This window comes from Pseudomonas sp. FA-1 (assembly GCF_056856075.1).
Genome location: NZ_JBWXTH010000012.1, coordinates 1 through 55,861, shown reverse-complemented (window position 1 = coordinate 55,861; position 55,861 = coordinate 1). Strand labels below are relative to the sequence as shown.

General features: G+C 64.8%; 50 protein-coding genes (1 of these 50 cut by a window edge). 24 read left to right on the top strand and 26 right to left on the bottom strand.

Going from position 1 to position 55,861, the window contains the following annotated elements:
* The 3 genes in view from imuA to AC1MHZ_RS20275 are tightly spaced (at most 6 nt apart) and all read left to right on the top strand, a layout consistent with a single transcriptional unit that may run on beyond the window.
* Positions 1–240, top strand: the 3' end of a protein-coding gene (gene imuA / locus AC1MHZ_RS20285) for a translesion DNA synthesis-associated protein ImuA (protein WP_084857612.1). 381 nt of this gene lie to the left of the window's left edge; the window shows 240 of its 621 coding nt (coding positions 382–621); its start codon lies off the left edge, out of view; the stop codon is at positions 238–240.
* A gap of 6 nt (positions 241–246) precedes the next feature.
* A complete protein-coding gene (locus AC1MHZ_RS20280; protein ID WP_482966836.1) occupies positions 247–1,665 on the top strand; it encodes a Y-family DNA polymerase in 1,419 nt (472 codons plus the stop codon).
* Positions 1,662–4,742, top strand: coding sequence for an error-prone DNA polymerase (locus AC1MHZ_RS20275; RefSeq protein WP_482966835.1), 3,081 nt, complete (start codon positions 1,662–1,664; stop codon positions 4,740–4,742). Before AC1MHZ_RS20280 ends, AC1MHZ_RS20275 begins: the two co-directional genes overlap by 4 nt.
* A 90-nt stretch (positions 4,743–4,832) precedes the next feature.
* Here AC1MHZ_RS20275 and AC1MHZ_RS20270 read toward each other — a convergent pair whose 3' ends face one another.
* Both AC1MHZ_RS20270 and AC1MHZ_RS20265 read right to left on the bottom strand, forming a co-directional pair.
* On the bottom strand, positions 4,833–5,654 hold the full coding sequence (locus tag AC1MHZ_RS20270; protein WP_084857617.1) for an aldo/keto reductase: 822 nt from the start codon (positions 5,652–5,654) through the stop codon (positions 4,833–4,835).
* Complete coding sequence (locus AC1MHZ_RS20265) at positions 5,642–6,547, bottom strand: LysR family transcriptional regulator (RefSeq protein ID WP_084857619.1); 906 nt, start codon at positions 6,545–6,547, stop codon at positions 5,642–5,644. Before AC1MHZ_RS20265 ends, AC1MHZ_RS20270 begins: the two co-directional genes overlap by 13 nt.
* A 118-nt stretch (positions 6,548–6,665) precedes the next feature.
* On the opposite strand from AC1MHZ_RS20265, the gene AC1MHZ_RS20260 reads away from it, so the two are divergent.
* The 3 genes from AC1MHZ_RS20260 (at position 6,666) to AC1MHZ_RS20250 (ending at position 9,640) form a co-directional block, all read left to right on the top strand.
* A complete protein-coding gene (locus AC1MHZ_RS20260; protein WP_043215587.1) occupies positions 6,666–7,364 on the top strand; it encodes a CoA transferase subunit A in 699 nt (232 codons plus the stop codon).
* 35 nt (positions 7,365–7,399) lie between these two features.
* On the top strand, positions 7,400–8,056 hold the full coding sequence (locus tag AC1MHZ_RS20255) for a CoA transferase subunit B (RefSeq protein ID WP_023380384.1): 657 nt from the start codon (positions 7,400–7,402) through the stop codon (positions 8,054–8,056).
* A gap of 165 nt (positions 8,057–8,221) precedes the next feature.
* Positions 8,222–9,640, top strand: a complete 1,419-nt coding sequence (locus tag AC1MHZ_RS20250; protein ID WP_324819178.1) for a short-chain fatty acid transporter — start codon at positions 8,222–8,224, stop codon at positions 9,638–9,640.
* A gap of 139 nt (positions 9,641–9,779) precedes the next feature.
* Here AC1MHZ_RS20250 and AC1MHZ_RS20245 read toward each other — a convergent pair whose 3' ends face one another.
* Together AC1MHZ_RS20245 and AC1MHZ_RS20240 are read right to left on the bottom strand one after the other, a co-directional pair.
* The gene (locus tag AC1MHZ_RS20245) at positions 9,780–10,703 is read right to left on the bottom strand and encodes a dihydrodipicolinate synthase family protein (protein WP_084857623.1); all 924 of its coding nucleotides are present in this window, start codon (positions 10,701–10,703) and stop codon (positions 9,780–9,782) included.
* A 34-nt stretch (positions 10,704–10,737) separates the two neighbouring features.
* Positions 10,738–11,520 carry an aldolase gene (locus AC1MHZ_RS20240; RefSeq protein ID WP_324814763.1) on the bottom strand — a complete coding sequence of 261 codons (783 nt, stop codon included), beginning with the start codon at positions 11,518–11,520 and terminating at the stop codon, positions 10,738–10,740.
* Between the two features lie 164 nt (positions 11,521–11,684).
* Here AC1MHZ_RS20240 and AC1MHZ_RS20235 point away from each other — a divergent pair, with 164 nt between their 5' ends.
* Together AC1MHZ_RS20235 and AC1MHZ_RS20230 are read left to right on the top strand one after the other, a co-directional pair.
* Positions 11,685–12,227: a helix-turn-helix domain-containing protein gene (locus AC1MHZ_RS20235; RefSeq protein ID WP_084857626.1), complete on the top strand. Its 543-nt coding sequence runs from the start codon at positions 11,685–11,687 to the stop codon at positions 12,225–12,227.
* 10 nt (positions 12,228–12,237) lie between these two features.
* Positions 12,238–13,014, top strand: coding sequence for an AraC family transcriptional regulator (locus tag AC1MHZ_RS20230; protein WP_482966834.1), 777 nt, complete (start codon positions 12,238–12,240; stop codon positions 13,012–13,014).
* 11 nt (positions 13,015–13,025) lie between these two features.
* On the opposite strand, the gene AC1MHZ_RS20225 is transcribed toward AC1MHZ_RS20230, so the two are convergent.
* Entirely contained in the window at positions 13,026–13,610 is a 585-nt protein-coding gene (locus AC1MHZ_RS20225) for a LysE family translocator (protein ID WP_084857629.1), read from the bottom strand.
* Positions 13,611–13,905: 295 nt separating this feature from the next.
* Between AC1MHZ_RS20225 and AC1MHZ_RS20220 the strand changes: the two genes are divergently transcribed.
* Positions 13,906–15,477, top strand: coding sequence for a TerC family protein (locus AC1MHZ_RS20220; RefSeq protein WP_084857631.1), 1,572 nt, complete (start codon positions 13,906–13,908; stop codon positions 15,475–15,477).
* On the opposite strand, the gene rarD is transcribed toward AC1MHZ_RS20220, so the two are convergent.
* Positions 15,440–16,327, bottom strand: a complete 888-nt coding sequence (rarD, locus tag AC1MHZ_RS20215) for an EamA family transporter RarD (protein ID WP_084857633.1) — start codon at positions 16,325–16,327, stop codon at positions 15,440–15,442. The two genes, AC1MHZ_RS20220 and rarD, sit on opposite strands and share 38 nt — an antisense overlap.
* A 32-nt stretch (positions 16,328–16,359) precedes the next feature.
* Positions 16,360–17,943: an EAL domain-containing protein gene (locus AC1MHZ_RS20210; protein ID WP_368829445.1), complete on the bottom strand. Its 1,584-nt coding sequence runs from the start codon at positions 17,941–17,943 to the stop codon at positions 16,360–16,362.
* A 305-nt stretch (positions 17,944–18,248) separates the two neighbouring features.
* On the opposite strand from AC1MHZ_RS20210, the gene hppD reads away from it, so the two are divergent.
* On the top strand, positions 18,249–19,325 hold the full coding sequence (gene hppD / locus AC1MHZ_RS20205; RefSeq protein ID WP_084857636.1) for a 4-hydroxyphenylpyruvate dioxygenase: 1,077 nt from the start codon (positions 18,249–18,251) through the stop codon (positions 19,323–19,325).
* 18 nt (positions 19,326–19,343) lie between these two features.
* On the opposite strand, the gene AC1MHZ_RS20200 is transcribed toward hppD, so the two are convergent.
* From AC1MHZ_RS20200 to AC1MHZ_RS20185, 4 genes are all read right to left on the bottom strand, one after another.
* Complete coding sequence (locus AC1MHZ_RS20200) at positions 19,344–20,099, bottom strand: CSS-motif domain-containing protein (protein WP_482966833.1); 756 nt, start codon at positions 20,097–20,099, stop codon at positions 19,344–19,346.
* 180 nt (positions 20,100–20,279) lie between these two features.
* Positions 20,280–20,969, bottom strand: coding sequence for a type 1 glutamine amidotransferase domain-containing protein (locus tag AC1MHZ_RS20195; RefSeq protein WP_084857640.1), 690 nt, complete (start codon positions 20,967–20,969; stop codon positions 20,280–20,282).
* 130 nt (positions 20,970–21,099) lie between these two features.
* Positions 21,100–22,689 carry an ATP-binding protein gene (locus AC1MHZ_RS20190; RefSeq protein WP_084857641.1) on the bottom strand — a complete coding sequence of 530 codons (1,590 nt, stop codon included), beginning with the start codon at positions 22,687–22,689 and terminating at the stop codon, positions 21,100–21,102.
* Positions 22,690–22,774: 85 nt separating this feature from the next.
* The gene (locus AC1MHZ_RS20185; RefSeq protein ID WP_084857643.1) at positions 22,775–23,830 is read right to left on the bottom strand and encodes a HEAT repeat domain-containing protein; all 1,056 of its coding nucleotides are present in this window, start codon (positions 23,828–23,830) and stop codon (positions 22,775–22,777) included.
* 133 nt (positions 23,831–23,963) lie between these two features.
* Here AC1MHZ_RS20185 and AC1MHZ_RS20180 point away from each other — a divergent pair, with 133 nt between their 5' ends.
* From AC1MHZ_RS20180 to AC1MHZ_RS20170, 3 genes are all read left to right on the top strand, one after another.
* A complete protein-coding gene (locus tag AC1MHZ_RS20180) occupies positions 23,964–24,284 on the top strand; it encodes a YbjQ family protein (protein WP_084857645.1) in 321 nt (106 codons plus the stop codon).
* 134 nt (positions 24,285–24,418) lie between these two features.
* Positions 24,419–24,607, top strand: a complete 189-nt coding sequence (locus tag AC1MHZ_RS20175; RefSeq protein ID WP_084857646.1) for a hypothetical protein — start codon at positions 24,419–24,421, stop codon at positions 24,605–24,607.
* Positions 24,608–24,803: 196 nt separating this feature from the next.
* Positions 24,804–25,109, top strand: coding sequence for a hypothetical protein (locus tag AC1MHZ_RS20170; RefSeq protein ID WP_084857649.1), 306 nt, complete (start codon positions 24,804–24,806; stop codon positions 25,107–25,109).
* On the opposite strand, the gene AC1MHZ_RS20165 is transcribed toward AC1MHZ_RS20170, so the two are convergent.
* The 4 genes from AC1MHZ_RS20165 to AC1MHZ_RS20150 all read right to left on the bottom strand — a co-directional run bounded on the left by AC1MHZ_RS20165 (position 25,100) and on the right by AC1MHZ_RS20150 (position 28,206).
* Positions 25,100–25,522: a group II truncated hemoglobin gene (locus tag AC1MHZ_RS20165; protein ID WP_084857651.1), complete on the bottom strand. Its 423-nt coding sequence runs from the start codon at positions 25,520–25,522 to the stop codon at positions 25,100–25,102. The genes AC1MHZ_RS20170 and AC1MHZ_RS20165 overlap by 10 nt on opposite strands.
* An 89-nt stretch (positions 25,523–25,611) precedes the next feature.
* Complete coding sequence (locus tag AC1MHZ_RS20160) at positions 25,612–25,944, bottom strand: hypothetical protein (RefSeq protein WP_084857653.1); 333 nt, start codon at positions 25,942–25,944, stop codon at positions 25,612–25,614.
* A gap of 297 nt (positions 25,945–26,241) precedes the next feature.
* Positions 26,242–27,387, bottom strand: a complete 1,146-nt coding sequence (gene ampC, locus AC1MHZ_RS20155; RefSeq protein WP_084857678.1) for a class C beta-lactamase — start codon at positions 27,385–27,387, stop codon at positions 26,242–26,244.
* 24 nt (positions 27,388–27,411) lie between these two features.
* The gene (locus tag AC1MHZ_RS20150; protein WP_084857655.1) at positions 27,412–28,206 is read right to left on the bottom strand and encodes an AraC family transcriptional regulator; all 795 of its coding nucleotides are present in this window, start codon (positions 28,204–28,206) and stop codon (positions 27,412–27,414) included.
* 80 nt (positions 28,207–28,286) lie between these two features.
* Between AC1MHZ_RS20150 and AC1MHZ_RS20145 the strand changes: the two genes are divergently transcribed.
* Complete coding sequence (locus AC1MHZ_RS20145; protein WP_084857657.1) at positions 28,287–29,273, top strand: bile acid:sodium symporter family protein; 987 nt, start codon at positions 28,287–28,289, stop codon at positions 29,271–29,273.
* A gap of 90 nt (positions 29,274–29,363) precedes the next feature.
* Here the strand turns inward: AC1MHZ_RS20145 and AC1MHZ_RS20140 are convergent, their stop codons facing one another.
* From AC1MHZ_RS20140 to AC1MHZ_RS20125, 4 genes are all read right to left on the bottom strand, one after another.
* Positions 29,364–30,779: an efflux transporter outer membrane subunit gene (locus tag AC1MHZ_RS20140; protein ID WP_084859013.1), complete on the bottom strand. Its 1,416-nt coding sequence runs from the start codon at positions 30,777–30,779 to the stop codon at positions 29,364–29,366.
* A complete protein-coding gene (locus tag AC1MHZ_RS20135) occupies positions 30,776–33,955 on the bottom strand; it encodes an efflux RND transporter permease subunit (RefSeq protein ID WP_084859012.1) in 3,180 nt (1,059 codons plus the stop codon). Before AC1MHZ_RS20135 ends, AC1MHZ_RS20140 begins: the two co-directional genes overlap by 4 nt.
* Positions 33,956–33,967: 12 nt before the next feature.
* Positions 33,968–35,209: a multidrug efflux RND transporter periplasmic adaptor subunit MexE gene (gene mexE, locus AC1MHZ_RS20130; RefSeq protein WP_084859011.1), complete on the bottom strand. Its 1,242-nt coding sequence runs from the start codon at positions 35,207–35,209 to the stop codon at positions 33,968–33,970.
* A 177-nt stretch (positions 35,210–35,386) separates the two neighbouring features.
* The gene (locus AC1MHZ_RS20125) at positions 35,387–35,869 is read right to left on the bottom strand and encodes a GNAT family N-acetyltransferase (protein ID WP_482966832.1); all 483 of its coding nucleotides are present in this window, start codon (positions 35,867–35,869) and stop codon (positions 35,387–35,389) included.
* A 145-nt stretch (positions 35,870–36,014) separates the two neighbouring features.
* On the opposite strand from AC1MHZ_RS20125, the gene AC1MHZ_RS20120 reads away from it, so the two are divergent.
* Positions 36,015–36,635 carry a LysE family translocator gene (locus AC1MHZ_RS20120; RefSeq protein WP_084859009.1) on the top strand — a complete coding sequence of 207 codons (621 nt, stop codon included), beginning with the start codon at positions 36,015–36,017 and terminating at the stop codon, positions 36,633–36,635.
* Between the two features lie 21 nt (positions 36,636–36,656).
* Positions 36,657–37,532 carry an alpha/beta fold hydrolase gene (locus tag AC1MHZ_RS20115; RefSeq protein WP_324814790.1) on the top strand — a complete coding sequence of 292 codons (876 nt, stop codon included), beginning with the start codon at positions 36,657–36,659 and terminating at the stop codon, positions 37,530–37,532.
* A gap of 43 nt (positions 37,533–37,575) precedes the next feature.
* Here the strand turns inward: AC1MHZ_RS20115 and AC1MHZ_RS20110 are convergent, their stop codons facing one another.
* The gene (locus AC1MHZ_RS20110; protein WP_084859007.1) at positions 37,576–38,274 is read right to left on the bottom strand and encodes a pirin family protein; all 699 of its coding nucleotides are present in this window, start codon (positions 38,272–38,274) and stop codon (positions 37,576–37,578) included.
* A 185-nt stretch (positions 38,275–38,459) separates the two neighbouring features.
* On the opposite strand from AC1MHZ_RS20110, the gene AC1MHZ_RS20105 reads away from it, so the two are divergent.
* From AC1MHZ_RS20105 to AC1MHZ_RS20075, 7 genes are all read left to right on the top strand, one after another.
* Positions 38,460–40,964 carry a UvrD-helicase domain-containing protein gene (locus AC1MHZ_RS20105; protein WP_482966831.1) on the top strand — a complete coding sequence of 835 codons (2,505 nt, stop codon included), beginning with the start codon at positions 38,460–38,462 and terminating at the stop codon, positions 40,962–40,964.
* Positions 40,965–41,143: 179 nt separating this feature from the next.
* Positions 41,144–42,070 carry an alpha/beta fold hydrolase gene (locus AC1MHZ_RS20100; RefSeq protein ID WP_482966830.1) on the top strand — a complete coding sequence of 309 codons (927 nt, stop codon included), beginning with the start codon at positions 41,144–41,146 and terminating at the stop codon, positions 42,068–42,070.
* Positions 42,071–42,157: 87 nt separating this feature from the next.
* Positions 42,158–42,586: a VOC family protein gene (locus AC1MHZ_RS20095; protein ID WP_482966829.1), complete on the top strand. Its 429-nt coding sequence runs from the start codon at positions 42,158–42,160 to the stop codon at positions 42,584–42,586.
* Between the two features lie 586 nt (positions 42,587–43,172).
* Positions 43,173–43,820, top strand: a complete 648-nt coding sequence (locus AC1MHZ_RS20090; protein WP_482966828.1) for a DUF2238 domain-containing protein — start codon at positions 43,173–43,175, stop codon at positions 43,818–43,820.
* A 69-nt stretch (positions 43,821–43,889) separates the two neighbouring features.
* The gene (locus AC1MHZ_RS20085; RefSeq protein ID WP_368829019.1) at positions 43,890–45,224 is read left to right on the top strand and encodes an erythromycin esterase family protein; all 1,335 of its coding nucleotides are present in this window, start codon (positions 43,890–43,892) and stop codon (positions 45,222–45,224) included.
* Between the two features lie 4 nt (positions 45,225–45,228).
* A complete protein-coding gene (locus AC1MHZ_RS20080; protein WP_084859002.1) occupies positions 45,229–45,897 on the top strand; it encodes a phosphoribosyltransferase in 669 nt (222 codons plus the stop codon).
* Between the two features lie 221 nt (positions 45,898–46,118).
* A complete protein-coding gene (locus AC1MHZ_RS20075) occupies positions 46,119–47,798 on the top strand; it encodes an MFS transporter (RefSeq protein ID WP_084859001.1) in 1,680 nt (559 codons plus the stop codon).
* 193 nt (positions 47,799–47,991) lie between these two features.
* Here AC1MHZ_RS20075 and AC1MHZ_RS20070 read toward each other — a convergent pair whose 3' ends face one another.
* From AC1MHZ_RS20070 to AC1MHZ_RS20045, 6 genes are all read right to left on the bottom strand, one after another.
* Entirely contained in the window at positions 47,992–48,561 is a 570-nt protein-coding gene (locus AC1MHZ_RS20070) for a hypothetical protein (protein WP_084859000.1), read from the bottom strand.
* Positions 48,562–48,645: 84 nt separating this feature from the next.
* Positions 48,646–49,032, bottom strand: coding sequence for a VOC family protein (locus AC1MHZ_RS20065; RefSeq protein WP_084858999.1), 387 nt, complete (start codon positions 49,030–49,032; stop codon positions 48,646–48,648).
* A gap of 169 nt (positions 49,033–49,201) precedes the next feature.
* Positions 49,202–50,308 (bottom strand): acetoin dehydrogenase dihydrolipoyllysine-residue acetyltransferase subunit, encoded by a 1,107-nt coding sequence (locus tag AC1MHZ_RS20060; protein ID WP_084858998.1) that lies wholly within the window; start codon positions 50,306–50,308, stop codon positions 49,202–49,204.
* On the bottom strand, positions 50,305–51,327 hold the full coding sequence (locus tag AC1MHZ_RS20055) for an alpha-ketoacid dehydrogenase subunit beta (RefSeq protein WP_084858997.1): 1,023 nt from the start codon (positions 51,325–51,327) through the stop codon (positions 50,305–50,307). The genes AC1MHZ_RS20060 and AC1MHZ_RS20055 overlap by 4 nt, the downstream gene beginning before the upstream one ends.
* Before the next feature lie 32 nt (positions 51,328–51,359).
* Positions 51,360–52,337, bottom strand: a complete 978-nt coding sequence (locus AC1MHZ_RS20050; RefSeq protein ID WP_084858996.1) for a thiamine pyrophosphate-dependent dehydrogenase E1 component subunit alpha — start codon at positions 52,335–52,337, stop codon at positions 51,360–51,362.
* 22 nt (positions 52,338–52,359) lie between these two features.
* The gene (locus tag AC1MHZ_RS20045) at positions 52,360–53,415 is read right to left on the bottom strand and encodes an ATP-NAD kinase family protein (RefSeq protein ID WP_482966827.1); all 1,056 of its coding nucleotides are present in this window, start codon (positions 53,413–53,415) and stop codon (positions 52,360–52,362) included.
* Positions 53,416–53,693: 278 nt separating this feature from the next.
* On the opposite strand from AC1MHZ_RS20045, the gene AC1MHZ_RS20040 reads away from it, so the two are divergent.
* The gene (locus AC1MHZ_RS20040) at positions 53,694–55,544 is read left to right on the top strand and encodes a sigma-54-dependent Fis family transcriptional regulator (RefSeq protein WP_084858994.1); all 1,851 of its coding nucleotides are present in this window, start codon (positions 53,694–53,696) and stop codon (positions 55,542–55,544) included.
* The last annotated feature ends 317 nt before the right edge of the window (positions 55,545–55,861 follow it).

Below are 55,861 nucleotides of genomic sequence, written 5' to 3'. Positions count from 1 at the left end.
TGCGCAGCAGTGCTGTGCTGGCCCGAGCGCGCCGATGACCGCGCCCTGCGGCGCCTGCAGGTGGCTGCCGAGACCGGCCACGCTCTGGCCTTCGCCTGCCGGCCGCAGCAGGCCGCGCACAACCCGTCGCCTGCGGCTTTGCGCATCGCCATCGATACCCGCCCTGCCCAGTGGCGGGTCCTCAAGTGCCGTGGCGGCCTGCCACCGGCCACGCCCATCGCCTGCCCGGGGCGGGGTTGATGATCCATGCTCTGGGCGTGCATCGTCTTTCCACAGCTGGCACTGGACAGCCTCCTACGTGAGCGTGACGACCCCGACACGCCCCTGGTGCTGATCGGCGGGCCGCAACAACGGCGTATCGTGCAATCGGTCAACCCGGCTGCGGCCGCGCTCGGCCTGCGTGCCGGGCAGACCCTCACCGCCGCCCGTGCCCTGGCCGATGGCTTCACCTGCGTGGAAGCCGACCCGGCGCGCATCGAGCAGCTCCAGCAGTTGCTGGCCGCCTGGGCCTACCGCTTCAGCGCCCAGGTCAGCCGGCACTACCCGCGGGCCTTGTTGCTGGAAGTCGGCTCCAGCCTGGGACTGTTCGGGCCCTGGCCGATGTTCGAGGCGCGCTTGCGCCAGGAGCTGGATGCGCTGGGGCTGCGCCAGCGCATTGTCCTGGCGACCAACCCGGTGGCCGCGCGCATGCTCGCCAACGGCCATGACGGCCTGGCCGTGACCACGGCCGAGCAGGCCCGGGCGGCCCTGGCCAGCATGCCGGTCGGCAAGGTCGGGCTGCCTCCGACGACAGCGGAGGCCTTCGCCCGCATGGGCCTGCGCCGGCTCGGCGATGTTCTGGCGCTGCCGCGCGATGCCTTGGCCCGGCGCTTCGCCGCCGACGTGCAACTGCACCTGGACCAACTGCTCGGCCTGCGTACCCTGGGGCTGGCGTTCTACCAGCCACCGGACCGATTCGAGGCACGGCTGGAGCTGAACTTCGATGTCGAGTCGCACCAGGCGCTGCTGTTTCCCTTGCGCCGGTTGATCAACGACCTGGCGGCGTTTCTTGCAGGCCGGGATTGCGGCGTGCAGCGTTTCAGCCTGTACCTGGAGCACGCCGAAGGGCCGGACACCGAGCTCAAGGTCGGCCTGCTGGCTGCCGAGCGCGAGGCGGCGATGCTGTTCGAGCTGGCCCGGGGGCGCCTGGAGCCGCTGCGTATCCCCGCACCGGTGCGCAACCTGCGGCTGCTGGCCGAAGACCTGCCGCCTTTCGTTCCCCAGCACCAGGCATTGTTCGACCCCCGGGCGCAGCAGGCCCAACCTTGGGAGCAACTGCGTGAACGCCTGCGTGCACGGCTGGGCGATGATGCGGTCACAGGACTGTGCGCTGAAGCCGACCCTCGCCCCGAATGCGCCTGGCAGGCGGCCGAGCAGGGCACACCGGGTGTGCTGCCGGTCGCGCCGGGCAGCCGCCCCGGCTGGCTGCTGCCTCAACCCCAGGCCCTGCCCGAGGCGGGCGTGCAGTTGCTGGCAAGGCCCGAGCGCATCGAGTCGGGCTGGTGGGATGGTGGCGATGTCCGCCGGGATTACTACCGTATCGAGACCCGCGATGGCCTGCGCGGCTGGGCCTATCGCGACCTGGCCCAGCCAGGGCCGTTGTGGTTGCAGGGCTGGTTCGCATGAGCGCGCCGGCCTATACCGAGCTGCACTGCCTGTCGAACTTCAGCTTCCAGCGCGGCGCTTCCAGCGCCGACGAACTGTTCAAGCGGGCCAAGGCCCTGGGCTACGAGGCTCTGGCCATTACCGACGAGTGCACCTTGGCCGGTATCGTCCGGGCCTGGCAGGCCGCCCGGCAACATGAGCTCCGGCTGATCATCGGCAGTGAAGTCCAACTGCAACAAGGGCCCAAGCTGGTGCTGCTGGTCGAGGACTTGACGGGTTACCAGAACCTCTGCGGCCTGATCACTCAAGCGCGGCGGCGGGCGCAGAAGGGCGAATACCAGGTACTGGCCGAAGACCTGCAGGGGCGCTGCCAGGGCTTGTTGGCACTGTGGGTCGCCGATGCCGACGACGACCCTGCCACCGGCCAATGGTTGCAGTCGCTGTTCGGTCAGCGCCTGTGGCTGGCGGTGCACCTGCACCGCGGTTGCGATGATGCCCGCCGCCTGCAGCGCTTGCGCAGCCTGGCAGGCCGCTTGGGGATCCGCGCGGTGGCCTGTGGTGACGTGCATATGCATGTTCGGGGGCGCCGCGCCCTGCAGGACTGCATGACGGCGATCCGTCAACACTGCACGGTGGCCCAGGCCGGGCGCTACCTGTTCGCCAATGGCGAGCGCCACTTGCGCACGTTGGCCGAACTCACCGAGCTGTACCCGGCCGACCTGCTGGCCGAGACCCAGGCCATCGCCGGCCGCTGCCACTTCGACCTGGGCGAACTGAAGTACCAGTACCCCCGCGAACTGGTGCCCCAGGGCCATACGCCTGGCAGCTGGTTGCGTCACCTGTGCCAGCTGCGCCTGCCCGAGCGCTGGCCCCAGGGGCCGAGCGCCGAGGCGCTGGCGACCTTGGAGAGGGAGCTGTGCCTGATCGAGGATCTGGGTTACGAAAGCTACTTTCTCACCGTCCATGACATCGTCGACTTCGCTCGCAAGCAGGGCATTCTCTGCCAAGGCCGTGGCTCGGCCGCCAACTCGGTGGTGTGCTTCGTGCTGGGCATCACCGAGCTGGACCCGATGGAGCACCGCTTGTTGTTCGAACGCTTTTTGTCCCGCGAGCGCAACGAGCCACCGGACATCGACGTGGACTTCGAGCATGAGCGCCGCGAGGAAGTGATCCAGTATGTGTTCCGCCGTTATGGCCGGCACCGCGCGGCACTCACTGCGGTGGTCAATACCTACCATGCCGCCGGTGCCGTGCGTGACGTGGCCCGTGCCTTGGGGCTGCCGGCTGACCAGGTGGATGCCCTGGCCAAGTGCTGCGGGCGCTGGAGCGACCGCATTCCCGATGCCCAGCGTCTGGCCGAGGCCGGTTTCGAGGCGCAGAGCCCGTCGCTGCGGCGCATCCTGGTGCTGGCCGGCGAGCTGATCGGCTTCCCTCGGCATCTGTCCCAGCACCCTGGCGGCTTCGTCATCTCCGAACAGCCGCTGGACCACCTGGTGCCGGTGGAAAACGCCGCCATGGCCGAGCGCACGGTGATCCAGTGGGACAAGGACGACCTCGACCTGGTCGGCCTGCTCAAGGTCGATGTGCTGGCCCTGGGCATGCTCAGCGCCCTGCGGCGTTGCTTCGACCTGCTGGCCCGTCACCGTGGCCGGCACCTGACCTTGGCGACCATCCCCAAGGAGGACAAGGCCACCTACGCCATGATCAGCCGCGCCGAGACCATGGGCGTGTTCCAGATCGAATCGCGGGCGCAGATGGCCATGCTACCCAGGCTCAAGCCGCAGACGTTCTACGACCTGGTGATCGAAGTGGCGATCGTCCGGCCTGGGCCGATCCAGGGCGACATGGTCCACCCCTACCTGCGCAGGCGCCTGAAGCAGGAGCCGGTGACCTACCCATCGCCCAAGCTCAAGGAGGTGTTCGGGCGCACCTTGGGCGTGCCGCTGTTCCAGGAGCAGGTGATGGAGCTGGCCATGGTCGCTGCCGACTACACCCCAGGCGAGGCGGACCAGTTGCGCCGCAGCATGGCGGCCTGGAAGCGCCATGGAGGCCTGGAGCCGCACCGCGAACGGCTGCTCGAAGGCATGAAGCGCAATGGCTACGAACAGGCCTTTGCCGAGCGCATCTTCGAGCAGATCAAGGGGTTTGGCAGCTATGGCTTCCCCGAGTCCCACGCCGCCAGCTTCGCCTTGCTCTGCTACGCCAGCAGCTGGCTCAAATGCCATGAGCCGGCGATCTTCACCTGTGCTCTGGTCAACAGCTGGCCCATGGGCTTCTACAGCCCTGACCAGCTGTTGCAGGAGGCACGCCGCCAGGGCATCGAGGTGCGACCGGTGGATGTGTGCCACAGCGAGTGGGATTGCACCCTGGAGCCTGTCGGACAAGGCGCGCTGGCGATCCGCCTGGGGTTGCGGCAGATTCGCGGCTTCAGCGAGGCCGATGCCCGGCGCTTGGAGCAGGCGAGGGCGCACCGGCCCTGGCGGGATGTCGAAGACCTGTGCCTGCGCGCCGAGCTCGACAGCCGCGCCAGGGCCCGTTTGGCTGATGCTGGCGCCTTGCGAGCCCTGGCCCGCGACCGTCACCAGGCGCGCTGGCAGGTTGCGGCAGTGCAGGCGCAATTGCCCTTGTTCGCCCAGGTGCAGGGCGCGCCCGAGCTACCCGTGGCCTTGCCGATGCCGACGGTGGGCGAGGACCTGTTCGCTGACTACGCCACCCTGGGTACCACGCTCGGGCCGCACCCCCTGGCCCTGTTGCGTCGGCGCTTGCGAGCGCTGGGCTGTCGCAGCTCTGTGGAGCTGGACGGGGTCGCGCACGGAGACAGCGTGGCGGTGGCCGGGTTGGTGGTGGGGCGGCAACGGCCGCAGACCGCCAGCGGGGTGACCTTCGTCACCCTCGAAGATGAACATGGCATGGTCAATGTGGTGGTCTGGCGCGACCTGGCCGAGCGCCAGCGCAGGGCCTTGGTGGGTTCGCAGCTGCTCAAGGTGAACGGGCGGCTGGAGCAGGAGAAGGGCGTGCGCCATTTGATTGCCCGGCGGTTGGAAGACATCAGCCCCTTGCTGCAGGGGTTGGATGTGCGTAGCCGAGATTTTCACTAGCCCCTAAAGCCCAATCGCCGGCAAGCCGGCTCCCACTGGTCTTGTGTACGAAACGCCAATCCTGTGGGAGCCGGCTTGCCGGCGATGAGGTCACACCATCGCCAGGTGCTGCTTGCGCGTCGGTGCCGGAAACGCCTTGTCGATCGCCTGCAGGTCCTCAGGCAGCAACACCAGTTCACCCGCCGCGGCATTGAGCTGTACATGCAGCGGGTCCACGGCTTTAGGAATAGCGATCACCCCGTCATTGCGCGTCACCCAGGCCAGGCTCACCTGGGCCGGGGTGACGCCATGGCGCTCGGCGATCTCGGCCAGCACCGGGTGCTGCAACAAACGCCCGGCCTGGGCCAGCGGGCAGTAGGCCATGGTCGGCAAACGGTGCTCGCGGCTCCACGGCAGCAGGTCGAACTCGATGCCGCGCTGGGCCGGGTTGTACAGCACCTGGTTGGTGGCACAGTCGTCGTTGCCCAGCTCCAGCAGGTCATCGACGTCGAAGTTGGAGACACCCCAGCGGCGGATCTTGCCTTGCTCGCGCAGGCGTTCGAAGGCTTCGACCGTCTCTTCCAGCGGGTACTGGCCACGCCAGTGCAGCAGGTACAGGTCGATGCAGTCGGTACCCAGGCGCGCGAGGCTGCGTTCGCAGGCCGCCGGTACGCCACGCCGGCTGGCGTTGTGCGGGTACACCTTGCTGACCAGGAACACCTGGTCGCGGCGCCCGGCGATGGCCTGGCCGACCACCGTTTCAGCCCCGCCCTCGGCATACATTTCCGCGGTGTCGACCAAGGTCAGCCCCAGGTCGATGCCCTGTTGCAGCGCGGCCACTTCAGCCGCCTTGCGGCGCGGGTCCTCGCCCATGTACCAGGTGCCCTGGCCGATGGCCGGCACCTTCGAACCTGCCAGATTCACGAAACGCATGTCACCTCCTGTGGGTCGGTGTGGGAAAGCACGACATCGAGCAGCGCCTGCGCTGCAGTGGAAAGCTTGTGGTCGGCCAGGGCGATGACGCCGATGCGCCGCTCCACGCTCGGCTCGACCAGGGGCACGCAGCGGGCGCCAAGCTCCTGCATCTGGTTGACGCACAACGCCGGCACAGCGCTGACGCCCAGGCCGTTGGCGACCATGCGGCCGATGGTGGAGAGCTGGTGGCTCTCGAACGCCACCGCCAGCTTGCCGTGGCTGGCCGCCACGTTCTGCTCGAGCAAAAGGCGAACGGCCGAGGGCCGTTGCAGGGCGATGAAATCTTCGGCGAGCAATTGCCGCCAGCTTACCTGGGGTTGCTCGGCCAGGGGCGAGTCGGCAGGCACCACGGCCACGAAACGATCGAGGTAGAGCGGATGGAAGCGCAGGCCGTCGAGGTTCTCCGGCTCGAAGCCGATGCCCAGTTCGACGCGGCGATGGCGCACCAGTTCCAGCACTTGTTCGTTGATCACATCGTGCACCGTGACATTGACCCGCGGGTAGCGCTGGCGGAACACCTTCAACGACCGCGGCAGCAGGTTGCCGGCAAACGCCGGCATGGCCGCCACCGAAACCCGCCCCAGTTGCAGGGTGAAGCGCTGGCGCAGCATTTCCTCGGTGTCGTCCCAATCGGCCAGCAGGCGTCGGGCCAGGGGCAGCAGCACTTCGCCCTCGGCCGTCAGGCTGACGCTGCGGGTGGTGCGGGTGAGCAGGGCGCCGCCGAGGTTGTCCTCCAGCGCCTTGATGGTCAGGCTCAGCGCCGGCTGGGAAACATGCAGGTGCTCGCCGGCCTGGGCGAAGCTCTGGTACTTGGCCACGGTGACGAAGGCGCGTAACTGCTTGACGTTCATGGCGAACCTGTTTTGTTTTGGAAAAATTATCAATCGATGACGAAAACAAAATTAACAAATCAGTCGACAGCGGTGAAGATGCGTCCACGGTTCCAACAACTACAAAAGGCGACTGAGCATGGCCGGACTGGACAAGCGCGTAGCAACCTATGAAGAGGCCCTCGCAGGCCTGACCGACAACATGACGGTGCTGGCCGGTGGTTTCGGCCTGTGCGGTATCCCCGAAAACCTCATCGCCGAAATCAAGCGCCGTGGCGTCAAGGGCCTGACCGTGGTCTCCAACAACTGCGGCGTCGACGGCTTCGGCCTGGGCGTGCTGCTGGAAGACCGGCAGATCCGCAAGATGATCGCTTCCTACGTGGGCGAAAACGCCGAATTCGAACGCCAGCTGCTCAGCGGCGAGCTGGAAGTGGAACTGACCCCCCAGGGCACCCTGGCCGAAAAGATGCGCGCCGGCGGTGCCGGTATCCCGGCCTTCTACACCGCCACCGGCTACGGTACCCCGGTCGCCGAAGGCAAGGAAGTGCGCGAGTTCAAGGGCCGCAAGTACATCCTCGAAGAATCCATCACCGGCGATTTCGCCATCGTCAAGGGCTGGAAGGCTGACCACTACGGCAACGTGGTGTACCGCAACACCGCGCAGAACTTCAACCCGCTGGCCGCCACCGCCGGCAAGATCACCGTGGTCGAGGTCGAGGAGATCGTCGAGCCGGGCGTGTTGCTGCCCAGCGAGATCCACACCCCGGGCATCTATGTCGACCGGGTCATCGTCGGCACCTTCGAAAAGCGCATCGAGAAGCGCACCGTCAAGGCCTAACGCGCCGTCCACAGAACAACAAAGAGATCCTGACCATGGCACTGACCCGCGAACAGATGGCGCAACGCGTCGCCCGTGAACTGAAGGACGGTTACTACGTCAACCTCGGTATCGGCATACCCACCCTGGTGGCCAATTACGTGCCCGCCGACATGGACGTGATGCTGCAGTCCGAGAACGGCCTGCTCGGCATGGGCGAGTTCCCCACCGAAGGCACGATTGACGCCGACATGATCAACGCCGGCAAGCAGACCGTCACCGCCCGCCGCGGTGCTTCGATCTTCGATTCGGCCCAATCGTTCGCCATGATCCGTGGCGGCCACGTCGACCTCACCGTGCTCGGTGCCTTCGAAGTGGACGTGGAAGGCAACATCGCCTCGTGGATGATCCCTGGCAAGCTGGTCAAAGGCATGGGCGGCGCCATGGACCTGGTGGCCGGCGCCGAGAACATCATCGTCACCATGACCCACGCCTCCAAGGACGGCGAGTCCAAGCTGCTGCCGCGCTGCAGCCTGCCGCTGACCGGTGCCGGCTGCATCCGTAAGGTGCTCACCGATCTGGCCTACCTGGAGATCGAGAACGGCGCCTTCATCCTGCGCGAAACCGCACCTGGGGTCAGCGTCGAGGAAATCATCGAGAAGACCGCCGGCAAGCTGATCGTGCCGGACGATGTGAAGGAAATGACCTTCTGATATCAAAGGTTGTAACCCACCCTGTGGGAGCGGGCTTGCCCCGCGATAGCGTCAGGCCAGGCAACATCATCGCCTGAGCGGACGCTATCGCGGGGCAAGCCCGCTCCCACAGGGTTTTGTGCTTGTTTTTGAAAAAAACACAAAACCAATAAAAGGAAGACTACCGTGGCCGCTGAAATCCAAGACAGCCGCTCCGCCCGCTTCGCCTTGCGCTGCTCCAACTGGGCCGAACGCTGGTTCCCCGACTCCTGGGTGTTCGCAGCCCTGGCCGTGGTGCTGGTGTGCCTGGGCGCCATGCTCATGGGCGGCAAGCCCACCGACACCGCCAAGGCCTTCGGCGATGGGTTCTGGAGCCTGATCCCGTTCACCATGCAGATGGCCTTCGTGGTCATTGGCGGCTACGTGGTGGCCAGCTCGCCGCCCGCTGCGCGGCTGATCGACCGCCTGGCCCGCTTGCCTCGCAACGGCCGTTCGGCGGTGTGCTGGGTGGCGCTGATCTCGATGCTCGCCTCGCTGCTCAACTGGGGGCTGTCGCTGGTGTTCGGCGGCTTGCTGGTGCGCGCCCTGGCACGTCGCCAGGACCTGAAGATGGATTATCGCGCCGCCGGTGCCGCCGCCTACCTGGGGCTGGGCGCGGTCTGGGCGCTGGGGCTGTCGTCCTCGGCTGCGCAGTTGCAGGCCAACCCGGCCAGCCTGCCGCCTTCGATCCTGGCCATCACGGGGGTGATCCCGTTCACCGAAACCATCTTCCTGTGGCAATCCGGCGTGATGCTGGCGGCCCTGGTGATCGTTTCGCTGATGATCGCCTATGCCACCGCCCCAGGCCCGAACAGTGCTCGCACCGCCGAACAGTGTGGTGTGGACCCAAGCTTCAGCGCGCCGCCACCGGCTCAGCGTACGCGCCCGGGCGAGTGGCTGGAGTACAGCCCGATCCTGACCTTGCTGCTGGTGGCCCTGGCCGCAGGCTGGCTGTACCATGAATTCGCCACCAAGCCTGCCATTACCGCGATCTCGGGCCTGAATACCTACAATTTCCTGTTCATCATGCTCGGCGCCTTGCTCCACTGGCGCCCGCGCAGCTTCCTGGACGCAGTGGCCCGCGCCGTGCCGACCACCACCGGGGTGTTGATCCAGTTCCCGCTGTATGGCTCGATCGCGGCCGTCCTCACCCAGGTCAAGGGCGTGGACGAGCAGACCCTGGCCCACCACATTTCCACGTTCTTCGTGCAGATCGCCTCCCACGACACCTATGCCGTGCTCATGGGGGTCTACTCGGCGGTGCTGGGCTTCTTCATCCCGTCCGGTGGCGGCAAGTGGATCATCGAGGCGCCCTACGTGATGCTGGTGGCCAACGACCTGCAGTACCACCTGGGCTGGGCGGTGCAGATCTACAACGCCGCCGAAGCGCTGCCGAACCTGATCAACCCGTTCTACATGCTGCCGCTGCTGGGTGTGCTGGGGCTCAAGGCGCGGGACCTGATCGGTTTCTCCTTCGTGCAGTTGCTGGTGCATGTGCCGTTGGTGCTAGTGCTCTTGTGGGCACTGGGCACGACCTTGCAGTACGTGCCGCCGGTCATGCCATAGGTGTAGGAAAGCCAGAAGAGGGCGGTAGGAAACCGCCCTTTTTTTCGTCTCGATGAATTATCGATAACGATTGTTCGACAAGTCCGGGGCAAGGGCGTGGTGATGGAGTGCTTCGAGGCAAGTCCATCACCGTGGCCCGTCAGCCAGGGTGCCTACTCGTTGGTCGATCTGATGGCCCGTTACCGGTTCGCATCAACAGCGCCTCCAAGGCCCGGCGACCTTGCTCGTCCAACCCGAACACCGGCCGCCGAGGTTCGCCCACGGGCAGCCCGGTCATGGCCAGCCCGGCCTTGATGGTGGCCGGCAGGCCGCCCTTGAGGATGAAGTCCAGCAACGGCAACTGGCGATAGAACAATGCCTTGGCCTGTGCCAGGTCGCCCGCCCGTACCGCCTGGTACAGGCGTTGGTTGAGCTCGGGGATCAGGTTGGCGGCGGCGGTGCACCAGCCCTTGGCACCTGCCACGAACGCCTCCAGCGCCAGCGGGTTGCAGCCGTTGTAGAACGGTACCTGGCCTTCACCGAGCAGGTGCAGCTTGTGCATGCGCTGGATATCGCCGGTGCTCTCCTTGACCATGGTGACGTTGTCGACCTCACGCACGATGCGCAAGATCAACTCCACCGACATGTCGGTACCACTGGTGGCCGGGTTGTTGTAGAGCATGATCGGGATGTCGATGGCTGCCCCGATGGCCCGGTAATGCTGGACGATCTCGGCTTCGCCGAGCTTCCAGTAGGCCGAGGGCAGTACCATCACCGCATCGGCGCCATGTTGCTGGGCGAAACGGGCGCGCCGTACGGCGCTGGCGGTGGTCAGGTCCGAGACGCTGACGATGCTCGGCACGCGTCCGGCGATGCGCGCCAGGCTGTACTCGGCCACCTGCCGCCATTCCTCATCGCTCAGGTATGCACCTTCGCCGGTGCTGCCCAGCGGGGCGATGGCCTGGACCCCATGGTCTATCAGCCGGTCGATGGACTGGCCCAGGGCAGGCAGGTCGAGTTGTTCGCCGTCGGCGCTGAAGGGGGTGATGGTGTAGCCGATGATGCCGTGGAATTCTGTCGTCATGGTGAAAAGGCTCCGCAAGCAAGGCGTTCAGGGTTCAGTTCAGGCAGTCAGCGTGCCGGCGCAGGCTCTGCCGGGCGAAATAGGCGAAGGCCGCGCCATGACGTTTGGGCCGGTCGATCCAGTCGTGGGCCTCGCGGCCAAGCGACGGGGCGATGGGTTTGATGGTGCCCGCGGACATCGCCAGCAACTGCAGGCGTGCGGCCCGTTCGATCAGCTGGGCATAGACGCAGGCCTGCTCGATGCTGTCGCCGGTCGACAGCTGGCCGTGGTGCGAGAGCAGGATCGCGCGCTTGTCACCCAGGGCCTGGCTGATGATCTCGCCTTCTTCGTTGCCCACCGGAACCCCTGGCCAGGCCTCGAGGAAGGCACAGTCGTCATACAGCGGGCACAGGTCCATGTGCGAGACCTGCAGCGGCACTTCCAACATCGACAGTGCGGCGACATGGGTCGGGTGGGTGTGGATGATGCAGTTGACGTCCGGGCGTGCCCGGTACACCCAGCTATGGAAACGGTTGGCCGGGTTGGGCATGCCCTGGCCTTCGAGTACGTCCAGGTCTTCGTTGACCAGCAGCAGGTTGCTGGCGCTGATCTCGTCGAAACCCAGGCCCAGCTGCTGGGTGTAGAAGGTGCCCGGCTGCGGGCCGCGTGCGCTGATCTGCCCGGCCAGGCCTGAATCATGGCCATGGTCGAAGAGAATTCGGCAGGTCAGGGCCAGCTTTTCGCGCACGGTCCACGTATTATCGGCGAGCGAGCCCTGCATCTGTGTCAGGGCTTGGCGGACCAACTGGTCCTTGCTGTGTGTCAGGGTCTTGGCCATGGGGGGTATCCTCTGTGGCGTAATGGACGATGTCGGTGCTTGTCGCCTCGCCACCTGCTGCGTGGGGTAGTCCGGTGGCGGGGCGGTCAAGCGAATGACACAAATAATCCTATATGACACAAAGTGTCATAAGCAGGTACGTTCGCCCGGGAAAACCGCGTCACATGTCTATCCGACTGAAATTGCTGAGAAAAAAGCTGGGGATCACCCTGGAGTTGCTGGCCGAGAAATCCGGCATGACCAAGAGCTACCTGTCCAAGGTGGAGCGCGGCCTGAACACCCCGTCGATCGCCGCGGCGCTGAAACTGGCGCGGGCGTTGAACGTGAATGTCGAGGAGCTGTTCGCCGAAGACCAACACGCCCAGGCCCGCTACAGCCTCGTGCGTCAGGGCGAACGCCAGGCATTGGTGGGGGATGGTCAAGGGCCGGGATATACGGTGCTGACCTCCCAGGTCGGCCAGCGCAGCCTGTTGCCGTTTCTCATCCAGCCGCCGACCGAGTTCAGCGACCCGACCTTCAAGGAGCATCAGGGCGAGGAGTTCCTGTTCGTGCATGAAGGGCAGGTGGAAGTGGACTTCATGAACGAACGGGTAGTGCTGGAGCAGGGCGATGCCTTGCACTTCAATGCCCAGACCCCGCACCGCCTGCGCTCGGTCGGGCCGCGCCAGGCACAGTTGCTGGTGGTCGTGCAGGGCGGCGGTGAATGAGGGCAGGGCGATGATCGAGGTGTCGCGGTTCTGGCGGGATCCGGCATTGCCCTTCGTCGAGGCCCGGCGCGTCGGTGATGGGCGTCAGGTGTGTTACGCGGCCCATTCTCACGAGAGCTTTTCCATCGGCGTGATCACCGGGGGTCGCAGTACCTACCTTACCGGTGGTACCCAGCGGGAGGTGAGCGCAGGCGCCACGGTTTTGATGAACCCGGGCGTGGTGCATGCCTGCAACCCGATCGAGGGTGAACCCTGGTCCTACCTGATGCTGTTCGTCGACTTGCCATGGCTGCAGGCCCTCGGCTTCGTGTTGCCCGAGGCCACCTACAGTACATCGCCTGCGCTCTACGGCCGGCTGCTGGCGCTTTTCGCTGCACTCTTCGATGCCGAGACGGTCGGCCGGGAGACGCTGTTGACCCGTTTCTTCGAAGACCTGCCGGGTTATCTGCAGCGCGCCCCGGCCAGCGGGTTGCGGGCCCATCCACGCCTGGAGGCCGCTGCCGCATTCATCCGTGCGCACCGGCTCGACCCCCTGACCGTGAACGATATCTGCGCGGCGGTGGGCCTGTCGCGCGCCTACCTGATACGCGCGTTCGGCCAGCGCTTTGGCCTGACGCCCCACGGTTACCTGCTGGACCAACGCGTGCAGCATGCCCGGGCGCAGTTGCGCCAAGGGCGGCCGATCGCCGAGGTGGCGATGGAGGCGGGGTTCGCCGACCAGGCGCATCTGCAACGGGCATTCAAGCAGCACCTGGCGGCGACACCGGGGCATTATCGGCAGGGCTAGCCGGGGCAGGTTCACCCCAGCAGCAGGTACAGGGCACTGGCCGCCAGCAAGGCTGCTAACGCACGGTTGAACGCACGCATGTGTCGTGGGTTGCCCAGGTAGTGGCGAATCACGCTGCCTGCCCAGGCCCAACTGGCAATCGAAACGAAGCAGATCGGCCCGTAGATCCAGGCGAACAGCCACAGCAAGTGCTGCTCGCCGCCGGTATAGGCCCCGACCCCCGCGATAGCCGCCAGCCAGGCCTTGGGGTTGAGCCATTGCATGAGGGCGCCGTGCCAGGCCGATGGCGCGGCTTGTGGATGTTCGCTACCCAGCTGGCCATCGTCGCTGGCCAGTTTCCAGGCCATGTACAACAGGAACGCCACGCCGCCGCCGTGCAGCACCTGGCCCAGGCGCGGCCAGCGCAGCAGCAGCTCATGCAGGCCAAGGCCGACCAGCAACAGCAGCAGGCAGAAGCCCAAGGTGGCGCCTGCGGCGTGGGCCAAGCTGGCGCGCAGGCCGTGGCGGGCACCGCTGCCCAGGGCGACGATATTGACCGGGCCGGGTGAAATGGAGGCCGCCAGGGCGAAGGCGGCCATGGACAATGACAGGCTCATGGTGGGTGTTCCTTGCAGAAGAAGGAGACCATGTTGGGGCAGGGCGCTGGGGTGAGTATTGAAGAAAAATCCCCATCCTGTGGGCGCGGGCTTGTCTGCGATGGCCGCTACACGGCCCCGGTTACAGCTTTTGTAATAGTTTCCCGCTGTCAGTAAACACCTTGCTGGCTGTAGGATCTTTTTCCCAATTTGCTATCAAGGTCCCCATGAGCACCTTCTCGGAGCCCCCCAGTCCCCGGCCGTCCTGGCCTTCTTCCCCATGTCCCCGTGACGCTTTTGCCGTGAGTACCTCGCAATGGAATGGCTAGCCGACCCCACGGCCTGGCTGGGCCTTGCCACGCTGATCGTGCTCGAACTGGTACTGGGTATCGACAACCTGGTCTTCATCGCCATCCTTGCCGACAAGCTGCCGCCGCACCAGCGCGACCGCGCACGGGTCATTGGCCTGAGCCTGGCGCTGATCATGCGCCTGGGCCTTTTGGCCAGCATCTCCTGGATGGTCACCCTGACCGCGCCGCTGTTCGAGGTGTTCGGCAAGAGCTTCTCGGGCCGAGACCTGATCATGCTGTTCGGCGGTGTATTCCTGTTGTTCAAGGCCACCATGGAGCTGCACGAACGCCTCGAAGGGCACGTTGCGCATACCAGCGGCGTGACCCGCCATGCTGCGTTCTGGCCCATCGTCGCGCAGATTGTGGTGCTGGATGCGGTGTTCTCCCTGGATGCGGTGATCACAGCCGTGGGCATGGTCGAACAGTTGTCGGTGATGATGATCGCCGTGGTCTTCTCCATCGGTATCATGATCGTCGCCAGCAAGCCACTGACGCGTTTCGTCAACGCCCACCCCACGGTGATCATGCTGTGCCTGGGCTTCTTGATGATGATCGGCTTCAGCCTGACCGCCGAGGGCCTGGGCTTCCATATCCCCAAGGGCTACCTGTACGCGGCCATCGGCTTCTCGTTGCTGATCGAGCTGTTCAACCAACTGGCCCGTGCCCGTCGCAAACGCAGCCTGCAGCAGCATCGACCGCTGCGTGAGCGTACCGCCCATGCCGTGCTGCGCCTGATGGGGGGCCGCGCCGTGGCGGCCGATGAGGTGGGGGAGGAAATTGCCGACCTGGTCGAAGGCAGCGACGACCAGGTGGTCTTCGACCGACGTGAGCGGGTGATGATCAGCGGTGTGCTGAACCTGGCCGAACGGCCGATTCGCACGGTGATGACCGTGCGCGCCGAGGTCGACGCCATCGACCTGGCGCAACCGGCCGAGGCCATTGCCCAGGCCTTGGCGAACTCGCCCTATTCGCGCCTGCCGCTGATCCGCGACGGCCGGATCGAAGAGCCGCTGGGCTTCGTGCACAAGAAGGAATTGCTCAAGGAGCTGTTATCCGGCGGCCAACCGGAGCTCGAGCGCCTGGCTCGGGCTCCGTTGAACCTGCTGGAAAGCTTCAGCATCCTCAATGCACTGGAGCAGATGCGTGCCCAGTCGACCCACATTGCCTTCGTGGTCAATGAATTCGGCGACTTCACCGGTGTGCTGACCATGACCGATATCCTTGAGTCGATCGCCGGTGAACTGCCGGATGCCAGCGAAGTCGCCGGCCCTGGGATCGTCGAGGAAGAAGGCGGTTTTGTGGTCAGCGGTGCCTTGAACCTGAGCCAGGTCCAGGCACGCACCGGTTTCGGCGCGCGCCCTACCGAGGACTACCAGACCCTCGCGGGCCTGGTGATGAGCCTGCTCGATCGCCTGCCGGTGATCGGTGACCGCCTGGTATGCGACGGCTGGACCCTGACTGTGGTGGCGGTCGAGGAGCGCCGGGTTCGCCAGGTGCGTCTTACACCGAGCGGCGACGTTGGCGCAGCAGGTGCTTGATCCCTTCAAGCACAAGCACCAGTACCGCGGCCCAGATCGGCAGGTAGGTCAGCCATTGGTCGGGGCCGATGGTCTCGCCCAGGAGCAAGGCGACGCCGACCAGCAGCACCGGTTCGACGTAGCTGAGCAGGCCGAACAGGCTGAAGGGCAGCAGCCGGCTGGCCAGCACATAGGCGATCAGGGCCGAGGCACTGATCGCCCCGAGCAACGGGATCAACCCATACAGCGCCGGGTGTTCGGCAAGGTCGGCGGCGGTCAGCGGGTTCTGCAGCACGAAATATAGGGCCCAGGGCAACAGCAGGCACATGTCGCACCACAGCCCGCCCAGGTGGTCGGTGCCGCAGCGGCGACGCAGGACGAAATAGATCGGGTAGCCAAGGGTCACCACCAGGGTTTCCCAGGCGAAGCTGCCGTTCTGGTACAGCTCATGGCCCACGCCGAGAACGGCGCAGGCCACCGCAACCTTTTGCAGGCGCGACAACCGCTCGCCATACACCAGGCGCCCGGTGAGCACCATGGCCAGCGGCAACAGGAAATAGCCCATGGACACTTCCAGGCTACGCCCATGCAACGGCGCCCAGAGGAACAGCCACAGTTGCACGCCCATCAGCCATGAGGTGCCGATCATGCCCAGCAGCAAGACAGGTGCTTGGCGCACCCGTGCCAACAGGCCGCCGACCAGCTTCCAGTCCTTGGTGGCCAGCATGAACAAGGTGAGGCAGGGCAGCGTCAGCAGGGTGCGCCAGCCAAAGATCTCCTCGCCATCCAAGGGCGTCATCAAGGAGGTGTAGAAGTACATCACGGCGAACAGACAGGACGCCACGACCGACGAGAGAATGCCTTTTGACACGAATGCCTCGGTTTACGAAGTTGAACAGGTGATCAGTTCGGCATGATCTCAGGGCGTACGTCGTGGGGCAACCGCGTGCTGCCCGGACGGGCGGCCAGGGCTTGGAGAAAGTCGCCAACAGGCATCGGCCGGCCGAACAGGTAGCCTTGCTGGAAGTCCACCTGATGACGTGCCAGGTAATCGCGCTGGACCTCGGTTTCCACACCCTCGGCAACGATCCCCAGCCCCAGCTTGCCCGACAGTTCGATGATGGTATCGAGGATATGCTGGGAAAGTGCGTCGCCACCGATCATCGCGACGAAGCTCTGGTCGATCTTCAGGTAGTCGACCTTGAACTGGCGCAGGTAGTTGAGGCTTGACTGACCGGTCCCGAAGTCGTCCAGGGCGATCATCACACCCATGTCATGCAGCTTTTCGAACAGCTCCAGGGTGACCGGCGTGGCTTCGATCAGCTTGCGTTCGGTCAGCTCCAGGGTCAGCACCACGCGCCCAGGCGGGAAATGCTGGAGAAAGGTGCGGCAATCATCCAACAGGCCCAGGTCGCGGCAGTGGTCGGCGGTGATATTGATACCGATGTGGAAACCATCTTCGAGCAGCGCAGCATAGGGGGCCAGCCCCTGGGCGGTATGCAACATCAGGGCGCGGGTCATGGGGACGATCTGGCCACTGTGCTCGGCATAGGGAATGAACAGGTCCGGGCGCACCAGACCTTCGCGCGGGTGGTTCCAGCGCATCAGCACTTCGACACCGGCCCAGCGGTAATCGTCCTTGCGCACCACGGGCTGGAAATAAGGCAGGAACTCGTCGGCTTCCAGCGCGCGCTGCAGCTCGGCGCGCGGCGACAGGGCGCGGCGGACCTGCCAGCGACAGACCACACCTGCCAGCACCCCCAGGATCAACAGCAAGCTGAGCAGGGCCGGGTAGTGCTCGGCCATGTACTGGCTGTGCTTGCCCGGTGCATAGCCCCCATGAACGCTGAAAGGGTAGCGGGTCGAGGATTGTACCACCGCGGCGATGGCGGCCTGCGGCGGCGTGCCCGTATGGACCACGCCTTCCTTGCCTATCCAGTTGTTACCGACCTGAAGTTGCAGCTCTTCCTCCGGGCCGATCAGCTTCAGGGCGGTGACCAGGTGGTCGCTGTCGACCACGGTGATGGCGCCACCGTCGCCTTTGCTGAGGCGGTAGGCCAACAAGGAATGGCCCGGGGTGACCGCGTTGCCCTTCATCAACCACAGGCGGCCCTCGGTGTAGTCACGAGGGTCCACCGGTTCGTCGAAATTGCCGAACAATGAAGAACAGTAGAGGGTATGGTGCTGGAACAGGTTGGTAGAGCGCACGAAGGCGTTGCGGGTGACCTGCCCGCGCAAGGCCACGTCGATCTCGTTGCAAGGACGGCCCACCAGGGGCAACAGTTCCGTGGCAGCACCAGAGAGGTTGTCGAGAATATGCTCGACTTGCTTGACCACTTGTCGGGTTGTGCTCTGGCTGCTGTTGTGCAGTTCGCGCTGGGCTTGCCATTGCATGACCCCCAGGCCACAGAGCAGCGGCAGGGCCCCTATGCCCCAAGGGAGAAGGGAGCGCCAGCTCCAGCGGGCGCGTTTGACCGATAAAGGCATGCTCATCCAATCTGTTTGAAACCAATTCGCAGAGGATAGCCGTTTGTCGGGTCAAGCGGTGAACTAAAGCGCGACAAATGATTTTACGCCCTGTAGAATCGGTTTACGAATACAAGAATAAGGTTCTCCGTGCCCCGGGGAATCAAGCCCGCCGAGAATGGGTCCATATGACATACCATGGGTTCAAGCTGATCATTGGTGACTTCCTTGCCCGCAGCGTGCGCGGCATCCCGTGCTCGCCACCACGCCTGTCCGACATCCAAAGCACCTGACACCATTTTTCGCTTGCTGATGAGGACACACACATGGCTGATATCTTCGACAACCCGATGGGCCTGATGGGCTTCGAGTTCATTGAATTCGCATCGCCGACCCCTGGCGTGCTGGAGCCTGTATTCCAGATGCTCGGCTTCACCAAGGTGGCCACCCACCGTTCCAAGGATGTGCACCTGTATCGCCAGGGCGGCATCAACCTGATCCTGAACAACGAGCCCAAGAGCGTCGCCTCGTACTTCGCCGCCGAGCATGGCCCGTCGGTATGCGGCATGGCGTTCCGCGTACGCAATGCCCATGAAGCCTATGCCCGTGCCCTGGAGCTGGGCGCCCAGCCGGTGGAAATCGAAACCGGCCCGATGGAACTGCGCCTGCCGGCAATCAAGGGTATCGGTGGCGCGCCGCTGTACCTGATCGACCGCTACGAGGAAGGCAGTTCGATCTATGACATCGACTTCAAGTTCATCGAAGGTGTGGACCGTAACCCTGTCGGCGCCGGCCTCAAGATCATCGACCACCTGACCCACAACGTCTACCGTGGCCGCATGTCCTACTGGGCGGGCTTCTACGAGAAGCTGTTCAATTTCCGCGAGATCCGCTACTTCGATATCAAGGGCGAATACACCGGCCTGACTTCCCGTGCCATGACCGCGCCGGACGGCATGATCCGCATCCCGCTCAATGAAGAATCCTCCAAGGGCTCGGGGCAGATCGAAGAGTTCCTGATGCAGTTCAACGGTGAAGGTATCCAGCACGTGGCCTTCCTCACCGACGACCTGCTCAAGACCTGGGACGCCCTGAAAGGCTACGGCATGCGCTTCATGACCGCGCCGCCGCAGACCTACTACGAAATGCTCGAGGAGCGCCTGCCAGGCCACGGTGAGCCGGTGGACCAGCTGCAATCGCGCGGCATCCTGCTCGACGGTGCCTCCGAAGCCGGCGACAAACGCCTGCTGCTGCAGATCTTCTCGGAGACCCTGTTGGGCCCTGTGTTCTTCGAGTTCATCCAGCGCAAGGGCGACGATGGCTTCGGCGAAGGCAACTTCAAGGCCCTGTTCGAATCCATCGAGCGTGACCAGGTTCGTCGTGGCGTGCTGAACGTCGAGTAATCGCAACGGCAGGCTGCCTCAACGTCTGGGAGAGGTGGCCTGCCGGCCTTTGTTGCGCGCTCTGAATATCACCCAATAGGTAATCGCTCCGGTCAGCAGCCCTACCAGCGCCAGGGAAGGGAGTATCTGCAACATCGACTGGCGTATCTCGCTTGCCGTGAAGCCCTCCGGGTACCCGCCTCTTACCGTATATCCGTGCTTGCTCGAGATCGCACTGCGGAAGAACTCCGATTGCGAAGGCTCTTGCGGATCACGGCTGTCTCCCATCTCCCAGATGTATTTCTTGCCAAACTCCAGTACCAGCACCATGCCATCCTGGAAGCCGCGCAGCTCGTTGCGTAGCTCGATGCCATAGGCGGTTGCGATCACGCCTGGGTTGGCATAGGCAAGACGCAATTCGACGACGACGCCGTTGGGCGTGATGGGCGAATCGAAATTCAGCTGTACCAGCGCACGTGGGCTGTAGAACGTCGGGCTGTCGGTGATGGTGGTCTCGATACTGCTGCAATACGACTGGCCGTTCCTGGTGAGGATGAGCGAGCGGATCCGTGGGTCCCCAGCGGCCAGCACTTCCAGCGGCTGCGCGGCTTCGCTACAGGGTTGGCCCGCCAGGGGCAGCGCGTTGGATGCGGCGCTTTGCAGGTTGTCCAGGACCCGGTCGATGGCAAAGATGGCCTCCTGGACCGATACCTGGGCATTTTCCTCAAGCTTGCGTTCCAGCTGGTAGATCATGACCAGCAGGCCCGATGCCATTGGGACCAGGCTGATGGTCAAGATAAGCAACATCTCCAGTAGGCTGCGCCCTGCATGGGTGAATTTCGACATGATCGCAGCCCCTCCTGGCAGCTTGTCCGACAGTGGACAGGTTGCAGGCGAGGTTACTTGGGCCTGAGGCGGTTGGACTGTAGCCGCTATCTGCGAATGTTGCGGGTTATCGAGCAATCGCCCGTGGGATCATGCGGGTTTCTTCAGGCGCGTCAGTACGTGCTCGGCCACCAAGGCGCTGGAAGCCGGGTTCTGCCCGGTGATCAGCCGGTCGTCACTGACCACGAAGCCGGCCCACGGGTCGTCATGCTTGCTGTACTTGCCGCCGCGGGCCACCAGCTCGTTTTCCGTGAGGTAGGGCACCACATTGTCGAGTTCTGCAAGTTTTTCCTCGGTGTTGGAAAAGCCGGTCACCTGGCGCCCTCTGACCAGCAGGCTGTTATCGCTGAGCTTGATGTTCAGCAGGCCGACGGCGCCATGGCATACCGCTGCCACCACGCCGCCGGCTTCATAGATGCCACGGGCCAGCGCCTGCAGGCTGGTGTTCTCCGGGAAGTCCCAGATCACGCCATGGCCGCCGGTATAGTAGATCGCGCAGTAGTCCTCGGCCTTGACCTGGCCTGGCCCCAGGGTGGTGCCGAGGCGGTTCATGAAGGCCTTGTCGTCGTACCATTGCCAGTCGAGCTCGGGCGCCATCTGCAGGCTGTGGGGGTCGATCGGCACATAGCCACCGGCAGGGCTGACATAATCGACGGCATAGCCGGCCTTCTGCACCTTGTCGACGAAGTGGACTGCTTCGCCCAGCCACAAACCGGTGGCGCGCTTTAGCGTCGGGTATTTTGCCGTGTTGGTCAGCACCACCAGGATCTTCTTGCTCATGACCACGCTCCACATGCCTGGAAAAGGCCCGGATTCCCCGGGGCAGAGGAAAACCTAATGAGCATAGCCGCCCATGGGCGGAAAGCCATGCGTGGGCGCGTCGGTGGTCCGGCAGGCGTGTGCAGCAGGTTCAGCCGCAGGTCTGCTTGTCCAGCATCTGCGTGACCCGGGCCTGTAGTTGGCTCAGTTCGAAAGGCTTGCTGATCAACTGCATGCCTGGGGCGAGGAAGTCGTCCTGTGCCATGGCCGTCTCGGCATAGCCCGTAATGAACAGAACCTGCAGGTTGTCACGCAATGTGCGTGCAACCTCCGCCAGTTGTCGACCGTTCATGCCGGGAAGCCCCACATCGCTGATCATCAGGGCGAGCGGCTGGGGCGATTGCAACAGCTGGAGGGCTTCTTTGGCATTGCAGGCCGCATGGCAAGGGAACCCTTCCTCGCGCAGCGATTGACAAAGCAATTGGCGCACTTGCGGGTCGTCTTCGACCACCAGGATTTCCCGGCAGATGCTGACGCTGGCAAGGGGCGGTGGTTCGCTTTGCGGGCGTGCCTGGCCGATGTAGCGCGGCAAGTACAGGTCGACGCGGGTACCCTGGCCGATCTGGCTGCGCAACCGCACATGGCCGTTCGATTGCTTGCTGAAGCCATAGACCATCGAAAGCCCAAGGCCAACCCCCTGGCCGACCGGCTTGGTGCTGAAGAACGGCTCGAAGGCATGCTCGAGGGTGCCTTGCGACATGCCTTGGCCGGTATCGCTGATACTCAGGCACAAATAGTCGCCACTGGGCAGCGCGCCGTCACCGGTGGATGCGCTGTCGATGCGTTGGTTGCTCGCCTCGATATCCAATCGGCCGCCCCAGGGCATGGCTTCGCAGGCATTGAGCAACAAATTGCTCACGGCTTCCTTGAGCTGCTTGTCATCCGCTTCCACCAGCCACAGGTCGGTTGGCAGGGTGACCTGCAAGGTGATGGAAACATCCAGGCTGGCCCGGAGGTCATCGGGGTGCAGCAGGTTGTGCAGGTCGACGACCTGACTCTGCAGGGACTGGCGGGAAGAAAACGCCAGCAGGCGATGGGTCAGGCGTGCCGCCCGGGCCACAGCTTCCTTGCCCATGCGCAGGATGCCGTCGAGCTGCTCGCTCCGCCCTTGCTGCAAGCGTTTGTCGATCAGTTCGAAACTGCCGCCGATGCTGGTCAGCAAGTTGTTGAAATCATGGGCGATGCCTCCTGCCAGTTGCCCGATGGCCTCCATTTTCCGTAGTTGGTGACGTGCCTGTTCATCGGTTTGGTGTTGTTGCGCCTGGCGTTCCAGCTCGCGCATGTAGTCACGGGAGCGATATTGGCGGCGACGGCTGCTCAGGGCGACCTGGCTGAGGTGAAGCAATTGCGCGGCGTCCAGTGGCAAGGGTAGGGGCAGCAGGTGACCGAGTGTCGGTTCGGGTGGGCCGGTGGTGGGGCCGGTCAGCAGGACGATGGGCAGGTCAGACCAGGCCGGCTGCTGGTCGATAAACGATTGCAGCACCGAATGCGGGCCCGGTAGCGTACTGGCGGCAGCGATTACCATGCCGACCCCTTCGGCCAGCCAGGTGCCAAGGCGCGCGGAATCGCTCGTGCACAGGCAGGCAAACCCTGCCCCTGTCAGCAAGTGCGAGGCGTGAGCAGCGATCTGCGAAGGTGCCAGGATCAGCACGCGTTCGTCCAAGGGTAACGCAGCGGCCAAGGCATCTCTCCTGTGCCAGTGGGCAACCGATACCCACTGGACCGCGGGAGTGACACCTGGGTTCAACCCCGGGTGTGCAGATCGTCTACAAGCCTTGCTGGAGCAGCGGATCGTCGGGGTTTTGCCGCTCCAGCTCGGCCAATAGCACCTGGACATTCTGCAATTGGCCGGTTTCCTTCCAATATTGGATCAACAACAACCGGGCCCGGCGATTGGCTGGTTCTTTGGCGAGCACGGTTTCCAGCTGTTTCTGGGCGGCTTCCACTTGGTCCAGGTCGTGCAAGGTCACGGCCAGGACGTAGCGGTAGTCGGTATTCTCCGGTTCCAGTTCGACAGCTCGGGAAAATGCCAGCAAGGCGTACTCCTGTTGCTCGTGACGGACCAACCAGAGCCCCAGTTCATGCTGGAGGAAAGCCGAATCCGGGCGTAGCGCCAAGGCCTTGGCCAGCACTTGCCGAGAGGCATCATGCTGCCCCTGGCGTTCCAGTAGGCGCACCTGCATGGCCAGCGCGTCCAGCCCGTGCGGGGCGATTCGCAGGCTGCGTTGCAGGGCCGCGCCGGCCTGTTCGTAAGCATCTTCATGCAGGTAGAGGCGCGCCAGGTGAACCTGCGCCTCGGCATCCTGTGGTTGCGCTTCCAAGGCCTGCTGATAATGCTCCAGGGCGTCCTGCAGCGGGCCGAAATACAAGCCTATCGCGTCGGGGTCCAGACCCAGCAAGGCGTCCACCGCCGCGAAGCGTACGCTCTGCTCGTCGTCTTCCAGCAAAGGGCCCAGCACCAGGCTGCGCTGGGCGGGCGGCAGGAGGCGGCGAATACTGGCGATGGCCGCCCGGCGTACCAGCGGGTCGCCATGGTCCAGGTCCTGGCGAGCCAGCTTCAATGCCTGGGGCGATGGGTAGTGCGGCAGTTCAGCGTAGAGCGCGGCGCGGCGGATTGCCGGCAGGTCGTCGCGCTGTAGTTGCTGGTAGAGCACCCGCGCCGCGCCTGGCTCGCCGTTGTGCGCCTGGCGCAAGGCCTTGGCGTAGCTGTGTGGAGGCTGGGCAGGTGCAGCGGGTGGGTCGCCGTGCCACTGGTAGCCGATAACGCCCGACACCAGGATCAGCAGCAGCAGGGCGACCAGGTAACGGTGATGGTTGGGCATTGGGCGGTCCGTGACAGCGTGAAGGCAGAGCTTGGGACAGGTGGCCGGCAAATGCAACGGGCTGCCCGGCTATCAAGGTCTATGGCGCGGTCTGTTAAGATCGGCCTTTTTACCAAGGCGAGGGAGCCGACTCATGATCATCACCACGACCAGCCAGCTCGAAGGCCGCCCGGTAGCCGAATATCTGGGGGTGGTCAGCGCCGAATCGGTGCAGGGTATCAATTTCGTGCGTGACTTCTTCGCCCGTTTCCGCGACTTCTTCGGCGGTCGGTCGCAGACCTTGGAAAGCGCCTTGCGTGAGGCTCGCGAGCAAGCCACCGAGGAGCTCAAGGCGCGGGCACGTCAATTGCAAGCCGATGCGGTGGTGGGGGTGGACTTCGAAATCAGCATGCCATCTGTCCAAGGTGGCATGGTGGTGGTGTTTGCCACCGGTACGGCGGTTCGCTTGAAGTAGCGCCTGCCGCTGGTCGGCCTCGAGGATTCTGTCTAGATGGTCTGTAAATGACCGGCTAGTCTCACCGGCAGGTCATTGCTTGTCCAGGGAGGCATGCTGCCTGCCGGCGTGGCCGACAACCGGGGAACCAGGGCATGAGCGAATCCTTTTTTGAAGATATGAACGATGCATTCCCGATCAACAGCCAGGTCCGTTGCGGTCAAGCGGCTGTACGCCTGGGCTTCGCCAACATGACCTTGAACGACTCGGAGCAGTTGCAGCCACCGCATCTGCAGCGCAGCAAGAAGGGGCGCTTCACCCCGCGTATTCCCGCCAGGAAATGACCAGGCGATGCATGAAGAACCCCGGGCTGCATGTGCAGCCCTTTTTCATGAACGGCGTTTGGTGAAGTGCGTCACGCCCAGCGGTAGCTTTTATCCGTATTCATTGATCTTGCTCATGGCAACGGCGAGTCGCCCTCGCCGGGAGAGCAAGGTTGTGTTTTTCTTGCGCGGATTTCAGCACAAGGAGGAAAGATCCATGCGCGTCAGGGAAGAAACCTATTGGCAATGGGCCGATGCCAACCTGCATGCCCGCTGCCATGACGAAGTGCTCAGTGACGGTACTACCCTGGATGTCCAGGTGCGTCTTTCCAGGCAAGGTGCCACGCAGCTATTCCTTGGGTTGTATACCCGGGAGGGCCAGGCTCTGGTGGAGGAATACTATCCGGCCCGGCCGGGCGAGACCATGACCCGCGCCCTGGTCTGGGGCGTGGAGCGGGCCCGGGCGCTGGCTACCGGTGCCTTACCACTGCCGCCCCGGGTCGCCCATCGGCGTCAGGCCTGAGCACGGCGGTTGCGGCTGGCCTGGACGATGCGTTCGGCCGGCACACGCAACTGGCGCAACAGGTACTCGGCAAACGTCGGGGCCCAGGGTTGCAGGGCAATGGCATCGGCCATGCAGGCAAGCCAGAGTTCGGCATGGGCTTGATCGATCGGCCATTGGGCATGGAAGGCTGGAATGGCGATCGAGCCGAAGCGTTCGCTGTACAGGCGTGGCCCACCGAGCCAGCCGCTTAAGAAACAGGCCAGCTTGTCTCGCGAACCTTGCAGATCGTCTGGGTGCATCTGCCGCACGCTGGCCGCTTCCGGGCGTTCATCCATCAGCCGGTAGAAGTCGTCGACCAAGCGGCGCAGGCCCTCGATGCCGCCAGCGGCCTGGTAGGAGGCATCGCCGGTGCCATAGGCGGGAGTACTCATCACGCGGCTCCGCAGAAACAGGGGCAGGCATTATAACAGGCATGAAAAAGCCCGGCCTTGGGGGCCGGGCTCAAGAGGCGGTGTACCACTCAGTTCAGTGGGTCGATCACCTTGACTGCCTGCCGCTCACGGGCGGTAGGCCATTCTTGTTGCAGGGTCTGCAGGACGCGGCCGACGAACTCGGTGTCGGCGGCGGCCTTCTTGCCGACGTAGCCCTGGCCACGGCGGTAGACCTTGAAGCGGGCGCGCATGCTGGGCATGTGCGTTTCGAATTCATCTTCGACCGTATTGGGCGGCAGGCGGTCAAGGCGTACCTCGCCGGTCTGGCTGACCCACAGCAGATGGTCGTCGAGGCTGTCCTTGCGTGCGGCGAACAGCTGGGCCAATTGGTCGATCGTAGGATTGTTGTTCAAATTCATCATAAAGCCCCCATTACCCGTCAGTTAGTGATTTCACACTCGGCGCCACGACATGTAGCGCACTACCAAGGCTGCTACAGCAGCATCGCAACAGGGGCTTTCTCACGCTGCCTTTTGGACAGTTTCCCTCTCCACGGACGGCCTGCGTTACCGCGCAGGCCGTCTGGAACACCCTTGCCACCGCTCCCGATCAGGGAGACGGCCTCATCATGCCCAAGGCCGTTCGGCGGCGTCAACCGTTTTGTAGTGAATATTTTTCGTCACTACATTTTGTCCGACAATCCTGCCGGCGCGCGCATTTCACCGTGCCAGGTTCGAGAGAATCTTGTAGGCCGCGCGCACGCGCGCCTCGTTGGGGTAGTTGCGGTTGGCCAGCAAGACGATGCCCAGCCCCTCGCTCGGAACGAATGCGTAGTAGGCACCGAAACCACCGGTCGCGCCGGTCTTGTTGTACCAGGCCGCCGGTGTGGCCGGTTGAGCAGGCTTCAGGCGTACGGTCGGCTGGGGGTGCAGCGCCATGGTCGAGCCGTTGCCCTCGAGCAGGGTGTCCAGGGCGACCGGATACGGATAGCGTTCCCAGCCCAGGCCCTGGGTCATGGCGCCGACCTTGAAGTAACCTGACTGGGTCACGGCAATGGCCTTTTGCAGTGAGGGGGAGAGCTGCGTGGGGCGCAGTTGCAAGTTTACGTAGTGTGCCGCATCGGTCAGGTTGGTCTTGATGCCGTAGGCTTCATCGGCCAAGGGCCCGGGGTTGACGCGAACGGGCTGGTTGTTGGCGTCATAACCTTGAGCGTAGTGCTCACGAGCACTGTCGGGCACCTCGAGGTAAGTATGAGCCAGGCCCAGGCCCGGCAGCAGCCGCTGCGTCATTACCTGGGCGAAGGGCTTGCCCTGGGCCCGCGCGGCCAGTTCGCCGAACAGGCCAAGGCTTGGGTTGGAATAGCAGCGCTGGGTGCCGCGCTGGCTACGTGGGCGCCACTGCTGGTAGAAGGCCAGCACCTGATCGGCGGTCCGCACCTGGTCTGGGAACTGCAACGGCAAACAATCGGCACTGTAGGCGCCCAGCTCGAGCACGCTGGCCTCGCCCAGCGGTGTATCGCCCAGTGCCGGTTGGTAGCGCTTGGCGGGTGCATCGAGGTCGAGCTTGCCTTCGGCACTGGCCTGGGCGACGAGGGTGGCGGTGTAGGTCTTGCTCAGCGAGCCGACTTCGAACAATGTCTGGCGGCTCACCGGCTGCCCATCGGCCTTGCTGGCCACGCCATAGGTGAAGTAGTGCGTCTTGCCATCGGCGATCACCGCCACGGCCATGCCGGCGATGTCATGCTCGCGCATCAGCGGCTCGATGATGCCATCGACCTGGGCTTGCAGCGAGTCGGCCAGGCTTGGGGCTGCAACCGAGGCCAGGCCGAGGGCGAGGGCAAGTCGGCAGAGGCGGGCGGGGAACATCATGCAAAAGGTCCTTTTCGAGCTTCAGGAAAGGTGGTTGCGGCGCAGGAATTCGCCAGGCGATTGGCCGAAATGTTCACCGAAAGCGGCGATGAACGCCGACAGCGAGGCATAGCCGCAGGCCAGTGCCACATCGGTGACGCGCTCGCCGCGCTCAAGGGGCGGCAAGGCGCTGAGCAGGCGTACCCGCTGGCGCCACAGGCGAAAGGTCAGGCCCGTTTCGCGCAGAAAGCGCCGGCTCAGGGTCTTTTCCGACACGCCCAGGCGCACGGCCCATTCGGCCAGGCTGCGCGTGTCGTCGGGAGTGGCCTGCAGACGGCGGCATACCTGGCGCAACTGGCGATCATGGGGCAACGGCAGCAGCAGGGGCTCTTCCCGGGCGCAGGCCAGGCGGTCGAGCAACACCTGCACCATCCGGCCATCGGCGCCCTGTTCATCGTAGGTTACCGGCAATTGCGAAAACGCCTGGATCAACTCGCCCAGCAGGGGGTCTACCGCCACCACCCGGCAGGTGGCGTCAGGCCAGGGCAGGGCGCTGGGCTCGATGTACAGGCTGCGAATACAGGTATCGGCCTCGCACGCCACCCGATGCGGCACACGCGCAGCGATCCATACGGCGCGCTGGGGCGGTACCAGGTAGAGACCTTGGGGCGTCTGTACGCGAAGGATGCCACGACGTGCGTGGGAAAGCTGGCCCCAAGGGTGCTGATGGCGATAGCCCAGGGCGATATTGGGAAGGCTCTGTGCATGCCCGTACACCGGGCGTGGCAAGCGTTCGAGCTGGTTGAGCCGGGGCTCGGGGTGTCCGTTCGGCGACACTGGTGGGGGTTCCGGCGTTAGCGGTTGGAAAGGCCAGACCTTATCGTTTGCCTCTGCATAATTACAAGACGGAAGATTCAATGAAGTACGTGCGAAAAGTCCTAGATAATTTCACCCTGGCCTTGCTTGCGGTGGTGCTGGTCGCCACCTTGCTGCCATGCTCGGGGGATGGGGCGGTGTTGTTCGGTTGGCTGACCAACCTGGCCATCGGCCTGCTGTTCTTCCTGCATGGGGCCAAGCTTTCGCGCGAAGCGGTCATCGCCGGTGCTGGGCACTGGCGGCTGCACCTGCTGGTGTTCGCCTGCACCTTCGTGATGTTCCCGCTGCTGGGCCTGGCGTTCAAGCCGCTGTTCGTGCCGCTGGTGGGCAACGAGCTGTACCTGGGCGTGCTGTACCTGTGCGCCCTGCCGGCCACGGTGCAGTCGGCAATCGCTTTCACGTCGCTGGCCCGCGGCAACATCCCGGCGGCAATCTGCAGTGCGGCGGCCTCGAGCCTGCTGGGCATCTTCCTGACGCCTGTGCTGGTGATGCTGCTGCTGGGGGCCGAAGGCGAGACGGGCTCCGGGCTCGATGCGGTGCTCAAGATCACTTTGCAGTTGCTGGTGCCGTTCGTGGCGGGGCAGTTGGCGCGGCGCTGGATTGGCGGGTGGGTACAGCGTAACGCGCGCTGGCTGAAGGTCGTCGACCAGGGGTCGATTCTGCTGGTGGTCTACACGGCATTCAGCGACGCCGTGGTCACGGGGCTATGGCACACGGTGTCGCCGCAGCACCTGGCCGGGTTGTTCGTGGTGTGTGGTGTGTTGTTGGCGGCGGTTCTGTTCGGCACGCGGTTGCTGGGACGTGCGCTGGGCTTCAGCCTGGAGGACCGGATCACCATCCTGTTCGCCGGCTCGAAGAAGAGCCTGGCGACGGGCGTACCCATGGCACAGGTATTGTTCGTAGGTGGCGGCATCGGGGCGATGATCCTGCCGTTGATGCTGTTCCACCAGATCCAGTTGATGGTGTGCGCGGTGCTGGCACAGAAGTACGCGGCGCGGGAAGTCGAAGGGGCTTCGGTCGCATCTTGAAGGGTATGAGGTGGAAAAAAAGCCCCGCAAGCCAACGGCAAGCGGGGCAAACGGTTGGGGGAGGATCCAACCAAAGGAGTCGTTGAAACCTCAGCGAACGCTGGCCACCGCCTCCGGCTGCCAGCCACCGCCAAGGGCCTTGTAGATCGCCACGATGCCCTGGTACAGCTCGACCTCGCCCTGTGCCTGCGCATCCTCGGCGCTCAGCCGCTCGCGCTCGGCATCGAGCAGCACCAGGTAGTCCACCGTGCCTTCCCGGTAGCGAACCGACGCCAGGTCGGCTGCTTTGCGGCTCGCTTCGCTCTGGCGCATCAAGGCCAACAAGCGTTGCTGGCGCTTGCCGTAGTCGCTGAAGGCATTGGAGGATTCTTCCAGCGCCAGCAAGACCTGCTGTTCATAGTTGGCCAAAGCCCCTTCGGCATCGGCCTTGGCCCCGCGTAGGCGAGCCCGCACGCTGCCCAGGTCGAATGCCGCCCAGGTGATGCTCGGGCCCAGCGCCCAGGCATTGGCCGCCGACGAGCCGATCTGCGAACCGCGCGCGGCGGTAAAGCCCAGGAACCCGCTCAGGCTCACCCGTGGGAACAGGTCGGCCGTGGCCACGCCCACGTTCGCCGTGGCCGCAGCCAGCTGGCGTTCGGCGCTGCGGATGTCCGGACGTCGGCGCAGCAGTTCGCCCGGATCGCCCACCGGCAATGCCTTGGCGATGGCCGGCAGTGCCTTGGGCGAGAGGTCGACACTCAATGCATCCGGCCGTTGGCCAAGCAGGGTGGCGATCCGGTTGCGTGCCCGCACCTGTTCGGCCTGCAATTGCGGCACCGTTGCCTCTACCGCGGCAAGGCGGGCGTCGGCGCGTACCACGTCCAGCTCGTTGCCCACGCCGGCATCGCGCAACGTCTCGGTGATGCTCCGCGACTCCTGCTGGGTCTTGAGGTTGGCCAGGGCGATCTGCTCGCGCAGCTGGGCACCGCGCAGCTGGCCGTAGGCATCGACCAGTTCTGCGATCAGGCTGACCTGCAACTGCTGCAGGTCGGCCGCCGCAGCGGCCTCCTGCGCCTGGCTGGCCTCGATCTGCCGCTGTATGCGGCCGAACAGGTCCAGCTCCCAGGCCATGTCCAGGCCCAGGTCATAGCGTTCGCTGTTGACCCGGCGCTCGGTCTGGCCGGGGATCTGGCCTTTGCCGATCTCGCTGCTGGCGCGGCTGGTGACCACGGGCAACTGGTCGTTCTGCGCATCCTCGCGGATCGCCCGGGCCGCCTTGAGCCGGGCGTAGGCCACGCGCAGGTCGCGGTTGCCATCCAGCGAGGCTTGCACCAGCTGGTTGAGCACCGGGTCGTCGAATTGCTTCCACCACACGCTTTCGAAGCGGCTACGGTCGAAGGCCTTGGCCGGCGCCTGGGTATCGATGTGCGCAGGCTCGGTCTGCGGTGCCTGGTAGTCCGGGCCCACCGCGCAAGCCGCCAGGGCCAGTGCCAGCAGGCTCGGTGTCAGGGGTTTGAGCAGGTTCATGCATGGCTCTCCAGCGAGGGCGCGCGCTCGGCCTTGTGGGCCTGGCGACGTTCGACGAATCGGCGGATCAGGAAGAAGAACACCGGGGTCAGGAACAGGCCGAATACCGTCACGCCGATCATCCCGCTGAACACCGCCACGCCCATGGCATGGCGCATCTCGGCACCGGCACCGGAGGAGAACACCAGCGGCACCACACCCATGATGAAGGCGATCGAGGTCATCAGGATCGGCCGCAGGCGCAGGCGGCATGCTTCCAGCACCGCAGCGAGCGGGTCGAGGCCTTCGGCCTGTTTGTCCTTGGCGAACTCGACGATCAGGATGGCGTTCTTGCACGCCAGCCCCACCAGCACGATCAAGCCGATCTGGGTGAAGATGTTGTTGTCACCGCCGGAGATGATCACGCCGGTGATGGCTGACAGCAGGGTCATCGGCACGATCAGGATCACTGCCAGCGGCAGGCTCCAGCTTTCGTACTGGGCCGCCAGCACCAGGAAGGCCAGCAGCACGCACAGCGGGAAGACGAACAGTGCAGTGTTGCCTGCCAGGATCTGCTGGTAGGTCAGGTCGGTCCATTCGAAGGTCATGCCGTTGGGCAACTCCTGCTTGAGCAGTTTCTCCATGGCGGCTTCGGCCTGGCCGGAGCTGTAGCCCGGTGCTGCGCCACCGTTGATTTCGGCGGTGATGAAGCCGTTGTAGTGCATCACCCGGTCGGGCCCGGAGGTGTCGCTGACCTTGAGGAAGGTCGCCAGCGGGATCATCTCGCCCAGATTGTTGCGCACCTTCAACTGGCCGATCTGCTCGGCGTCGAGGCGGAACTGCTGCTCGGCCTGGACGTTGACCTGGTAGGTGCGGCCAAAGCGGTTGAAGTCGTTGGTGTACAGCGAGCCCAGGTAGATCTGCAGCGTCTCGAAGATGTCGTTGATGGCCACGCCGTGGGTCTTGGCCTTCTCCCGGTCGATGGCGGCATCGACCTGAGGCACGTTGACCTGGTAGCTGGTGAACAGGCCTGCCAGCTCCGGCACGTCATGGCTCTTGGCGATGATGTTCTGGGTTTCCTTGTACAGCGCTTCGTAACCCAGGTTGCCACGGTCCTCGATCTGCAGGCGGAAGCCGCCGATGGTGCCCAGGCCCTGCACGGGCGGCGGCGGGAAGATCGCGATGTAGGCGTCTTGGATGTCAGCGAACTTGGCGTTCAGCGCCGCCGCGATGGCTGCCGCCGACTGGCTCGGGTCCTTGCGTTCGTCGAACGGCTTGAGCGGGGTGAAGACGATGCCGCTGTTGGGACTGTTGGTGAAGCCGTTGATCGACAGGCCCGGGAAGGCCACCGAGTCGGCCACGCCAGGTTGCTCCAGGGCGATTTCGCTCATCTTCTTGATCACCGCCTCGGTGCGGTCGAGGCTGGCTGCGTCTGGCAGTTGGGCGAAGGCTACCAGGTACTGCTTGTCCTGGGCCGGCACGAAACCGGTCGGGGTGGACGAGAAGCCCAGGTAGGTCAGGCCCATCAGCCCTGCATAGACGAACAGCGCGATGCCGCTGGAGCGGATGACCCGGCGCACGCCGCCGACGTAGCCATGGCTGGCGCGGTCGAAGAAGCGGTTGAAGGGGGCGAACAGCCAGCTACCCAAAAGTTTTTCCAGCAGCAGCGAGAAACGGTCCTTGGGCGCGTGGTGATCCTTGAGCAATACCGCAGCCAGGGCCGGCGACAGGGTCAGGGAGTTGAACGCCGAGATCACGGTGGAGATGGCGATGGTCAGGGCGAACTGCTTGTAGAACTGCCCGGTCAACCCGGAGATGAATGCTGCAGGTACGAACACCGCGCACAGCACCAGGGCCGTGGCGATGATCGGCCCGGTCACTTCACTCATGGCCTTTTGCGTCGCCTCCAGCGGCTGGAGGCCCAGGCCGATGTTGCGCTCGACGTTCTCCACCACGACGATGGCGTCGTCCACCACGATGCCGATGGCCAGCACCAGGCCGAACAGCGACAGCGCATTGAGCGAGAAGCCGAACAGGTGCATCACCGCAAAGGTACCGATCAACGACACCGGCACGGCCATCAGCGGGATGATCGAGGCACGCCAGGTCTGCAGGAACAGGATCACCACCAGGACAACGAGTACCAGGGCTTCGAACAGGGTATGCACCACCGCCTCGATGGAGCCGCGCACGAACACGGTCGGGTCGTAGACGATGCTGTAGTCCATGCCCTCGGGGAAATCCTTCTTCAGCTCGGCCATCTTCGCCCGCACTTCGTCGGAGATCTCGATGGCATTGGAGCCTGGGCGCTGGAAGATCGGGATCGCCACCGCCGGCTGGTTGTTGAGCAGCGAACGCAGGGCGTACTGGCTCGAACCCAGCTCGACCCGGGCGATGTCCTTCAGACGCGTGATCTCGCCGTTGTCGCCGGCGCGGATGATGATGTTCTCGAACTCTTCCTCGTTGACCAGGCGGCCCTGGGTGTTGATCGACAGCTGGAAGCTGGTCGAGCCTGGGGCGGGCGGGGCACCCAGCTGGCCGGCGGCGACCTGGCGGTTCTGTTCACGGATGGCCGCCACCACGTCGCTGGCGGTCAAGTTGCGCGAGGCGGTCTTGTTCGGATCCAGCCATACCCGCAGGGAGTAGTCGCCCATGCCGAACAGCTGCACATCGCCCACGCCACCCAGGCGTGCCAGCTCATCCTTGATGTTGAGGATGGCGTAGTTGGAGAGGTAGAGCATGTCGTAGCGGTTGTCCGGCGAGGTCAGGTGCACGACCATGGTCAGGTCGGGCGAGGCCTTGTCGACGGTGATCCCGATGCGCGTCACTTCCTCTGGCAGCTTGGGCTGGGTGCGGGTCACGCGGTTCTGCACCTGTACCTGAGCATTGTCCAGGTCGGTGCCCAGGGCGAAGGTGATGGTCAGGGTCAGCTTGCCGTCAGCGGTCGACTGCGAGGACATGTACAGCATGTTCTCGACGCCGGTGATGGCCTGCTCGAGGGGCGCGGCCACGGTTTCGCCGATCACCTTGGGGTTGGCGCCGGGGAAGTTGGCGCGCACCACCACGGTGGGCGGCACCACTTCGGGGTATTCGCTGATCGGCAGCTGGAACAGCGCGATGGAGCCTGCGATCAGCAACACCAGCGACAGCACGGCGGCGAAGATCGGCCGTGTGATGAAGAATTTGGAGAAGTTCATCGGCATCGATCCTTAACCGCGAGGTGCTTGGGCACTGGCGACTTTGTCGTTGGAACCGGCCACCGTCGGGGTCGGGTTGCTGGCCTCCAGGGCCTGGCGCTGGCGAGCCAGGGTGGCGAGGGTCTCTTCGCTGGCCATCGGGGTTTCCTCGGGCGTTACCGGGGAGCCTGGGCGTACGCGCTGCAGGCCCTTGACCACGATGCGGTCATCCTTGCTCAGGCCGCTGCGCACGATGCGCAGGCCTTCGAGCTTGGGCCCCAGCTCCACGGCGCGGTAGGCAGCCTTGTTGTCCTTGTCCATGACCAGCACGAACTTCTTGCCAAGGTCGGTACCCACGGCTTCGTCGTTGATCAGCACCGCGTCATATTTGGCGCTGCCGACCAGCTTCAGGCGTGCGTACAGGCCGGGGGTGAAGCGGCCGTCGCGGTTGTCGAACACGGCGCGGCCACGGATGGTGCCGGTGCGCGGGTTGACCTGGTTGTCGACGAAGTTCATCTGGCCCAGGTGCGGGTTGCCGGTTTCGTTGGTCAGCCCCAGGTACACCGGGGTGCTCTGGCCGCGCTGGCCTTCGCGGGCCAGTTGGGTGTACTTGAGGTACACGCGCTCGTCGGCGTCGAAGTAGGCGTAGACCTTGTCGGTGGACACCACCGAAGTCAGCGGGGTGACATCGGCGGTGACGATGTTGCCGGCGGTGAACTGGGCACGGCTGACCCGCCCGCTGATCGGTGCGGTGACCCGGGTGAAGCTCAGGTTGAGGCGGGCCAGGTCGAGCTGGGCCTGGATCGCATCGACCCCGGCGCGGGCTTCGGCAGCGGCGCTGCTGCGCGATTCGGCCAGTTCGGCGGAGATGGCGTTGCTGTCGCGCAGGCGTTCGCCGCGGCGCGCTTCGTTGGCGCTGCGGATGGCGGTGGCCTTGGCTTGTTGCAGTTGGGCCTCCAGACGACGGACTTCGGCCTGGAAGGGGCGTGGGTCGATCTGGAACAGCAGGTCGCCCTTGTTGACCTGGGCGCCTTCGGTGAAGGCCACCCGGTCGATCTGGCCCGACACGCGTGGGCGCACCTCGACGGTTTCCGGGGCTTCCAGGCGACCGGTGAACTCGTCCCATTCGTTGATCGGCTGCTCGATCACCTTGGCCACGCTGACCTTGGGTGCGGCGGGCGCCTGCACGGCTTCCGGGGCTCTGCCACACGCGGCGATCACCATCACTGCCAACGCAGCGAGCGGAAAGCGCAAGGGTTTGAATGATTGTTCCATGGAGAACTCCGCCAATAATTGGATAGTGGGCGGATTCTGCGAGTCTTGCGCGCGAGGAACGAATCGAACGGGGCGAAGGTTATTATCAAGCGGAATGATAGGTAGGGCGGCGTCATCGATCAGGACACATGAAAGCCAAGTATCCCGACAGGGGGCCGCGACGCGGCCCCAGGGCCTTCAGGCCTGTGCGGCAAATTGCGCCAACCGCTCACCATCGAGACGGTAGCGAATCCACTCATTCTGGGGTTCGGCCTTCAAGGCGTCGTAGAAGCGAATCGCCGGCTCGTTCCAGTCCAGCACGCTCCACTCCAGGCGTCCGCAGCCCTTGGCCACGGCCTCGCGGGCGATGTGCCGCAGCAATTGGCGGCCGGCACCGTCGCCACGTTGCTCTGGGGTGATGTACAGGTCTTCCAGGTAGATGCCATTACGGCCCAGCCAGGTGGAATAGCTGTAGAAATACACGGCAAAGCCGATGGCCTGGCCATCGCGTTCGCAGATCAGGCTGTGCACGGTGCTGCCTTCATCGAACAGGGTGCGTTCGATATCGGCGAGGCTCGCCACCACTTCATGGCGGGCACGCTCGTAATCGGCAAGCTCGGTGATGAAGGCAAGGATCTGCGCAGCGTCGGCGCGTACGGTGGGGCGAATGGTCAGGCTCATGGTCGGGCATCCTTGAAGGTGCAGGGCAGGGCGCTTCGGACTGATACAGTCATGTGTATCGGTGCAATTTAACGTAACTGTACGGGTCGCAAGGAAAATCGCTCCGCTAGTGTGACAACACAACAACCCCTTGTGGAAGCCCACCATGCTTGGATCCATCGATCTGCTCTCCGCCTTCGTGCTCTTTGCCTTCGTCTCCTCGATTACGCCAGGGCCGAACAACACCATGCTGCTCGCCTCGGGGGTCAACTTCGGTGTGCGCCGCTCCATTCCTCATGCCCTGGGTATCAGCATCGGCTTCATGGTGATGGTGCTGGCGGTGGGCTTCGGCCTGGGCGAGCTGTTCAAGGCTTGGCCGCCGCTGTACACCCTCCTGCGCTACGTCGGTGCGGCGTACCTGTTGTACCTGGCCTGGAAGATCGCCACCTCCGGGCCGATGTCCGGCGATACCAAGGGCGCAGGCAAGCCGCTGGGCTTCTGGGGGGCGGCGGCATTCCAGTGGGTCAACCCCAAGGCCTGGGTGATGGCGGTGGGGGCGATCACCACCTACACGCCTGCCCAGGGCTATGTGCTCAACGTGATCGTCATCGCCGCCTTGTTCGCCCTGGTCAACCTGCCCAGCGTCGGTATCTGGGTGATGTTCGGCAGTGCCTTGCGCAACTTCCTGCAGAACCCGCGCTGGTTGATGCTGTTCAATGTCCTGATGGCCCTGTTGTTGGTGATTTCGTTGTACCCGCTGCTGTTTGTAGAATCGTCTTTTTCCTAGACCGATGAGTACAGCAAAGCGATGCAGTTGATTCCCTGGTCCCATGAAAGCTCCGAAGGTTTCACCTTGCGTGGCTGGCGGTCACCGGCCAGCGGGCGGCCGTTGCTGCATTTCCTGCATGGCAACGGGTTCTGCAGCCTGGCCTACCAGCCCATGCTGATGACGCTGGGCGAGCACTTCGACCTGTGGCTCAGTGATGTGCAAGGCCATGGCGACAGCGACCATGGTGGGCCCTTCCGGGGCTGGAACCGCAGCGCCGAGCTGGCGGTCGAGGCGTTCGAGGCCGGGCGGGGCGAGTATGGGGACGTGCCGCGTGTTGCGCTGGGCCATAGCTTTGGCGGTGTGCTGACGGGGTTGATCCTGGCCAGCGAGCCGCACCTGTTCAGCCGCGCCATGCTGCTCGACCCAGTATTGTTCAGCCGACGTATGCTCGGCGTGATGGGCGTGGCTGCACTGGTCGGGCTGCACCGCCGTCACACCTTGGCACGCAAGGCCGCGACCCGGCGCAGCCATTGGCCCGACCGCGAGGCGGTCACGGCATCGCTGCAAGGCCGGGGCATCTTCAAGGGCTGGAGCGAGGCAGCATTGCAGGCCTATGTGGAGCATGCCGTTGGGGAGTGCGGAGAAGGGGTGGTGCTCAAGTGCCGGCCCAGCCGGGAAGCGGAGATCTTCAGTTCGTTCCCCGAGCGGATGTGGTCCCACCTTCTGCAGATCAAGGTGCCGACGTCCATCCTGTATGGCGAGCATACCTATCCGTTCGTCCCCCATTCGGTACAGCGGCTGGCCGCGCTCAACCCCCATGTGAGCGCTCGGCAGGTGCCCGGGGGGCATTGCTTCATGCAGGAGGATCCGGCGGGGGCGGCGCAGCAGGTGGTGACCTGGCTGCTCGCCCACTGACAAGTTTGCATGTGCTGTAGGAACGCGACCGGGCCAGGCCAGATCAGGCCACATCGACCAGGACGATCTCGCTGTCCTCGACGGCCGTTACCTGCAACACCTGCTCCTGCTCGATGGCCACGCCATCCCGGGCTTTGGCTCGCAGGCCATTGACCTCCACCAGCCCCTTGGCAGGCACCAGATAACCCCGGCGCCCCGCGTCGAAGCGGTATTCGGCGCTTTCGCCAGCACGCAGGGTTGCAGCCACCAGGCGCGCATCGGTGCGGATGCGCAGGCTGTCTTCATCGCCGGCCCGGCCGCTGGCCAGGGTCACGAAGCCTTCACCGCGCTCGCCCTTGGGGAAGGGCCGGGTGCCCCAGGACGGTGCGTCGCCGACCCGCTCAGGCATGATCCAGATCTGGAAGATCCGCGTGTCGACCTTTTCCAGGTTGTATTCGCTGTGCACGATGCCGGTGCCTGCGCTCATTACCTGGACGTCGCCGGCCTCGGTGCGGCCTTTGTTGCCCAGGCTGTCCTGGTGGGTGATCGCGCCTTCACGGACGTAGGTGATGATTTCCATGTCCCGGTGCGGGTGTGGCGGGAAGCCTCCGCCGGCGGCGATCAGGTCGTCGTTCCAGACGCGCAGGTTGCCCCAACTCATGCGCGCCGGGTCGTAGTACTCGGCGAACGAGAAGTGGTGGTGGGCATCGAGCCAGCCGTGATTGGCATGGCCCAGGCTTTCGAACGGACGCAGTTGCAGCATGGTCGTGCTCCTTGAATCGGTTGATGGAGCCATGATGCGCCAAACAAAGATCGAAAATAAGCGTAAATATCGGCTTGTTTTGATCTATTAATTAGATTTGTTTTCTTTGGGTAAAGCCTGCGATTCATCGCCTAATCCACTGATCTGCAAGCATTCGCTGGCGATTTTTCCCAGATGGGGCGAACATGCCCGTTGATTCGATATTCAACGGAGCGACCGTGCCTCACGAGCATCCCCAAGCCCCTGCGGACCTGGCGCCGCCGGCCCAACTGCCCTGGTTCCGCCGCTTGGCCGCCCGCCTGCTGGGCCGCGGCCTGACCCGCCTGCAAGCGCAGCACCGCGATTCTTGGTTCCTCGGCCATGCGACCGGCCAGCGTAGCGGCCATGCCGATGGCGTGCGTGAAGGCTACGAGCGCGGCCGGGTCGAAGGCTACGAAGCCGGGCGTCAGGTGCTGGTGATCCGCGATGTCCGTCCCGACGCCGCTGGGGTACCTGGCCAGGACGACAAGCTGTTCGACGACTGGCGCCTACCGCTGACCGCCGAATTGAAAAAGCGCTTCAAGGCCGATGTCGCCCAGCGCCTGCCTGCCGAGGCCCAGCCCAGCGCCGCGCAATGGAAGCTGATCTTCAGCGATACCCCGTCCACCTGCGTGGTGGCCGGCGCAGGCGCAGGCAAGTCGACCTCGTTGGTGCTGCGCATCCTGCTGTTGCGCCATTACCTGGGCTACGAGCTCGATGCCATGACGGTGGTGACCTTCACCCGCGAATCGCGCAAGGACTTCATCAAGCGCCTGGTGCAGGTATTCGCACTCTGGCAGCTCGATCTGCACCCCACCCAGGCCCGCGAACTGGTGCGTACCTTCCATTCGCGCATTCTGCCGCTTGTGCGCAGCCTGCCGGGCTTCGGTCAACTGCGGGCATTCGAGACCCTGGGGCAGGACCTGCCTGCTGGTGGCGAAGCTAACGCCGAGGGCAACCCGTTCGACCTGCGTTTGAATGACGCCCAGCGCCAGCAGCTGAACCTGTGCTATCACGACTTGCTGCAAGGCAACCCACGCTTCGCCGAACTGATCGGCGCGTTGCGACGCGAAGCCCTGCAGCTCAAACCCCTGGACCCGGACCACCCCGACGTGCAGAAGCGTGTGCAGGTGACCCAACTGGCTGCCCAGCGCGATGAAGAACTGTGCGACGTGATCGAGGACTTGTGGTTCGCCGCCGGCGCCTGGCCGATCAAGGGCATCGAGCCGTGCCGCGATACCGTGCAGATCCGCGGCAGCCGCTTCCACGTGCATGGCCGCCTCGAAGGGCTGGATGCCTGGGTGGTGCTGGGTTTCGACCCGTCCGAAAGCGCGCAGTACCAGCGCCCAGGCGCCAAGCTTGGGGTTCGTGCCGAATGGGCGGTAAAGCGCACCCTGTTCCAGGCTTTCTGCGACAAACCTTTGATATGGCTGGAAAACTATTCGGCAGCCAAGCGCCTGGCCGCCACCTTGGCTGGGGATGCCGTCGCGGGCCCGGGCTTCGAGTACAAGGTCAAGGGCGAACTGGCGCCGGCGCCATTGCTCGACGCGTTTGTCGGTGCCGCCAGCTTCATCGAGAACCTTGGCCTGGAGGTGAACAGCGCCGTGGCCGGCATGAGCTTCCCGCCGGGTGACAGCGATGCCTTGTTCTTCGAAGCGTTGGCGCTCTACTGGAAAGCCTTGGAAGCACACCTGCTGACGCAATCGCCACCGGTCATGACCTACAACCGCATGTTCGCGCTGTTCGGCGAGAACAACCCGGAGAACCTGCGCCTTTTGCCCGACCCGCTGCTGCGCCCGCTGGCGCACCTGATGATCGACGAGTTCCAGGACGTCTCGCCGCAGATCGTCAGCTGGTTGCGGGCAAGCCTGGCTGAGATCCGCAGGCGCGGCCCGGCCATGCACACCGGGCGTAACGCCGGGCACAGTTCGCTGATGTGCGTGGGCGACGACTGGCAGTCGATCTATGGTTGGCGGGGCAGCTCCCCGAAATACTTCATGGAATTCACCAAGGCTTTCCCGTCGCCGGCCAATACCCGGGTAATGCTGGTGGAAAACTACCGCAGCCAGCAGCACATCATCGATGCCGCCGAACACCTGGTAAAAGGCGCACAGGCTATCGCGGGCAAGAAGGCCAAGGCCAGCGGCCAGGCTGCCGAGCTGCCGCTGTCGCCGGTGAAAGTCTTCGAGCGCGACGAGGCCGCCTTGGCCAAGACCTTGATGGAACATTACCAACGGGGCGAAACGGTCATGATGCTGTTTCGAAAAAGTTCCGATAAATCATTGATGGATCAGCATTTGTCAGCGGTGTACAAGGCGGACTCCAGCTTGCCGCCCGACCAGCGTCGGCTGCGCCAGCTGACCTACCACAGCGCCAAGGGCCTGCAGGCCGACGCGGTGTTCATGCTCGGCGATTGCCAGTACCTGACCAGTTCACCCTACAAGAACCAGGCGTACCGCATGGCGGGCCTGGGGCGCGCCGGTGATGCCCAGGCATTCGACACGGCGCAGAAGGAAGAAGTGCAGCGCCTGGCCTATGTCGCGGTGACCCGTGCGGTCAGGCACTGCTATTGGCATGTGGAGGCCGCCAACGGCGAGTCGGCGGGTGCGCCTCGCGCGTCCGGCCAGGTGGTTGGCCGGCACGCGTTTTTCGAAGACCTGCGCGGTCAGTGAGCGTGCGCATCAAAGCGTTGCCATTGAGCGGTCACGCGGGTCGATGCAGGCAATGACGCCGAAGGGTCGGTGTCGCACACGTTGCCGTCGGTGAGGGGCCAGCGGGGCAGGCTTGGCTGGGCGAAGGTAGGCTACCGGCCTGTGCGCTGGCGCCAGGCCATAGCCAAGGGAGAGAGTTCATGCGTTCGCAGTGCAGTCCCAAGGATCACCTGCTAGACCTCGATGGCGTCGAGATTGCCGTGCGTTGCTGGGGGCCGGAAGATGGCATTCCGGTGCTCGCGTTGCACGGCTGGTTGGACAACGCCGCTTCATTCGACCGGTTGGCGCCCTTGCTCGACGGGTGCTTCGTGGTCGCACCGGACCTTGCCGGCCACGGCCGTTCCGACCATCGCCGCGACGACAGCGGCTATTACCTGTGGGAACACGCCGAAGACATGCTGGCCGTGGTCGACAGCCTGGGCCTAGGGCATTTTCATGTCCTGGCCCACGGCATGGGCACCGGTATCGCCTCGCTGCTGGCGGCACTGACCAGCAGCATCGCCAGTATGGTCTTTCTCGATGGTATGGGGGCGCCGTTCACGGTCGCCGAAGATGATCGTGTGGCGCACCTGGCCCGGGCCTATCGCCTCAAGCGCATGGTCCGGCGCAGCCGTCTGCAAGGTTTTGCCGAGCCTGGTGGGAGCCAGTTCGATGACCTGGATACCGCGCTCGCGCAACGGCGCAACCGGCTCGATGGCAATTTGTCCGCCGAGGCCGCACGGCTGTTGGCCCAGCGCGACCTGTTGCAGGTGGGCGAGGGCTATTGCTGGCGCCACGACCCGCGCCTGGTGCTGCCCGAACCCATGCCCTTGACCGAGCGTGAAGCCTGCGACCTGCTCAGGCAGATCGCCTGCCCGCTGTACCTGATGCTCGGGCGCCAGGGCGCCTTCGCCGGGGACGGTTTCGAGCTTCGACAGGGGGCTCTGCCTGGCCACGCCCGGGTCACTTGGCATCCGGGAGGGCACCACTTCCATCTCGAAGGCCCGGACCGCACCCTGGTCGACCTGATCCTGCGGGTGCTGGCCACCCATGACCATGGCCAGTTGCAGCGTCTGGTCAACGAGTAGCCGCGCGAAACGGGGGCTGTCGGTGCACCTTGGGATGGGCTATGTTGCCCAGGTACCTTTTCCCAGGTCGCCCAAAGGAGCTGCGGCATGCCACCGTTCGTCATCCAGCATATCGATCATATCGTCCTGCGGGTCCATGACCTGGACCGCAGCGTCGCCTTCTACCGTGACCTGCTCGGTTGCCAGGTGAGCCGAACCCGGGAAGACCTGGGCATGGTGCACCTGGCGGCAGGCACGTCGATGATCGACCTGGTGAGCCTCGATGGGCCGCTAGGGCGCCCAGGCGGGCCGGCGCCGAGCGGGCAGGGGCATAACCTGCATCACTTCTGCCTGCGCATCGAACCTTTCGACGCGCCTGCGCTGATCGGCTACCTGCAAGCGGCCGGGGTCACCGTGGAGCCTGCGGAGAAACGTTATGGCGCCGAGGGCGAGGGGCCCTCGCTGTATTGCTTCGACCCCGACGGCAACCAGGTCGAGCTCAAGGGGCCGGTGTCCTGTGAGCTTGGCCCGCGATAAGGGCCAAGTCCTTGCCAGGCGACGGTAATCGGGTGCTGCTCCTGTGGTCTTGCGCAGCGGTGCCCCCCAATACCCCGCGAAATCAAATTGGTTATCAAGTTTTGTAAGAGGATGCCTTTGCCTTTGCCTTCGCCGCGCCCCGCCGGGAGTAATGCCGGAGCGAGGGAACCCCGGAGCGTAGCGCAGGGGCCGGATGCAGGAGCCAGCGGTTTTTGCCTACTTTTGCCCAAGAGCAAAAGTAGGTCGCCGTAAAGGCGAAAAGGTGAATCAGCGCCTCCATGGCGAATGGAGTTTTCGCGGTTCCCATGCGCTCGGTGTTTGTTGAATCTGGAATCGTTGGTATTGATTTAAGCGAACAGTCCGTTTGCGAGGGCGACGCTGAATAACCTTTCCGCCCTTACGGCGGGTCACTTTTTGTCAAACGCTGATGTTAGGCATGATCAATCGCCGGCAAGCTGCCCCACGAGCAGCGCTAGTTACGGGTAATAGGCCGAAAATCTGGAATATTTCCTACAGATCCACCGATCAAGCAGAACACCTATAACGAGATGACTCTAAGCAAAGACAGCCCAACGAGATCATCATCGTGGCCCGACAGTCCCTTGCCCCACACGCCACACCCTCCCAGGCCGTGACCTTGCTGGTATTGGCCATGGCCACGGTGCTGGCGTCCGGCATCATGCCCCGCCACCGCGCCGACTGGCTGATGGAGAACCTCGTCCCGCTGGCCCTGATACTGGCCTTGGTCGTCGGTTGGCGCTGGTTGCGCCTGTCATGGCAGGCCTACCTGGCTATCCTGCTGTTACTGGCCGTGCATGAACTGGGGGCGCACTACACCTACGCCGAAGTGCCCTACAACCGTTGGTGGCAGAGCCTGTTCGACCAGTCGTTGAACGCGACCATGGGCTGGCAACGCAACCAGTACGATCGTTTGGTCCACCTGAGCTACGGCCTGCTGTTCTATCGGCCGCTGCGCGAAACGCTATGGCGTCTGACGCCCCTGCGTGGGGCTTGGCTCGCCTTTCTGGCGTTGAACCTGGTGCTGGCCACTTCGGCGTTGTACGAACTGATCGAATGGGTCGGTGGCCAATATGTGGGCACCGACACGGGCCGGGCTTTCGTCGCCACCCAGCGCGACCCCTGGGATGCGCAGAAGGACATGGCGCTGGCGCTTGGCGGGGCGCTGGCCAGTCTTGCGTGGGGCGCATTGCGGGGTGCTCGACCGCCCAGGTAATGCCGAGGAACATCCCGCGCCGACCTGGCGTCTCCCGACATATCGGGAGACGATCCAGAGGAGGTGCCCATGCCTGCCCCCGCCAAGACTCGGGAAGCTGCCGACCATGCGTTGCTGACGCTGCTGCGCCGCCATGGCGAGCCGCTGCCGAACATCGATGCGCCACTGTTCGGCGAGCTGTTCGACCGCTATGCCGACGCCAAGGTCGTGCTGATCGGTGAGGCCAGCCACGGCACCCGGGAGTTCTACCGGGCTCGGGCCGCCATCACCCGACGGCTGGTGGAGCGGCACGGCTTCACCATCGTCGCGGTGGAGGCCGACTGGCCCGATGCCGGCCAGCTCGATCGCAAGGTGCGGGGCCTGGGGACCGCGCCCACCCGCGACCCGGCGTTCGCGCGCTTTCCCAGCTGGATGTGGCGCAACGTCGAGGTGCGCGAGTTCATCCACTGGCTGCATGGCCACAACCAGCCCTTGGCAAGCGAGGCGCGTATCGAGTTCCGTGGCCTGGACATCTACAGCCTGCGCAACTCCATGGCCGAAGTGCTGGCCTACTTGGACCGCACCGACACCGAGCTGGCGCGAGAGGCCCGCCAGCGCTATGGGTGCCTGACCCCATGGCAGGACGACCCAGCCTTGTATGGGCACTTCGTCGAGCGCGGTGGCCAGGTGCCATGCGAGGATGCGGTGGTGCAGCAGCTCAACAGCTTGCTGGTCGAACGCCTGGCGCGCCTGGCCCATGATGGCGAAGCCTTCTTCAACGCTACCCAGAACGCCCGTGTGGTGCGGGCTGCCGAACAGTACTACCGGGCCATGTACCGCGGCTCGGCGGCCTCCTGGAACCTGCGCGACACCCATATGTTCGACACCCTGCGGGCCTTGCTCGCCCATCGCGGCGAGGGAGCCAAGGCGGTGGTGTGGGCGCACAATTCCCATATCGGCAATGCTGCCGCCACCCAGATGGGCTGGCGCGGCGAGCTCAACCTGGGTCAGCTGTGCCGCACCGCCTTCGGGCAGGATGCGGTGTTGATCGGCATGAGCACCGACCGTGGCCAGGTGGCAGCCGCCGATGACTGGGATGCCCCGGTGCGGATCAAGCAGGTCCTGCCGTCACGCCCGGACAGCTGGGAACGCCGTTTCCTCGATGCCGGCATCGCGGCCTCGTTGACCGACTGGCGCGGGGAGGGCACGCAGGCATTGCGCGAGGCCCTGGCCGAACCTTTGCTCGAGCGTGCCATCGGCGTCATCTACCGCCCGGCCACCGAGCGCCAGAGCCATTATTTCGAGGCGTCGCTGGCCGACCAGTTCGATGCCCTGGTGTGGATCGAGCAGACCGCTGCCGTCACGCCGCTGCCGGTGCCCGAGAGCGCCAGCCACGAGGAAGACACCTTCCCGTTCGGAGTCTGATGCCATGAATACCTATTTTTCCCAGCACCCTGTGTTCAAAGACCGTCGCCAGGCCGGGCGCGCCCTGGCCCAGGCGCTCAAGTCGCGGGTACAAGGCCAGCCGCTAGTGCTCGCCTTGCCCCGTGGCGGCGTGCCGGTCGCCTATGAAGTGGCCAAGGCGTTGGCTGCGCCACTGGACCTGGTGCTGGTGCGCAAGATCGGCGCACCGGGCAACGAGGAGTTCGCCGTCGGTGCCGTGGCCGAGGGCAACCCGCCTTACTGCGTGGCCGACCAGGCGATGATGGCGCTGTTCGGCGCCTCCCAGGATTGGTTCGACGCCGAGCGTGATCGGCAACTGCTGGAGATCCAGCGGCGCCGCCGGGCCTACTGCGGGGATCGCCCAGCCCCTGATGTGTCGGGCCGTGAGGTGGTGTTGGTGGACGATGGCGTCGCCACCGGCAGCACTGCCCGTGCCGCCTTGCTGGCCCTGGCCGCCATCGGGCCGTCGCGCTTGCTGTTCGCTGCCCCGGTGGGCGCGCGGGAAGCGGTGGCGATGCTGCGCCCCCTGGTCGATGAGCTGGTATGCCTGGAAATGCCCGAGCCGTTTCGTGCGGTGGGGCTGCACTATGACCGGTTCGAGCAGACCAGCGATGACGAAGTGGTGCGGCTGCTGGCGGCCAGCAGGATGGGCTGAGCGGTCCCATGGTGTCCCGACCATGTCGCTTGTCAAGGCGCGTGGTCGGGTTTGCATGGCTATCCGGGCAAAGCCGATTATTCTTCAACAGACCTTGCTGCGATCCTGGGCGGCTCGTCCTGTCGTGCTTCGCGCAATCGTGCACAACCCACGGCCTGGGTGCATTGGTGAATGGTAGTGCGGGGCACCTTCGGCCTATAGCTCATAGACGGAGGCAACCCATGGCGGTTATCGACAGCACGTCCACAGGCAGCAGTGCGCCCCAGCGCGGCATCACCCGGGAGGAGCGCAAGGTGATCTTCGCCTCATCCCTGGGCACCGTGTTCGAATGGTATGACTTCTACCTCTACGGCTCCCTGGCCGCGATCATCGCCAAGCACTTCTTCGCTGGGGTCAACGAAACCACCTCCTTCATCTTCGCCTTGCTGGCCTTCGCTGCAGGCTTTGCTGTGCGCCCGTTCGGCGCCATCGTGTTCGGCCGCCTGGGCGACATGATCGGGCGCAAGCACACCTTCCTGATCACCATCGTCATCATGGGCCTGTCCACGGCCGTGGTCGGCGTGCTGCCCAGCTACGCGAGCATCGGTGTGGCGGCGCCGATCATCCTCATCAGCCTGCGCCTGCTGCAAGGCCTGGCCCTGGGCGGCGAATACGGCGGTGCAGCGACCTATGTGGCCGAGCACGCACCCAAGGGCAAGCGAGGTTTCTTCACCTCGTGGATCCAGACCACTGCCACCCTCGGGCTGTTCCTGTCGCTGCTGGTGATCATGGCCTGCCGCACGGCGCTCGGGCCGGAGGCCTTCGAGGCCTGGGGCTGGCGCATCCCGTTCGTGTTGTCGATTCTGCTGCTGGCGATTTCGGTGTACATCCGCCTGCAGCTCAACGAGTCGCCGGTGTTCATGAAGATGAAGGCCGAGGGCAAGGCGTCCAAGGCGCCGTTGACCGAGTCGTTCGCCCGTTGGGAGAACCTCAAGGTCGTGATCATGTCATTGCTCGGCGGTACCGCGGGGCAGGCGGTGGTGTGGTACACCGGGCAGTTCTATGCGCTGTTCTTCCTGCTGCAGATGCTCAAGATCGACCCACAGGCCGCCAACCTGCTGATTGCCGGTTCCCTGTTGATCGGTACACCGTTCTTCGTGCTGTTCGGCAGCCTCTCGGACCGCATCGGGCGCAAGAAGATCATCATGGCCGGCTGCATCATCGCTGCGCTGACCTACTTCCCGATCTTCAAGGCGCTGACCGAGTACGGCAACCCGGATGTATTCGTGGCCCAGGAGCAGAACCCGGTGGTGGTGGTCGCCGACCCCGACCAATGTGCGTTCCAGTTCGACCCGGTAGGCAAGGCGCGCTTCACCAGCTCCTGCGACATCGCCAAGAGCCTGTTGGCCAAGCGTGCGATTCCCTATTCCAATGAAGATGCCGAACCCGGCAGCGTGGCGCAGGTCCGCATCGGTGACCGGGTGATCCCAAGCTTCGAAGGGGCCGGGCTGGCTGCGGCGGACTTCAAGGCACAGGGCGACGCCTTCACCACGACTCTGGGCACTGCACTCAAGGAGGCAGGTTACCCGGAGAAGGCCGACCCGGCGAAGATCCATTACCCGATGGTGTTGCTGTTGCTGACCCTTCTGGTGATCTACGTGACCATGGTCTACGGCCCGATCGCGGCCTGGCTGGTCGAGCTGTTCCCGGCGCGTATCCGCTATACCTCCATGTCGTTGCCGTACCACATCGGCAATGGCTGGTTCGGCGGTTTCCTGCCGACCGTGGCGTTCGCCATGGTGGCAGCCACGGGGGATATCTACTACGGGTTGTGGTACCCGATCGTCATCGCGGTGATGACGGCGGTACTGGGGATCTTCTTCCTGCCCGAGACCAAGGACCGCGATATCCATCATGCATGAGCGGGGCTGCTGCGCAGCCATCGCGGGGCAAGCCGGCACCCACAGGGGCTCGCGACAACAATGGCCTGTGGGAGCGGGCTTGTCCCGCGATCAGGGCGGGTCCGATATCGCCGTTGCCCGGCAAGGGCTTGCTGTTGATCGCGGGGCCGGTCGGACCGCCGCTCCTGCAGAGCCCGCGACAACGGGTTATCACCTAGTCGAAACAACCCCGCAAGGCATAGCGATAGCCGATGTCGACGCCCGCGCAATCGCCCCGGCTGTGGGTCTTGTTCAGCACGAACTCGAACGCCGGCTCGTACAGCCCGTCGCGCAGCACTGCCCCGGCAAGCACCTCGACCCGGTACCAACCGTTGTCCAGTTCGATAATCGGCCGGCCCGGTTGCTGGTAGCGCACCAGCAGATCACCCAGGGCCTTATGGGTGAAGTGCTGCAGGATGCGCCAGGTGAACAGCATCAGCGCGCGGTGCTGCACTTGCAGTACATAGCCCGGACGGCGGTGCTTCAGGCGGCTGCCGGGGGCGAGCAGGGCGGGGGTAGCCTCGTCGAGGCTGAAGATGATCCGGTAGGGCAGATTCTCGACCCCAGCCAGCGGCAGGACGATGCCGTCGAACACCGCCTGGTCACCGACATCGCTGCTGGTGAACGCCCCGGCCAGGTCATCAGGCAGGTCGTGTTCTTCTTTGTAGCGTTGTAGCAACTGGATATCGCCGAGGATGAAATAGTCGACCAGGTCGTTGAGTACTTCGCTGAATTCGTAGCGCATGGGTTTTCCTTGTTATGGCTGCGCTTGTTGCAGGAATCGGCACTTTAGCGGAAGGCTTGGCGACATTCACTCCGGGCGCTGTGCTCAGTGGCGCTGGGCGATCTGGATCAGGTTGCCGCAGGTGTCGTCGAACACCGCCACGGTCACCGGCCCCATGGCGGTCGGCGGCTGGGTGAAGCGTACGCCCGCCGCGCACAGGCGGGTGTATTCGGCCTGGATGTCGCGCACGCCGAACGAGGTGGCGGGGATGCCATCGGCCTTGAGAGCGGCCTTGTAGGTCCTGGCGGCGGGGTGGGCATCAGGTTCGAGCAGCAGCTCCACACCGTTGGGGTCGTTGGGCGAGGTGAGGGTCAGCCAGCGGTGCTGGCCCATGGGGATATCGTGCTTGGGCTCGAAGCCCAGCACATAGTGATAGAAGGCCAGGGCCTTGGCCTGGTCATCGACCAGGATGCTGGTGATCACGATTTTCATAGGCACGTCCGTTCTGCAGGCGGTTACCTGCAAGTAAAGACGTAATACGTATGTTCACCACCCTGTGCGGCGTGTGGAGGCGGGGTTGTCCCGCGATCAAGGGCGAAGCCCTTGCCGTGCGGCCGCGCTGGTAGGGCCAGCCCGGCCGCGGGTCAACCCGCTCTGGTGGTCAGTGTTTGCGCAGGAACGCCAGCAGATGCTGGTTCACCTGCTCGGCCGCCTCCATCTGCACCATGTGCCCGACGCCAGGTATCACTTTTGACTCGGCCTCCAGCCCTTGGGCATGGCTGGCTGGAATGATTGCGTCCTCAGCGCCCCAGATCACCATCACCGGGACGTTGCCGAGTACACCGCGCAGATCGTGCCGTTGCCGGTCGCCGTCGGCGATGGCCGTGGCCAGCTGGCGCAAGGCGTTGTCCACGCCCTCCAGGCGCTTGAACTTGAGCATGTCGTCGAGCATCTGCCGGGTGACCAGGCCCGGGTCGGCGAACAGCTGGCTCATCTGCGGCTTGAGCGCGTTGCGGTTGCCGGCCTCGACGAAACCTTGCAGATAGCGCCCATTGATCGCCTCGCCGAGGCCCGCGCTGGCCACCAGGCCCAGGCTGGCCACCCGTTGGGGGGCCAGGCGCGTCAGGTTCAGGCTCACCGCGCCGCCCATGGAGTGGCCGACCAGGTGGGCCCGAGGGATCTGCAAATGGTCGAGCAAGGTCAGCACCGCTTCGCTCAGTTCATCCAGGTCGCCCCGTTGCAGGGCCTTGGCCGACTCGCCGTGGCCGGGCAGGTCCAGGGCGATGACTCGACGCTCCACGGCCAGGGCCGGGTGGTTGAACAGCCAGTTGTTGAGGTCGCCACCGAAACCATGTACCAGCACCAAGGGCGTGCCGCCTTCGCCGAGTTCGAACCAGCGTAGCAGGCGGCCGGCTATTTCGGCCTTCTGCGGTACTGGGCCCTGGGCCTGCTCGGCACCCTCCTGGGCGACGAACTCGGCCTGGAAGCGCTGTACCACTGCATCGATTTCGGCATCGTCGGCCTCGCCTTCCACCACCACGGCGAGCAGGGCGCCCACCGGCAGGGTCTCGTCGGGGCGCGCCACCAGGCGGCGCAGCACGCCGCTGAAGGGGGCCTCGACGCTGCTGCTGATCTTGTCGGTCTCCACGTCCAGCACTTCGTCGCCTTTGGCGATTGCGTCGCCTTCTTCCTTGAGCCAGGCGTCCACCCGGCCCTCGGTCATCGACAGGCCCCACTTGGGCATAGTCAGGGTATGGATCTGGCTCATGCGGCACTCCTTGCGGCTTCGATCACCTTGCGCACGGCGGCCTCGATTTTCGCCGCATCGGGGATGTACAGGTCTTCCAGCGCATCGGAGAACGGTACCGGCGTATGGGGCGCGGTGACCATCTCGATCGGACCCTTGAGGGCGCCAAAGGCCTTCTGCGCGACCAGGGCGCTGATGTCGGTGGCCATCGAGCAGCGCGGGTTGGCTTCGTCGATCACCACCAGCCGGCCGGTCTTCTCCACGCTCTCGAGGATGCTGTCTTCGTCCATCGGGCTGGTGGTGCGCAGGTCCAGTACTTCGCAGTCGATACCCTGGCGGGCGAGGTTGGCAGCAGCTTCCATGGCCACGTGGACCATGCGCCCATAGGTCACCAGGGTCACGTCGTCGCCGTCGCGCAGGAAGTTGGCCTCGCCGAAAGGCACGCTGTAGAGCTCCTCGGGCACTTCGCCCTGCATGCCGTAGAGCAGCTTGTGCTCACAGAAGATCACCGGGTCGTTGTCGCGGATCGCCTGGATCAACAGGCCCTTGGCGTCGTAGGGCGAGGAGGGGCACACCACCTTCAGGCCCGGGATATGCGTCCATAGCGAAGTGAGCATCTGCGAATGCTGGGCCGCGGCGCGTAGGCCGGCGCCGTACATGGTGCGCATCACCAGCGGGGTGACGGCCTTGCCACCGAACATGTAGCGGAACTTGGCCGCCTGGTTGAGGATCTGGTCCAGGCAGCAGCCGGCGAAGTCGACGAACATCAGTTCGCACACCGGGCGCAGGCCTTGGGTCGCGGCGCCGACGGCGGCGCCCACATAGCCGATTTCGGACAGCGGCGCATCGAGCACGCGGCCGGGGAACTGATGATAGAGGCCCTTGGTGACCCCGAGCACGCCGCCCCAGGCATCGTCCTCGCCTGGCGCCCCGGCGCCGCCGGCAACGTCCTCGCCAATGATGAACACGCTGGGGTCACGGTGCATTTCCTGGGCCAGGGCTTCGTTGATGGCCTGCTGATAGCTGATCTTTCTTGCCATGGTGGTTCTCCTGTTGTTCTTGTTGTCCGGCCTTACGGGTAGCTGACGTAGACGTCGCTGAGCAGGTCGGCTGGCTGTGGCTTGGGGTCGGACTTGGCGCGGCGCACGGCGTCTTCGATCAAGTCCGCGACCCGGGCGTCGAGGGTGTCGAGCTGCTCGTGGCTCAACAGGCCGGCGCGGGTGGTCTTGTTGCGGAACTGCAGCAGGCAGTCGCGGCTTTCACGCAGGTTCTTCACCTCGTCCGGGGCGCGGTAGGTCTGGGCGTCGCCTTCGAAGTGGCCGTAGTAGCGGCTGAGCTTGACCTCGATCAACGACGGACCTTGCCCCGCGCGGGCACGCTCGATGGCGGCGCCGGCGGCTTCGTGCACAGCGAAGAAGTCGAAACCATCGATGGTCACCCCAGGCATGCCGAAGCCTGCGGCGCGGTCGGCGATATGGTCGCAGGCCACCGACCAGGTCGAGGCGGTGGCCTCGGCGTAGCCATTGTTCTCGGCGACGAAGATGCACGGCAGGTTCATGATCGAGGCCAGGTTCATCGCCTCGAACACCGCGCCTTCGTTGGAGGCGCCGTCACCGAAGAAGGCCACCGATACATCGTCGCGGCCCCTGATCTTCGCCGCCAGTGCTGCGCCGGCCACCAGGGGCGCACCGGCACCGACGATGCCGTTGGCGCCGAGCATGCCTTTCTCCAGGTCGGCGATGTGCATCGAGCCGCCCTTGCCGCCACACACGCCGGTCTTCTTGCCATAGATTTCCGCCATCATGCCGTACACATCCACACCTTTGGCGATGCAGTGGCCATGGCCGCGATGGGTCGAGGCGATGCAATCGCTGTCGCGCAGATGGGCCATGACCCCGGCGGCGGAGGCTTCCTCGCCGGCGTACAGATGGACAAAGCCAGGGATCTCGCCGGTGGCGAACTCCACATGCAGGCGTTCCTCGAAGGCGCGGATGGTGCGCATCACTTCATAGGCATGCAGCAACTGCTCGGAACTCAGTTGAGTGGACATCTTGTTGTTCTCCAGGGTTGTCTCAACACAGGGTTGCAGCGAGGCACCGGTGGTCCTTCGGGACCGCCAGCAGGTGATGTCGGGCGGCGTAGGCCAGTGCGGCCTCGACGTCCACGGTCAGCGGGCCGTTGGCGTCGAGGGTGACGGTGGGGGTGTCGTGCTCGGTGAATTCGATCTCCCGCTCACCATCCAGGGCCAAGGTGCCGCAGGGTAGGCTCAAGGGGTAGGCGATGCCTGGCTCGAGCCGGCCCGAGGCGCCGATGCCGCAGCCCTGCAGCAGGCCGGGGGCCAGCGGCGCGAGCAGGGCATGCTGGGCGTGTGCGTCCAGGTGCACCCAGGCGCCGTATGGGTCCAGACGCGATACCGGGCACCACAACCCGCACAGGGCGGAAAGGCCGATGGCATGGGGCTCGGCGAAGCAGGCGAAGACCTCGGCCAGGTCTTCGCTGCGAGAGAGCGCTCGGGCGCCGATGAAGCGCTGGGGTGACACGGCCACTTCCACCAGCGCCCATTCGCACACGTCCTGTTCCGGTACCTGCACCAGCAGGCGCTTGTTGCGGCGCAGGCCGATGCTGGCGGGCACCCGGCCAGTGGCCTGTAGCCCCCCAGCCAAGCCGGCGCTGGTGGCCTCGCGCAGTTCCGGGAAGGCGTTGTTGGTACCGGTGGACAGTGTCAGCAGCGGCACGTCCCCGGCTTCGGCGGCCACGGCCTTGTGGGTGCCGTCGCCGCCGAGCACGGCGATCATCGCTACGCCCCGTTCAACCATCAAGCGCGTGGCCAGGCGGGTATCGGCAACGGTCTGGCTCAGCGGCAGGTCGAGGATCTCCAGGGCCGGCCAGTGCTGGTCTCGTGCCACCGGGCCTTGGCTGGCCTTGAGCACGGCGGCGGCGATACCGGTCATATCGCTGGGCAGCAGCACCTGGGCGATGCCCGTGGCTCCGAAGGCGGCCAGCAGGCGCTGGATGGTCGAGGCCTTGTCGGTGCTGGAATAGAGGCCGGCAGTAGCGGTCAGGCGGCGCAGGTCGCGACCGGAGGCCGGGTTGGCGATGATGCCGATGGTCGGGGCAGGTTGCGTCATGGCGCACCTCGTTTTCTTGTTTGCCAGGGGCTGGAGCAAGGGCGGTGCCAGTTTTGCCATTTCGACTCGAAGTGCCCGTGCCAGAGCGGCTGCGCCCGGTGCTCGACGACCCCCGAGCGGTACCAGGCGAGACGCCGGGTGCCAGCTGCGCCAGGCGCAGGGCGAGACGCTGAGACGCAGCGTCTCAGGCGTGCCGATGATCACGCGGCGCTTGTCGGGCACTTCGTCGAGGCGCTTAATGGCCGCACAACGACAAGAACACGAGAACCGGAGGCCCGATGCTTGCCGCGAACTCCCGAGCCCATGTCGACTGCGTCAGCCGTGTGCTGAAGAACGCCGACCGCTTGCCCCAGGCACCGGTGCCGACGCTGATCCTCGACTCGTGGCGCCGCTCCATGGAGCTCTACCGACTGGACCCCGGCTCCTTGCAGGGGCCGCGTATCCTGTCCCAGGACCTGCTCAACGAGTGCCGTGAGCGCGCCGAACTGTTCCTGCGTATCGCCAGCGATGCCGTGGCCCGGTTGCACGAACGGGTGCGTGGCGCCGACTACTGCGTGCTGCTCACCGATGCCCAGGGGCGCACCATCGACTACCGGGTGGAGTCGACGATCCGCAATGACTGCCGCAAGGCTGGGCTGTACCTGGGGACTTGCTGGTCGGAGGGCGAGGAGGGCACTTGTGGGGTAGCCGCCGTGTTGACGAGCAAGGCGCCGATCACCGTCCACAAGCGCGACCACTTCCGCGCCGCCTTCATCGGCCTGACCTGCAGCGCGGCCCCGGTGTTCGATCCGCAGGGCGAACTGTTGGGGGTGGTGGATGTGTCGGCCTTGCAGTCGCCCGACGATCGGCGCAGCCAACACTTGATCCGCCAATTGGTGGAGCAGACCGCGCGGGAGATCGAGAACGCCTTCTTCATGCACAGCGCCCAAGGCCATTGGGTGATGCGCGCCCATGGCACGCCAGGCTACGTGGAAAGCCAGCCGGACTACCTGTTGGCCTGGGACGCCGATGGCCGCCTGCACGCTATCAACAGCCTGGCGCGCCAGCGTTTGCTGGAGCGCCTTGGCCGGTTGCCGGGGCATATCGGCGAGTTGTTCGACCTTGACCAGCTGCGCCGGGCCAGCGATGCCTCGGCCCAGCACCTGCCGGGCTGGGATGGGCTCTACGGTCGAGTCAGCGCGCCCCAGCGCCGGGCCCGGACGCTGTTGCCCCAGCAGGCCCAGGACGCGCGCATCGAACAGCACCTGCGCCTGGCCACGCGGGTCAAGGACTGCAACCTGGCCGTGCTGGTACAGGGCGAGACCGGCGTGGGCAAGGAGGTATTCGCCCGCCAGGTGCATCAGCAAAGCCTACGGCGTAACGGCCCATTCGTGACGCTCAACTGCGCAGCGATCCCGGAAAGCCTGATCGAGAGCGAGCTGTTCGGCTATGTGGCCGGGGCTTTCACCGGGGCTTCGAACAAGGGCATGCAGGGTCTGTTGCAGCAGGCCGATGGTGGTACCTTGTTCCTCGATGAGATCGGCGACATGCCGTTGAATCTGCAGACCCGCCTGCTGCGGGTTCTGGCCGAGGGCGAAGTGGCGCCCTTGGGCGCGGCACGGCGCCAACGTGTGGACTTGCAAGTGATCTGCGCCACCCACCGGGACTTGGCGGCGATGGTGGCCGATGGGCGTTTTCGCGAGGACCTGTACTTCCGCCTGGCCAATGCCCGTTTCGAGTTGCCGCCGTTGCGTGAGCGGGACGACCGCCTGGGGTTGATCCATCGGTTGCTGGCCGAGGAAGCCCAGGCCTGTGGCGTCGACGCCAGGTTGACCGATGCGGCGCTGGAGGTGCTGCTGACCTATCGCTGGCCCGGCAACCTGCGCCAGTTGCGCCAGGTGCTGCGTTACGCCTGTGCGGTGTGCGAGGGCGGGCAGGTGCTGCCTTTGGATCTGCCCGAAGAGGTGCGTGGTGCAGGGGCTCCCAGCGAGGCGGTTGCCTCCAGCCCCGCACGGCAGGTACTGCTCGATGCTTTGATCCGCCATCGCTGGAAGCCGGCGGAGGCGGCGCGGGCGCTTGGCATCTCCCGTGCGACCCTGTATCGGCGGGTGCATGAGCACCGTATCGAAATGCCCAGAATGAAGCTGTAGATCCATGAGAGAGCTTTTGTTTTTCTATCGCAGGCCCCGCTAGCATCCCACGATGCAAGCGGAGCCTGGGCCGTATTTGCACGGCTGAGAAGTATTAAACCAACCGAACAGTTGTTCCCACAGATACAGAGATACAGCGGGCGCCATTGAGCGCTGTGGGAGCCGGCTTGCCGGCGATTGGGCCGGGCAGGCAACCAACCGGCATATTTTTCGCCGCCGCCGCTTTTGCTCTTGCTTTTCCTACGCGATAGCCCAGGCGCCGCCAATCGCGACGTCAGGAGGCCGAGTGGAAGCCTTGCGCAGGTGGGTGCCAGGCA

Excerpts from the sequence above, each read along its gene's own strand:
- AC1MHZ_RS20280 (WP_482966836.1), top strand. The coding sequence starts at position 247 with ATGCTCTGGGCGTGCATCGTCTTTCCACAGCTGGCACTGGACAGCCTC.
- AC1MHZ_RS20275 (WP_482966835.1), top strand. The coding sequence starts at position 1,662 with ATGAGCGCGCCGGCCTATACCGAGCTGCACTGCCTGTCGAACTTCAGC.
- AC1MHZ_RS20270 (WP_084857617.1), bottom strand. The coding sequence starts at position 5,654 with ATGCGTTTCGTGAATCTGGCAGGTTCGAAGGTGCCGGCCATCGGCCAG.
- AC1MHZ_RS20265 (WP_084857619.1), bottom strand. The coding sequence starts at position 6,547 with ATGAACGTCAAGCAGTTACGCGCCTTCGTCACCGTGGCCAAGTACCAG.
- AC1MHZ_RS20260 (WP_043215587.1), top strand. The coding sequence starts at position 6,666 with ATGGCCGGACTGGACAAGCGCGTAGCAACCTATGAAGAGGCCCTCGCA.
- AC1MHZ_RS20255 (WP_023380384.1), top strand. The coding sequence starts at position 7,400 with ATGGCACTGACCCGCGAACAGATGGCGCAACGCGTCGCCCGTGAACTG.
- AC1MHZ_RS20245 (WP_084857623.1), bottom strand. The coding sequence starts at position 10,703 with ATGACGACAGAATTCCACGGCATCATCGGCTACACCATCACCCCCTTC.
- AC1MHZ_RS20240 (WP_324814763.1), bottom strand. The coding sequence starts at position 11,520 with ATGGCCAAGACCCTGACACACAGCAAGGACCAGTTGGTCCGCCAAGCC.
- AC1MHZ_RS20235 (WP_084857626.1), top strand. The coding sequence starts at position 11,685 with ATGTCTATCCGACTGAAATTGCTGAGAAAAAAGCTGGGGATCACCCTG.
- AC1MHZ_RS20230 (WP_482966834.1), top strand. The coding sequence starts at position 12,238 with ATGATCGAGGTGTCGCGGTTCTGGCGGGATCCGGCATTGCCCTTCGTC.
- AC1MHZ_RS20225 (WP_084857629.1), bottom strand. The coding sequence starts at position 13,610 with ATGAGCCTGTCATTGTCCATGGCCGCCTTCGCCCTGGCGGCCTCCATT.
- AC1MHZ_RS20220 (WP_084857631.1), top strand. The coding sequence starts at position 13,906 with ATGGAATGGCTAGCCGACCCCACGGCCTGGCTGGGCCTTGCCACGCTG.
- AC1MHZ_RS20210 (WP_368829445.1), bottom strand. The coding sequence starts at position 17,943 with ATGCCTTTATCGGTCAAACGCGCCCGCTGGAGCTGGCGCTCCCTTCTC.
- hppD (WP_084857636.1), top strand. The coding sequence starts at position 18,249 with ATGGCTGATATCTTCGACAACCCGATGGGCCTGATGGGCTTCGAGTTC.
- AC1MHZ_RS20195 (WP_084857640.1), bottom strand. The coding sequence starts at position 20,969 with ATGAGCAAGAAGATCCTGGTGGTGCTGACCAACACGGCAAAATACCCG.
- AC1MHZ_RS20185 (WP_084857643.1), bottom strand. The coding sequence starts at position 23,830 with ATGCCCAACCATCACCGTTACCTGGTCGCCCTGCTGCTGCTGATCCTG.
- AC1MHZ_RS20180 (WP_084857645.1), top strand. The coding sequence starts at position 23,964 with ATGATCATCACCACGACCAGCCAGCTCGAAGGCCGCCCGGTAGCCGAA.
- AC1MHZ_RS20175 (WP_084857646.1), top strand. The coding sequence starts at position 24,419 with ATGAGCGAATCCTTTTTTGAAGATATGAACGATGCATTCCCGATCAAC.
- AC1MHZ_RS20170 (WP_084857649.1), top strand. The coding sequence starts at position 24,804 with ATGCGCGTCAGGGAAGAAACCTATTGGCAATGGGCCGATGCCAACCTG.
- AC1MHZ_RS20165 (WP_084857651.1), bottom strand. The coding sequence starts at position 25,522 with ATGAGTACTCCCGCCTATGGCACCGGCGATGCCTCCTACCAGGCCGCT.
- AC1MHZ_RS20160 (WP_084857653.1), bottom strand. The coding sequence starts at position 25,944 with ATGATGAATTTGAACAACAATCCTACGATCGACCAATTGGCCCAGCTG.
- ampC (WP_084857678.1), bottom strand. The coding sequence starts at position 27,387 with ATGTTCCCCGCCCGCCTCTGCCGACTTGCCCTCGCCCTCGGCCTGGCC.
- AC1MHZ_RS20145 (WP_084857657.1), top strand. The coding sequence starts at position 28,287 with ATGAAGTACGTGCGAAAAGTCCTAGATAATTTCACCCTGGCCTTGCTT.
- AC1MHZ_RS20140 (WP_084859013.1), bottom strand. The coding sequence starts at position 30,779 with ATGAACCTGCTCAAACCCCTGACACCGAGCCTGCTGGCACTGGCCCTG.
- AC1MHZ_RS20135 (WP_084859012.1), bottom strand. The coding sequence starts at position 33,955 with ATGAACTTCTCCAAATTCTTCATCACACGGCCGATCTTCGCCGCCGTG.
- mexE (WP_084859011.1), bottom strand. The coding sequence starts at position 35,209 with ATGGAACAATCATTCAAACCCTTGCGCTTTCCGCTCGCTGCGTTGGCA.
- AC1MHZ_RS20125 (WP_482966832.1), bottom strand. The coding sequence starts at position 35,869 with ATGAGCCTGACCATTCGCCCCACCGTACGCGCCGACGCTGCGCAGATC.
- AC1MHZ_RS20120 (WP_084859009.1), top strand. The coding sequence starts at position 36,015 with ATGCTTGGATCCATCGATCTGCTCTCCGCCTTCGTGCTCTTTGCCTTC.
- AC1MHZ_RS20115 (WP_324814790.1), top strand. The coding sequence starts at position 36,657 with ATGCAGTTGATTCCCTGGTCCCATGAAAGCTCCGAAGGTTTCACCTTG.
- AC1MHZ_RS20110 (WP_084859007.1), bottom strand. The coding sequence starts at position 38,274 with ATGCTGCAACTGCGTCCGTTCGAAAGCCTGGGCCATGCCAATCACGGC.
- AC1MHZ_RS20105 (WP_482966831.1), top strand. The coding sequence starts at position 38,460 with ATGCCCGTTGATTCGATATTCAACGGAGCGACCGTGCCTCACGAGCAT.
- AC1MHZ_RS20100 (WP_482966830.1), top strand. The coding sequence starts at position 41,144 with ATGCGTTCGCAGTGCAGTCCCAAGGATCACCTGCTAGACCTCGATGGC.
- AC1MHZ_RS20095 (WP_482966829.1), top strand. The coding sequence starts at position 42,158 with ATGCCACCGTTCGTCATCCAGCATATCGATCATATCGTCCTGCGGGTC.
- AC1MHZ_RS20085 (WP_368829019.1), top strand. The coding sequence starts at position 43,890 with ATGCCTGCCCCCGCCAAGACTCGGGAAGCTGCCGACCATGCGTTGCTG.
- AC1MHZ_RS20080 (WP_084859002.1), top strand. The coding sequence starts at position 45,229 with ATGAATACCTATTTTTCCCAGCACCCTGTGTTCAAAGACCGTCGCCAG.
- AC1MHZ_RS20075 (WP_084859001.1), top strand. The coding sequence starts at position 46,119 with ATGGCGGTTATCGACAGCACGTCCACAGGCAGCAGTGCGCCCCAGCGC.
- AC1MHZ_RS20070 (WP_084859000.1), bottom strand. The coding sequence starts at position 48,561 with ATGCGCTACGAATTCAGCGAAGTACTCAACGACCTGGTCGACTATTTC.
- AC1MHZ_RS20065 (WP_084858999.1), bottom strand. The coding sequence starts at position 49,032 with ATGAAAATCGTGATCACCAGCATCCTGGTCGATGACCAGGCCAAGGCC.
- AC1MHZ_RS20060 (WP_084858998.1), bottom strand. The coding sequence starts at position 50,308 with ATGAGCCAGATCCATACCCTGACTATGCCCAAGTGGGGCCTGTCGATG.
- AC1MHZ_RS20055 (WP_084858997.1), bottom strand. The coding sequence starts at position 51,327 with ATGGCAAGAAAGATCAGCTATCAGCAGGCCATCAACGAAGCCCTGGCC.
- AC1MHZ_RS20050 (WP_084858996.1), bottom strand. The coding sequence starts at position 52,337 with ATGTCCACTCAACTGAGTTCCGAGCAGTTGCTGCATGCCTATGAAGTG.
- AC1MHZ_RS20045 (WP_482966827.1), bottom strand. The coding sequence starts at position 53,415 with ATGACGCAACCTGCCCCGACCATCGGCATCATCGCCAACCCGGCCTCC.
- AC1MHZ_RS20040 (WP_084858994.1), top strand. The coding sequence starts at position 53,694 with ATGCTTGCCGCGAACTCCCGAGCCCATGTCGACTGCGTCAGCCGTGTG.